The sequence below is a fragment of the Cupriavidus sp. D39 genome (genome assembly GCF_026627925.1).
Lineage (GTDB): Bacteria > Pseudomonadota > Gammaproteobacteria > Burkholderiales > Burkholderiaceae > Cupriavidus > Cupriavidus ulmosensis.
In genome coordinates this window covers 402,658-459,790 of record NZ_JAPNLE010000006.1, presented here as the reverse complement: position 1 = coordinate 459,790, position 57,133 = coordinate 402,658, and the positions used below count along the sequence as shown (strand labels likewise).

The window sequence follows — 57,133 nt, the reverse complement described above, 5'->3', positions numbered from 1 at the left end:
CCGGCCTTGATCTGCGGCCCGAGGACGACGGGTATGCCGATCAGCGCATCGATTTCCCCGGAGAGCACCGCTGTCAGGGCGGGACCGCCGCCTCGATAGGGAACGTGCAGCATGTTTGCGCCGGTCATCGACGCAAACAGCTCACCGCCCAGGTGGCCAATAGACCCCGGCGCTGACGACGCATAGGTAACCTGTCGCTTCTTCGAAAGCGCAACGAGTTCCTGCACGTTGTGAACCGGCAGGTTGGCGTTGACCACGAGCACTTGCGGGACCAGCGTCAGGAAGATCACCGGCGCAAAGTCATGTTCGGCGAAGGGCATTCTCGGGAAAACGAGCGGATTGATCGAATGCGTCGCCGAGTATGCAAAGGTCAGCGTGTACCCGTCCGGCGCCGCTCTCGCACCCGCCGCGGCGCCAATGTTGCCCGCTGCCCCTCCGCGGTTGTCGATCACAACCGACTGGCCAAGGATCTGCCCCAGGCGCGCATGCAGTATCCGCGCGAGCAGATCAGCACCCCCACCCGGCGGCCACGGGACGATCCAGCGGATGGGCCGGTCCGGATAGGACTGTGCCGCGCCGGCCGTCGCGGTCGTCGCCAGGGCGCAGGCGAAGGCAGCCGCCATCAACCGCCGAACCACTGCACGAAGCAGCGCACCGCCGGCGCTGGCCGCAGAGAAGAATCCCATCATTCTTGGTCACCCCATCAGAAGTCTTGCGTGTCAGTTGACCTGGCGCCATGCGTTGCGCGACACCACTCACTTTGGCAGCAGCATGTCAACGATGATCCTGACCAGGTCGACATAGCTGCGCATGATCAGGTACAGGAACGCTCCGCCTAACGCGCCGGCAACAAGGAAGGCAGGCGAGCTGCCCGTGGCCCAGAACAACAAGCCGCCGAACGGTGGGCACAGGGCAAGCAGTAGCGCCAGTAAGTTGCCGTGGTTGACGAGAAAGTGCAGCGCCGGAAATGTCGGGGCCGCGTGGTCGGTGTGAGCCTGCATACGTGGTACTCCGCTATCGAGAGGGAAATCTGGCGCTGTGACGCAAATTCATCACAGCGTTTGGTGACATCAGAAGATGGTCGACGGTTCACGCCGGGACCAGCGTCGACGCGATTGCATTCGCCGCGCGCAGGCCAAAGACCGCGGAGCGGCTCAGCCCGCCGATGTACGCGACCTGTTCACGATCACCGCCGCCTTCGATGCCCCCTGTGGCACAGCCGGCCGCATAGAGGTTCGGAATCGGCCGGTTGGCCGCATCAAGCACTCGCCCGTCGGCGTCTATCATGATCCCGCCCATGGTGTAGGTGATGCCGGCACAGAGCTTGACCGCGTAGAACGGCGCCTTGCGGATCGGCCAGGCCCGGTAACCGCCGGTGCTGCGCTTCGGCACCAGGCTGTCGGTCGAGCCGCTGTCTACGGCGGCGTTGTACTGGGCCACCGTCTGCTGCAGGACGTCAGCGGGCAGGCCAGCCTGGCTTGCCAGGCTGTCGAGGTCGGTGGCGGAGTAAAGGGTGCCCCGGCTTGACACCAAGGTCGGATTGGCGGAAATCAGATACTCGCGGCCCGGTCCGTTCCAGATGTCCGCATCAAAAATCACGGTTGCGCCCAACGGATCCGCCTGCGCCGCGATGGTGTTGGCCATTGTCACGCCGCCCAGGCCCTCGTTCGCGAACCGCCGGCCCGACATGTCGACCACAATCCCCGCTGCGCAGACGAAATCCATCATCGGGAATGGCGACAAGTCATCGTTGTGCATGGCGTCTTGCGCCAGCGCATGACCGTAGAACCGATTGAGCCCCACCAGTTGCGCACCCGCTTCGCGCGCCATGCGCAGCCCGTCGCCGTGGCCGGTCCGCGCGTTGCGCTGTTTGAGCTTCTCCGGCGCGGGGCTGATGAACTCGCGCAGCAAGTCCATGTTCGAATGGAATCCGCCATCGCAGATCACGACCGCGCGTGCCTCAATGTCGACCGGGCCCGTGACGCACGCCGCGTGCAAGCCGACACAAGCACCGTCGCGCATGGTCAGGGCGGTTGCGCGAGCCCCGTGCAGAATCCTGCCGCCGTGTTTCGCCAGACTGCTGGCCAGGGTGCGCAGCAGGACATCGCCACCGCGGCCGACCCAATACTCGCGGCCCCGCGTTGCGATCGGCGGTGCCAGCGTATGCTTGCGGTACGACTCATGCCCCACCTTGATAAACCGGACGCCCTGCCGCTTGAGCCATTGCGTGGCCTCCCCGATGTCGTTGGCCAGCGCCTCGACCAGTTCGGTGCTGGCGGAGTCACCGGTGCGGCTGGTGATGGCGCGCAGGATCACCTGTGAATCGTCTGCCACGTCCTGGTGGGCGACGTGGAACGCGCCGCCAGCCATGCGCGTGTTGCACAGGTACTTTTCCGGCTCCCCGCGTTCCAGCACCAGCGTATTGACGCCTTGTTCCGACAAACGCACGGCCGTCGTCAGGCCCGCGATCCCAGCGCCGACAACGACGACATCGGTATGGATAGATTTCATGCACCCCCGTTTTTCCTGCAGTTAAGATGCCCGCGCTGGCTGGCCTATCGTTCCGGAACCGGCGGATGACGAACCCATTCTAGGGTCGTGATCCCGGCAAAATTGCGAGCCGGCCTTTAAGCACCTTCAACTGCAGATTGATAGTGGAGGCATGATCTTCCGGAGTCGGCATGCAGGTATCGCAACGCGCACGCTCCTGGCTAATCGCGGCTCACTCCTGGCGCAGATCGGGGTGCAAGCTGAGCACGTGATACAGAAAGTCCGCCATGACCCGGATCTTTCTTGGTATCTGGTTACGTTGCTGCATGTAGATCGAGTAGCTGAGTTCTCCCTCGACCTGTCCGTCCAGCACCGTCTCAAGGCGTCCGGAACGCAGGTAGGGAACGACCCGGTAGCGGGTAAGCAGCCCGATGCCGGCGCCACTGAGCATCGCCTCGATGAGGCTGTCGCCATCGTTGGTCACCAGACACGCTGGGGCCTGGCTGGTCACGATTTCGTCTCCGGATCGCAGGCGCCATGACCGCACCGCGTTCGTGACCCAGCTTCGGAGGTCGATCCGGCGATGGTGCGCCAGATCCGCGATGGTCATCGGCCTGCCGTGGCGTTGCAGGTAGGCCGGGGAAGCACAGAGGACAAATGGCGATGTCACCACGCGTCGCGCGATCAACGTGGTATCCGGCAGCGGGTGAGGAAGGACGCCGACGTCGATGCCTTCAGCGACAACGTCGGGAATCCTGTTCTGCACAATCAGGTCAACGGACACGCGCGGGTACTTCTCCAGGAACCGTCCCAGCGCGGGCGCGATGAAGCGCGAAGCCATGCCGACCGGCGCAGCCAGCTTTACGGTGCCGAACACTTCCGCCGAGGCGTCGCGCATGCGCTCGACCTCATCGTCAATCGAGCGAAACGCGTCGACGCAGGTATGGTAAAAACTGGCGCCTTCTTCGGTAAGACTGATCTTTCGGGTACTGCGGTTGAGCAGCCGGACACCGACCCAGTCCTCGATCAGCTTGACGTGAATGCTGGCAGCCTGGGGCGTGATGCCCAGTTCCCGTGCGGCACGGCTGAAGTTCCCGGTCTGCACAATGCGGATGAAGGTATTGATACCGCGCACGTTCTCCATGATGTTCAGGTCACATTAGCGACCCTCTCCGGCGTAGAAATTCTTCTCGCTCTGCCGCCCTGTGGCGGGTCTCCTGCTTCAGATTCTTGGTTCTGAACAACGGAACTTGGTCTGATACTCGGAACCATGATACCATGGACCGCGCGGCCCGGTCATAGGGTATTCCGCCCCTATCCTTCCCGGCTGACAGGCAACGCAGTCGAGACTACCTACCGCATTGATGCCACTCGAAGGCCCTGTATTCCGGAGCCTCTGGTTCGCCTGGCTGGCGGCAAACATGACAATGTGGATGAACGACGTTGCATCGGCCTGGTTGATGACAACGCTGACTGACAGCGCCGTGATGGTCGCGCTGGTCCAGAGCGCGAGCACTCTGCCAGTATTCCTGCTTGGTCTTCCAAGTGGCGCGCTGGCCGATATCACGGACCGGCGCCGGTATCTTGCTTCGACCCAGCTATGGGTGGCGGCCGTGTCCCTGCTCACTGCCGCGCTTGCCTTCGCCGACGCGCTGACAGCCGAGTTGCTCCTCTCCCTGACCTTCCTTAACGGCATAGGGCTGGCCATGCGCTGGCCTGTATTCGCCGCTATCGTGCCGGAGGTGGTTACCAGGGAACAGCTGCCGGCTGCACTGGCCTTGAACGGGATTTCGATGAATCTGTCCCATGTCGTGGGCCCTACCGTCGCCGGTGCATTGCTGGCCGGAGCCGGCACCGCGTGGGTGTTCGTGCTCAATGCCGTCGTTGCCGCGGGTGCACTCGTAGTGATTCTGCGCTGGCGCTCGGTCAAGCGACCGTCGACTCTGCCCGGCGAGTGCTTTTTGGGTGCCGTCCGTATCGGACTCCAGCACGTACGCGAGTCACCGCGGGTGCGGGCGGTCACGTTGAGAGTCTTTCTCTTTTCCCTGCAGATGAGCGCGCTCGTGGCGCTGATGCCCCTGGTTGCGCGCCGCTTGAGCGGTGCTGGCCCGGGTATGTTCACGCTGCTGTTGGCGACAATGGGGACCGGCGCCATCACCGCTGCGCTGCTGTTGCCTCAATGGCGAGCACGGCTCGACCGGGACCAGATCGTGTTGTGGGGTTCTCTTTTGCACGCAGCGGCAAGTGCTGCTGTAGCGCTTGCGCCGGTAACCTGGATCGCCCTCCCGGCCATCTTCATGGTTGGCATGGCGTGGATTTCTACAGCGAACACCCTGTCGACAGCGGCACAGCTGGCTCTGCCGAACTGGGTGCGCGCGCGTGGCATGTCGGTCTATCAGATGGCGCTGATGGGCGGCACCGCCTTTGGCGCGATGCTGTTCGGCAATGTTGCAGCCAGGTTTGGCGTACAGGCAGCCATCGTATCCGCGGCGGCGGCAGGCGTGCTGCTGCTTCCCATCGTCCGACGCTGGTCCGTGGGCGGCAAGGATGTCAACCTGGATCCGGCGCCCACCAATGAGGTGCCGGATCCGGTGGCCCCGGTTCACCCAGATGAAGGCCCCGTCATGGTGACGGTCGAATACCACATCAACCCTGCGCATGCCGCGGAGCTCGTTGAGGTGATGCAGCTCACGCGCGCAGCCAGACTGCGTCGCGGCGCGTTGTCCTGGGGGCTGTTCCGAGACACTGCGATCCAGGGATCGCTATCTCGAGTACTTTCTCCATATGAGAACTGGCTCGAGCACCAGCGCAGACTAGAGCGATTTACCGCCGCAGACGCCGAACTGCGCGAGCGACGCCTTGCCTTTCACATTGGCGAACAGCCGCCAGTGCGCAAGCGCTATGTCGGAGACCATCGGTAGCACTCCCGCCAAAACGGCATTCGGTCATGTGTTGTCGCAATCCCCGGCATGACAGTCTTGCTAGGCATCGAATTTGTAGTGCGAGAGCGGCATGCTGCGGATGCGCTGGCCAGTCAACCGGGAAACCGCGTTCGCCACGGCGGGTGGGACGGCTGGTAGCGGCGGCTCCCCAATGCCTCCCATCTTTGCACCGCTCTCGATGATCCGGACGTGCACGCGCGCCATGCGACCAGGCGGAAGGATCGGATACCGGTCGTAGTTCCGCGCCACCGGCATGCCGTTCTCGTAGACGCTCTCTTCGAGCAACACCTGCGAAAGCCCAAGCGCCACGGCCCCGTTGACCTGCGCTTCGATAATGGCCGGATTTACGATGCTGCCAGGATCGATCGCCTCCCAGATGTCGTGCACCCTGACCTGGCCGTGCTCAATCGAAACCTCCGCGATCGCCGCTGTCTCCGTGCCGAAGGCCTTTGCCATCGCGACGCCCCGGGCGCGCCGCGTGCCGTCCGCAGCGGTGAACGGTCCACGCTTCCAGCCGCCCGACAGCTCGCCGGCCGCGCGCAACAAGTCAGTCAGCCGCTGGTCGCCCTGCAGTAGCCGCATCCGCAGTTCATACGGGTCCTGCCCACCCTTGTCTGCCAGTTCGTCGAGGAAAGTCTCGTAGAAAAAGTCGTTCATCGAATTGCCGACTGAGCGCCAATAGCCGAGCACAGCAGGGCTCTTCACATAGCGCTGGGCAATGCGACGGTCCGCAATCGCATAGGTCTTGTTGGTCAGACCTTCCAGGGCCGTATAGTCAACCTTCTCGCCCCGCTTGTTCCTGATTGCCTCGGTGGGACCTTCCGTCGCGCTCACTGCCTCCAGGGCAATGGGCATCCCCATATCGTCGAGCCCGCCGCGAAACCGAACGGCGGCCATGGGGCGCAAGGTATCGCGCAGGAACTCTTCCTCGCGGCTCCAGATGACTTTGACAGGACGCCCGACCGTCCTGGCCAGCTGGATCGCCTGCGGATAGACCACGGCGTTTTCATAAAGGAAATGACGCCCAAAGAATCCTCCCAGCAGCGGCGAGTGGATGAGGATCTTCTCCGGAGGCAGGCCGGTGCGCTTCGCGATGTCGTCCCGGAACATCTCTGGCGCCTGGTTGGGGACCCACAACTCAAGCGTGCCATCCGGGCTGAACCTGGCCAGTGCCGAAGGCGGCTCCAGTTGCGCGTGATTGAGGTACTGGCTGTGGTAGGTCGCGCTGACAACCGTGTGCGCCTTTTCCAGCGCAGTGGCCACATCGCCGACGACTTCGGAGTTGTCGATCGTCCCCTGGGCGTTGGCAAGGTGCTCAGCGAACGCCGCCGTGGAGAAGTCCGCCGGCATGTAGCGCGGGTTGGAATCCGGCCCCGGATCCCGCCAGTCGACCTGGGCCGCCCCGGCTGCACGCCTGGCGTCCCACCATCGCTCGGCGACCACCGCGACCGCGCCAGGCAGGCGATGAACCGAATGCACGCCCTTCATCGCCTTGACCTCGTCCTCGTTGCGGATGGTGCCGACGGTCAGACCCAGTCGCGGCGCATGCTGCACGGCCGCCTGCAACATGCCATCCACGCGGCAGTCGATGCCGAAAATCGCCTTGCCCGTCGATTTTTCGTAGACATCCAGGCGCTGGACCGGCTTGCCGATCCAGCGGAACTGGCCGGGATCCTTCAGCTTCACGCTGGCCGGATCGGGCACCGGCAGGTCCATGGCGCGCGAAGCTAGTTGTCCATAGCTCAGCGAGCGCCCCGAGGCGACATGGATGACCCTGCCCGGCTCGGTGGTCAGCGCATCCAACGGCACGCCGAGTTGGGCGGATGCAGCCTGCAGTAGCATTTGGCGCGCCAATGCGCCAAGGCGGCGCATCGTCGGATAGCTCATGCGGACCGACATGCTACCGCCGGTAATCCGCATACCGTTTTCCATGACTTTGTACTCGGCGCCGGCCGGTGCGTTCTCCACAATAAAGCTCGCCGGGTCCGCATCGAGCTCCTCGCCGACGATCTGCGCCATTGCGGTGAAGATGCCCTGCCCGCCCTCCATAAAGGGACTTTGCAGGCGAATCGTATTGTCTGGCCGGATCTCGAGGAACGCGGGAACCCGCGTGCCCGGCACGACGGCGCTGACCGTGACCTGGGCTCGCGCTGTGCCAAGCGGAAGGCCAAAACCGAGCACGAAGGCGCCCGCGACAGTGCCTGCGGAAGCCAGAAGGAAACGACGCCGCGAAATGTTGGTCGGCTCCCCCGTCGGGAAAGCCTCGTCGTCAATGGGCTTGTCGGTGCTCTTCGTCATACCCCGTCCCCCTCGTCATCAGCCTTCTCGGACTTTCTCTTGTGCATCACGCCCAGGGCGCCAATGCCCGTCAGCCCGATTGCCACTGCGGCGGCTACCTTGCCCTTCCCATGCTGCGGGGCATGTTCGGGAAGAACTGCGGCGGCGGTTCGACCGGTTCCATCGCCAGCCAAATCATGGACGGCCGCGCTGATTGCGTTATAGGTTCCGCAGCGGCACAGGTTGACCATTGCCGCCGCAATCTGCTCGTCCGTCGGGTGCTGGACCTGCTTGAGCAGCGCCGTGGCTGCCATGACCTGGCCGGACTGGCAATAGCCGCACTGGGGAACCTGATGCTTGACCCAGGCACCGACAACGCGCTTGCCGACGTCGTCCTTCTCAATCGCCTCGATCGTGGTGATCCGCCGGCCGGCCATCCCTTCGACGGGGGTGACACAGGACCGCACCACCACGCCGTCCACCAGGACCGAGCAGGCCCCGCATTGCGCGAGGCCACACCCGTATTTCGTACCCGTCAGGCCGAGTTCGTCGCGAATCACCCATAGCAGAGGTGTCTCGGCATCGGCCTGGACCTCGTAGGTCTTGTCGTTAATCTGAAGTTTCATAGCTCTTGAGTTCCTGTGCACGGCCATCGAGATAGACCGGACGTCCGAACGGTTCATTTCGCAGAAGTCGGCGGCAGGCCGTGGGCAATCGCCTTTGCATGAAAGATCGTCGCGCCCTGACCACCCGCTCCATCGCTGGTCACCGCGTAGAGGTCGCTCGTATCGGAGCGGATCGCCAGGTTGGTCGACTGCAGGTTATGCCCTCGCTCGCTGCCTGGCAGCAGCACCCGTTAAACAGACACCGGCTGCAAGGCATGCCATGGCGATGACGGCTCTGGCTTTCCCGGCCGGCACGTCGCCGCGTGCCCTGCCTGCCCGCACTTTCCGATGCTGCGACAACTCGTGCCTCCAGACCATCATTGCGCGGTAAAGCCGCCGTCGACGGCCAATGCCTGTCCGGTCACGAAGGTCGAGCCCGGGCTGCACAGCCAAAGCACGGCGTCGGCGATTTCCTCGCCGCGCCCCAGGCGCTTCATCGGCAGGTCCCGCAGGAGATCATCCATCGCCAGCATCCCCCGGTCCAGCATCGTCGACACCATCGGCGTGTCGATCGTGCCGGGACAAACGGCGTTGACGCGGATCCCGCGTGCGGCGTATTCGAGCGCCGCGCTGCGCGTCAGCCCTATCACGCCGTGCTTGGTGCCGTGATAGGCAGCAATCAGTGCCCGCCCGACGAGCCCGCCGATGGACGAGCAGTTGACGATCGCCCCGCTTCCCTGCTTTCGCATCTGCAACAGTTCGTGCTTCATGCACGCCCAGACGCCGCGCAGGTTGATGGCGCTGATCCGGTCATAGTCCTCCGACGATTGGTCGGCAATCTCCGAGGATGGCACCTGGATGCCGGCGTTGTTGAAGGCTGCGTCCAGACGGCCGAAGGTGGCGACAGTGCGTTCCACCATGGCCGCCACCTGGGCTTCGTCAGACACATCGCACACCACGGCAATTGCCTTGCCGCCGGCCGACGTGATCTCGTCCACGGCTTGCTGCAAGGCCGCCTCGCTGACGTCTGCCAACGTGACGGCGGCCCCGGCATTGGCAAAGCCCGCGCCGTCGCCAGCCCCATGCCGGAGGCAGCGCCGGTGACCAATGCAACTTGTCCGTTGAAGTCGTAGGTAATGCTCATGAGCTTCTCCTGATAAGGTCAGACGGCCAACGAAGCGTTGTCGATCACGAACCGGTACTTCACATCGCCCTTGAGCATGCGTTCGTAGGCTTCGTTGATGTCATCGGCGCGGATCATCTCGATGTCCGCCACGATGCCGTGCTCGGCGCAGAAATCCAGCATCTCCTGCGTCTCGGGAATGCCGCCGATCATCGAGCCGGCCAGGCTGCGCCGCTTCATGATGAGGCTGAACACCTGCGGCGAAGGATGCGGCGTGGCCGGGGCACCCACCAGGGCCATGGTGCCGTCACGCTTGAGCAACGCGAAGAAGGCATCGAGATCGTGCGGCGCGGCGACGGTGTTGAGGATGAAGTCAAGGCTCCTGGCATGGGCCGCCATCTCGTCCGCATTGCGCGAAACCACGACCTCATCCGCGCCCAGGACCATGGCCGCCTCGCGCTTGGATTCCGACGTGGTGAATGCCACCACGTCCGCGCCCATGGCATGCGCCAGCTTGATGCCCATGTGGCCCAGGCCGCCGATGCCGACCACGCCCACCTTGTGGCCCGGTCCCACCTTCCAGTGGCGCAACGGCGAATAGGTGGTGATGCCTGCGCACAGCAGCGGCGCGACCGCGGCCAGTTGCTCCTCGGGGTGACGAACGCGCAGCACATAGCGCTCGTGCACCACGACTTGCTGAGAATAGCCACCCAGCGTGTGGCCGGGCGCGTCAGGCGTTGGCCCGTTGTAGGTGCCGACCATGTGGTCGCAGTAGTTCTCCAACCCCGCGTCGCAATCCTCGCAGTGCTTGCAGCTATCGACGATGCAGCCGACGCCGACCAGATCGCCTACCTGGAAGCCCGACACATGCGCGCCGACTGCCGACACGCGGCCGACGATTTCGTGCCCCGGCACGCAGGGGTACAGGGTCCCGGCCCATTCGGCGCGCACCTGGTGGATGTCCGAGTGGCATACGCCGCAATAGGCGATATCGATCTGCACATCGTGCGCGCCCGGTGCTCGCCGGGTGATGTCCATGGATTCGAGGGGCTGGTCGCTCGCTTGAGCGCCATAGGCTTTGATGGTCATGGTGTGGGCTCCTGCGTCAATCGCAAAAACTAGTCCTTGGAAAACACGACCCGTGCATCGCGCCGGCCGAGCGCCTGTGCCAGGCCTGCCGGGTCGTCCACGCGTCCGAGTGTGTACGCGTATGACGAATCAAATGTCAGGTAGAACACGACAAGCGTTTGCGTGCCATACAGCATGAGATCGCCATTGCGGATCGTTCCCGGCCGGCTCGCGTTCGCGGGCAGCGCTTTGGGCAGGCTGGCGTGCTTCTCGTTGCCGTTGAGTTCGGACATGTCCAGTGTGAGCGGCACGAATGCACGGGCGGCTGCGTTGTCGGCCAGGGTGATGGCGAAGCGACGTTCGCCGACAGTCATCCACAGGCGTGATTCCTCCTGTTTTACAGATGCCGCACCGGCATCGGAAGCGACAGTGCGCCAACCTGACGTCGCGGACTGGCCCGCTTCGCAACCACCAAGCACGAGCAGGTCGAGCAGCAGGCCCAGGCCACGCAAGAACCGCAGTCCCGGGGCTCGGCGATGTTCGACTTCCGTGGCGAAGGGACGCTGGGCGCCGGTACCGGCGCTGAGGCTGCTGATGGTCATGGCTTTCTCCTTGCTCCGCGGCTGCTCAGGCGGCTTGTGTCGCTTGCGAGCGTGAGGTCAGATAGGTCAGGAAGGCCGCGAACAGCAGCACGGCTGCGCTCGCCACGAAAGTACTCTGGTAGCCGCTGCTATCGAACAGCCAGCCGCCAACGGTCGAGCCCAGGGCGATGGCCAGCTGGATCACCGCCACCATCAGTCCCCCACCCGCCTCGGCGTTCCTGGGCATGGCTTTCGCGATCCAGCTCCACCAGCCCACCGGAGCCGCGGTGGCCATCAGGCCCCACAGGCCCAGCAACACCGCAACGACAGCGATCCAGGATCCAAAGGGAATCAGCATCAAGGCGATCACTGCCATAAGGATCGGGATGGCGATCAGTGTCGCGTGCAGACCGCGCTTCAGGCACGTGCCGATCAGCGTGGTGCCGATGAAGCCTCCCACGCCAATGACGAGCAAGATGAGCGACAGCGTGGAAACGCCGACGTGCGTCACCGTTTCGAGAAACGGCCGCACATACGTGAACAGGGCGAACTGACCCATAAAGAAGGCACCGCACCCGGCCATGCCCAGCGCGACGGATCGGCTTTTAAACAGCTTGAGGACGTTGCCGGAACCCGGCGTGCGCTCGACAGCCTTCATGGCCGGCAGGCTGGTCCATTGCCAGGCCAGGGCAATGGCCGCCACCGGCACCAGCGCGAAGAAGGCGCCGCGCCAGCCAATGACCGAGCCCAGATAGCTGCCCAGTGGCGCGGCGATCACGGTGGCCAGCGCATTACCGCCGTTGAAGATGGCCAGGGCCCGGGGCACCTTGCTGGCCGGAACCAGCCGCATGGCTGTCGCAGCGGACGGGGACCAGAAACCGCCGATGGCCACGCCGATGAGCGCACGGCCAGCCATGTATGTCAGATAGTTTGACGCGAGCGCGACAACGGCGCCGGATAAGGCCATCACCCCCGTCAGCGCCAGCAACAGCGTCTTGCGGTTCATGGTTCCGGCAAGCGCGGAGATCGACAGACTCGTCAGTACCGCGAATGCGCCGGAGATCGCGATACCTTGCCCTGCCCGCCCTTCGGTGACATGAAGGTCGGCGGCCATCGGCGTCAGCAGGCTCACGGGCATGAACTCCGAGGCGACCAGCGCGAAGACGCACAGGGACATCGCAAAGACGCCGCTCCAATATGCGGTTTGCGCCTTTGCCTCGGGTTGGGTGGAAAAAGCGCCAACGGGGGCGTCACCTATCTGCGTTGTCATGAAATGCTTCGTTCCGCCCTGATACTTATGGAAAATGCCGTGCTTCTCTGCTACAGGCCGAGCGGGGCCGTAGCGATCAACGCGCTGAGCGCCGGAGCCGATGCAGGGCTACCTCGGTTCCGGCCGATCTCAGTCTTTGCCGATTTGCGACATCTGCGTCGCGTTCATCCGGCCACTAACCCCGCCGGTCGGAGGTCAGGCTGGACACTTCTGCGGCCTCACAACCGTTGATGGCTTGCCTGCTCATATTCGATGTCTCTCAAAATGAAGTGGGTGGGTAACGGGTTGCGTTGCGACCATCAGTCCGCCATGCGCTCGATCCTGAGCTTCAGCGGCCCAGGGCGCTGCAACGCGGGTAGGCCCGCCTCCACTCTGCCTAGCTGCACCAGTCCGCCTGAGTAGTCACCGTCGCCGTTCTCGACAAAGATCGCCAGATTCCCCCAAGGGGCGTAGTAGGCGAGGTCGCCAGCCTTGACGGGCACTCCCGCCAGGGCGTCTTCGCGGGCGAGCTTGCGCGGCAGATAGCCGATGCGCTCGATCCGCGCATAGTCGGTCAGGGTCAACGACAGCGGCAGCAAGGCCGCGAAATCGCGTGCGGCTGCGTTGTCGTATAGCGTGGCGGTCGCGACCTGGCCATCGACGTGCATGCGGATCTTCATGGGAAACTCCTGTGAGGGCACGGTCTGGGCGCCTGCCGACGCCGCCAGCCCCAGCATCGAACCGACGAGCAGCGCCACGGTCGCGCCCCGCAGCCTGCACGAAGGCGTACGGATTGACTTCTTCATGCCATGAATGTTCTCGCAGGGGTGAGCGGTTGACTAGCTAATGAATACTTAAAAGGGATATAAGATGCACTAATCAATCGTCCGTGGGAAACTGCATCATGGTCAGACGCAACCTCAACGATCTCCTCTACTTCGTGACGGTGGCGCGGGAAGGCAGCTTCACGCGCGCCGCTGCCCTGCTTGGGGTGACCCAGTCAGCGCTCAGCCAGGCCATCAGTGGCCTGGAGACACGGCTTGATATCCGGCTGCTCAGACGTACCACGCGCAGCGTGTCGCCCACGGCCGCGGGCGAACGTCTGTTGAAAGCCATTGGCCATCGCTTCGACGAGATCGAAGCGGAACTGGATGAGTTGACGGAAAATGCGTGACAAACCAGCCGGCACGGTGCGGATCACCTGCGGCGAACATGTCCTTCGGATCACGCTGCTGCCCAAGCTCACCCCTTTGTTGCGCAACTATCCCGACATCAAGGTCGAGTTCGACATCAACTACGGGTTCAGGGACATCGTGGCCGACCGCTTTGACGCGGGCGTGCGTCTGGGGGACACCATCGACAAGGACATGATCGCGGTCCCCATCGGGCTACCGCTGCGCATGGCGGTCACGGCCTCGCCTGCGTACTTCGCTACCCACCCGGCCCCCAAGAGCCCACGTGACCTGGTGAACCACAACTGCATCAACCAGCGGATGCAGACCTCAGGCGGGCTTTATGTCTGGGACTTCGAGCGACGCGGCCAGAAGTTGAACGTGCGTGTGGCCGGACAGCTCATCTTCAACACGTCTCCCAGCATGGTGGATGCAGCGTTGGCGGGACTGGGCATAGCATTTCTCCCCGAAGAGGAGTTCGCACCCCACCTTCAGGAAGGTGGTCTGGTTCGCGTCCTGGAAGACTGGTGTGCTCCGTTCTCAGGGTACTACCTGTATTACCCCAGTCGCCGGCAGCCGTCACCGGCGTTTTCGCTGGTCGTAAACGCGCTGCGCGTGACCAGTCCGGCAGAATCAAAACAGAAATAGGATCCGCCCGTTCAGCGCAGTTGAATCCCGTCCCATTCATGTGCGAGGGGGATGTTCGGCGCGGCGCCGATCAGGATCGAAGGGGCACGGTGCCCTACAGGACGCCGACCCGCCAAGGACACCGGCGGACTCGCCGCCGAGGAACAACCAACGTCAATGACAATGTCTCAACCCCCGATTCCTCCGACCGATCGTACCCTCCTCTCCTTGATGGCCTGCGTATTCGCCGTGTTTCTGGTCACGGGCGCAGCATTGCCGGCATTGCCGCTGCATATCCATGACGGTCTGGGCCTCAGTACATTTACCGTCGGCCTTGTCTCCGGCGCCCAGTTTGCCTCAGCGCTGCTTTGTCGCCTGTGGTCTGGCATGATTTCAGACCGGCGCGGGCCGAAGTTTGCGGTGACGGTCGGGCTCGTGATGGCTGTGCTCGCCGGGCTACTGTATCTCGCATCTCTGTTGGCCACCCGCCGCGCCGGTCTGTCCATAGCGGTCTTGTTGACGGGGCGTGTGCTGCTCGGGGGCGCCGAGAGCTTCATCATGATCGGAGCGCAAAGCTGGTGTCTGTCGCTCGCTAAACCTGGCAACGTCGGCAGAACGATCGCGTGGATTGGCACTGCGATGTTTGTGGCCCTAGCCCTTGGCGCGCCCCTGGGGAGTTTTCTGTTCGCAAGCTTTGGTTTTGCGTCGATCGGGCTGGCGACCTGTGTGGGTGCAGCGGTTATCCTGCCACTGGTTGCTTCCTTGCCTGCCATCAGACCCACGCCGCAAAGTTGGAAGGCCGCCAAACAGGTATTGAGAGCTGTCTGGATGCCGGGAGTGGCAATGGCTTTCTCCAGTGTAGGCTACGGAGTCATGACGGCTTTTGCCGTACTGTTGTTTGTTCAACGGGGCTGGCAGCCGGCTTGGCTGTCCTTCACTGCATTCGCCGCCGCGTTGATTGTGGCGCGCGTGTTCTTCGGTCCGTTACCAGACCGGCTTGGCGGCGCACGAACCGCGATGATCTTCATCATCATCCATAGCGCTGGGCTGGCCCTCATCTGGCTTTCGTCCTATGCGTGGCTTGCGTTCATCGGGTCGGCAATGGCGGGCTTCGGCTACGCACTCGTGTACCCGGGACTCGGCATGGAAGCAGTGGCGCGGACGCCTGAGGACGCCCGAGGACTCGCTATGGGGGTCTATACAGCCTTTATCGATCTGGCGCTTGGCATATTCGCCCCCTTCTTGGCCTCGTTGCCAATGTGATCGGACTGGGTCCAATTTTTTCATCACGGCGCTTCTCGCGCTTTGTGCCGTACCGATTGCAATGTGGTTACGCTCCCCCACCCCAGGTGGCGGCGGTCGCTGGATGACCTGCTCTGGCCCTCGCGACTCGCGTAAAGATATCCGGATTCAGGTGCGAGTTCGAAGGACCATGCTGCGGTCGGCATCGAGCGCACTCAGACGGTGCAGGCACGTCTACATTAACAGTGAGTATGGCGCCTTTTCGCTTGCGTTCCGACAATTCGTCGTATGTGCCGCGATAGACGCTGCAGAACAATTGGCGGCCATCCGCACCCCCTAATGTGCAAGATATGGCGCGGCCATCAAATTCAATGATGTCCGTGACCGCCCCACCATCCAACACGCGAAGGAACTCACCCGTATTAAAGCAAGCGACCCAGATTGCGCCGGCGGCATCGGCGCAGATCCCATCCGGCTCCCGCGCTCCCAGATTGGCATAGAGACGACGGTTCCCGAGTTCGCCCTGGCTGTCGATATCAAAGGCCGTCAACCTTCCAAGCCACGTCTCGGCCACGATCAGGGTCTTGCCGTCTGCGACGATCACTGACCCATTCGGGAATTCCAGACCCGTCGCCGCAACGCTGATTGCGCCGTCGCGATCGACCCGGTGAAGAGACGTCTGCGCTCTGGGCTCGCCAGCATCGTAGTCGTGAAGATGGGTCTCCCGCACTTTGTGTGACGGCCGAGTCAAGCCCTTGATTTCCGGCCGGTTTGGTCTACGTTGATCGTTACCATGAGGCAAGTTCTCGGTGGGATCGATCGTATTCTCGCCCGTGTGGGTAAGCGCTTCGTCTCCAGCGACGTGCAAGGGGAGACCATTACTATCGAAGCCCGCGGTACAGTTCGCAGAGCACCGTGCCCGGCCTGCCATAGTTGGAGTCACCGACTCCACGGCCGCTATGTGCGCAAGCTGGAAGAACGTCCAATGCTCGAGCAGCGGGTCGTTCTCGCTATTGAGGTGCGTCGCTTCAAGTGTATGAACGCCAACTGCCCCCGTCGTACGTTTGCCGAGAACATCCACGCCTTGGCCGGGCGGTATCAACGTCGTACGCGATCGCAGGCTCGGGCGTTGCACGCGCTGGGCCACGCCCTCGGTGGTGAGGCGGCAGCCCGGCTTGCCGACGCCTTGGGATTGCGCACGAGTGCCGACACCGTGCTGCGGGAATTGCGCAGAGTACCTGAGCGCAAGCGCAAACCACGACCGCGGGTCATCGGCATCGATGACTGGGCGATCGCGCGCGGTCACCAGTACGGAACAATCATCGTCGACCTGGAGCGACGTGAGCCGATCGAAGTGTTCGCCGGCAGGGAAGCCATTGCGGTGGCTGCGTGGATGCGTGCGCACCCATCGATCGAGATCGTCGCCAGGGACCGAGCCGGGGCCTATTCCGAAGCGGTCGACATTGCGCTGCCGGCAGCCAAGCAAGTCTCGGATCGCTGGCATCTGGTGAGCAACCTGCGCGACAACGTCGAGAGGCTGCTATACCGACTCGGGCCACAACTGCGCCAAGCCGCCCAGCAAGTAAACGTCAGTAAGGTGACCCTTGGCCGGCAGGGGATTCTGAGCCGAAACTCACAACGTCATGGGAGCGTCTGAGCGATCAGCGACGCGCCACGCGGCTGGCGTTGTACAAGCAGGTGATGGCGCTACGCGCCCAGGGCGGCTCGATGAAAGGAATCGCGCGCGAGCTTTCAATCGACCAACGAACCGTCCGCAGGTTCGTCACTGGGGGGATTATTCCCCGAGCGCGCACCCAAGGCGCGGGGTCCGACGCCTTTGGATCCCTATCGCGACTATATCGAGGAACGAATCGTCCAGGGCTGTCGCTTTCCTGAACTGATCTGGCAAGAACTCAAGCAGCGAGGTTACTTGGGAAGTCGCGGCTCCGTGCAGAGTTGCGTGGTCCGCCTCCTCTTTCCGCTGGGCAAGACGCCGCTTGTCCTGGAGCCTGTGCGAACGATGCCGATTCCGTCGGCCCGGCGCGTGTTCGGATGGCTTGTCGGATGGAGGAACCTCGCCATCGAGGAGCCAAGGAGCGCGGATCACGAGCGATTCGTGAAGGCGCTGTGCAAGATCGAACCCGTGGTGGGCGAGGTGCGCAGTCTCGCGCGGGAGTTTCTCGGACTCATGCACCGGCGAAGTGTGCGACATTTCGATCGATGGTTGAAACGTTTGTCGTGCTGCGACGCTGTGGAAATGCGTCGGTTCGCGCAAAGCCTGCGCGCCGACTTACCGGCTGTGCGGGCGGCCTTCAGGCTGCAATGGAGCAATGGCCAGACCGAAGGTCATGTCAACCGGCTCAAGCTCCTCAAGCGCCAAATGTATGGCCGCGCGAATATCGAGCTTCTGCGGCTGCGGGTGTTGAAGCCAAGCTAATCGGGCCCGCCTTGTCCTACTGGACCCGCTAGTCCGGTCGCCATCGCAGGCGCGTGAGCTCGTGCGGCCAGGACCAGGCTGGCGGGCTCGCTTACGTTAGTCAATAAGAAGAATGGTGGTTGTTGCAGATCGTTATTTCCGCCAATGGTGGTCACAATTTCCGCCAATGCCGAGATTTGGACGCGGCTGCCTACCCTTGCGCTGACGCTTTCCAATCTCACGGAGCACCGCAGTGAGGTTGCGGCAGATGCGTAGCGTGCATGGCGCCAGCGCGTTCAGTCTATGGTCAGGGACTTGGCAGACAGCCGTGTGCGGATCTAGCCAATCCCGCTTCCAGCGAGGCGAGAAGACGTCGACGGGATTCAGAACAAGGCAGTCGAAGCAGTAAGGGAGCTGATCTCGGTGTGACACCCACGCTGTTGGCGTTTGAAGTGCCTCCAATCTCGGGATACCAACATGAGTCAGCTGCGCAAGCCGGCACAGTGCGCTCCCGTCCATCGGAGGGAACAGAAGCCAGCCAATATTGGTCAACGCCGGAAACGCACCAAGGTCTCCGATCTGCCACAACTGTTCAACACTAATCAGATACCTCGCCGCCAGGCGACCGAGCCAACCGCCAAACGCCTCGTCATCGAACGGACGCGGAGCAACGGGCCAAGGCCTGACGCCCTCAGGAGACCAGGGTTCGCGCTGCATTCTCTATGTGACCAAGGTCGATGGCCTCCTGCCCATCCCGGATCGCGAGTTCTGCGGAAACAGTCAAGACGCGCGACACTTCCCCTGTTAGCCCTCCACTTGCGGTCAGAATGGCATGTACCATCTCTCGCCGTGCGAGGTTCGACGGACGTCGAAGCGGCAGAACCATCTCGAAAGCAGCAAGAAGAGAACGAAATGCCTCCGTCTCCTGCCATCTCGGTACCTCGAGACGGGCGAACCGACTGACCATCTGGGGATCCGTTTGGAGCGCCATGACGGCGTCTTGAGTACCAACGAGGACAACAGCGATTTTCAAGTCATTGGCGAGAAACTTCATCAGATTCAAGGATGCACGCTGTTCCCGATAGTTGCCGGCCAGCAAATGATGAACCTCGTCAACGATCAGCATGCGTGCCGAAACTTTTCGAAGCAGCGCACGACTCAGGTTCTCAAGCGCAGATAGCCTCGCTGCCGCGTTGAACGGAGCGCCCAGTTCGAAGAGCAATGAAGAATAGAAGCGCGGCTGCTCGGGTGTGGGTGGCATCTGCATGGCAACAATACTTCGCAACTCGACGCCCTTCTCTTCGTCATACTCGGGTGGATGACGACGCTGGAATTTCGAGACAATCTGCGTCTTACCGATGTTGGAATCTCCGTGCAGCAGCAGGCACGGCATACGCTCCCGCTGAGGTGTTTGCAGGAGACGCTCGAGAATCTCCAACGCCTGGGTAGCGCGCGGGTAGTCTATCCAATGGCTACGTGCCAAGCCTTTAATTCTGACACCATCGTCGCACAGAGCCAGTTCTCTCGCGGCCGGGAGCAGATGTGTTAGCAGTGCGCGCATCGCGATTACAGGAGTTCGACATTGAACACTGATGGCGGCTTGTTGTAATCCACTGCCGGCTCAGAGCGCTTGTCCAACGCGTTTGCACGTACCAAGTTTGGCGCGTCGCCAAGAATCTGAGGTGCCAGTTCCTTCAGCGCTTCGCCTTGACGGTTTGCCCCCAACGTTTGCGATCTGGCGCGGGAGACAATCCGACGTTGCTCATCAATCGCGTCAAATACCTTTGCTTCTGTAACAAATTCTTTGCCTTGCGATCGCAAGCGCCGTAACGCACTGCGCTGCTCCCACAATGACACTCGGCCACGACGCAAGTCCGCAAATGTCGCCTCAACGTAGTGCTTTCCATCGACACTGACAAAGATTCTGGAGAGATCCTCAGGGTGATACCTTGCAATGACTTTCTGCTTTGTCGCCCGCCAGGCTGCGAATATTGGGTGCCAGTATCGAAGATAGAACAGCGTCAGCCCATTTGACTGCACGGTCCGATAGGTCATCGGCAAGAACTGGATTAGGAAGCGCAGGGGTTCAGGCGCCGCATTGGGAAGTAAGCGTGGAGGCGTCTTCCCACCCGCCGTTGCCCACTCCGAAAAGGGAGTGGCGCCCTGCAGCCCGCGATGAGCGTTGTGGTGATAGCGTTCGGCAATCTCGAGAACTAGCCACCGCTCAAATTCCCGGATCGTCAAGGAGGCTTCCTTTTCCGGCGGTCTGGCCTTGCGCCCCTTGGGGGACGATCCAGTCGATCCTGGCAGGCTGTGGACACGTTCCATGATGGTCCTCATCAAGCGTTCGATATGTCCCCCGAAGTACGGCCTTCCTGCCGGTCGGTACATCAGTTCCACACCATATTCTCGACACCCCGATCGCGATGCCCTGCTTTTGAATTCTGCCGCATTATCGAGGTGAAGTAGCTGTGGGATACCATGCATAGGCCAATCGACACTAACATCGAGGCTGGCGAGCCAGCCATCCTTTGGCAAGACAACGCGGGTCAATAGCAACGCGACCGTTGCCGCATTGGGGCGGTCCATCCCGACATATACGCCAACGACGCATCTTGTCGAAACGTCGAGGGCTATGCTTAGCCATGGCCGGCCAATGGGGCGTCGGCTCGCATCATCGACCAGCATCAAATCGGCTAGCGTGTGATCAATCTGCACAATATCCATCGGACAACGCGCCACCAGATGACCTGGTGGAATCTCAGAACCCGGCAGCGTTGCGAGCCGAAGGGCTTCTTCTTTCCGATGGGCCGCCCAGCGTCGCGAAATGGTAGATCTGCTTGGCGGACGAACACCTGATCCTGCGCAGCGCTTCCGGATTTCGACGTCAAGCTCGAAAAGCGGATGAGCGAGATGACGCTGCTGCGGCAGCCATTCGGTCAGGACCTCATTCACGATTTCCTCGACAGTCGCTGCTAGACGCGGCTTTCCCACTTTGGGACCTCTGTCATAAGGTATCAACGCGCTCGCCACAGGATCTGCGAGGAAGCGCCGGCGCAAGTGATAGACCGTCGCCCAATGGATTCCAAGCAATTTGCCAGCGTTCTCAGCTTGCTCACGCGTGAGGGAGCCCTCCCAAGCGGACGTAAGACCCTCGCAATCGCCAGTTCGCGCTTCGTTGCAATCCTCATGGCCGTGTTCAAGACCGTGGTCTTACACACATTAGGCGATTTACTGAACGGTCGACTCGGGCTTGCGGAATTAGTGGACGCGGCGCCCCAAAACGCGTTGCCTACGAACAACAGTGGTACACGTCACAACGCAGCAAAAATCGCTTATGGATCAATCAGTTAGATCGATGATCATTGGCGGATTTAGTGGTCACCGTTTGCCGAATTAATGGTCGGCAACAGCAGATGCGGGAACGCGACGTAGCGCCCGCCGCCCATCGGCACCTTCGATACCGGCATCCAAGCCGCGGCGTCGCAATAACGCAGCGGCACCGTGCCGCCCGCCTCTTCCGCCAGGCGTGCGCCGTCGCCGGTGTTGGTGGCCGGCACGGGTGAAAAGTGCTCGCCGCCGCGCGCGACATGCGGATAGGCTTTGCGCAGACGCTGGATGTCGTGCGAAAAACCACCGCTGGCAAGCACTACGCCGTGTCGGGCCCGGATCTCTACCTCGCCGCCGTCGCGCTTGACGATCGCGCCCACCACCGCGCCGTCCTTGACCACGAGCCGGAGCGCGGGCGACGCGGTCCAGATGGGAATGCCGAGATCCAGCGTCGATTTCGCCAGCCGCGCCGCCAGCGCATTGCCGCTGGTGACGTTCATGCCGCGCCGATAGAGCACCAGCTCCTTGAGGTGGCTCGCGAGCCGCCTGGCAACATAGAAGAACGACTTCACCGACTTCGTCACGTTGAAGAAGTGCTTCAGGTCGGCATTCGACGAATTGAACATCATGCCGATGAACGTGATGGTCGCTAGCGGCGGGCGCAGGCGCGACACGTCCTTGCCTAGTTCGCGAATATCGAACGGTGCCGCCAGGATGGAGCGGCCGACGTCAACGCCACCGATCTGCGTGGGGTGGTAGTCAGGATACAGCGTCGGCGCGAACTTCACGCTGGTCTCGCGCTCGAACCAATCGACCATCTTCGGTCCGTTGTCCAGGAACGCATCGACGGCGGCGGCATCGAAGGCGGATCCCGTTTCTGCCGCAAGGTAGGCGCGCGCAGCTTCGCGAGTGTCCTTCTGATTGGCACGGCGGGAGACCGGGTTACCGGGAATCCACAGCACACCGCCTGAAAACGCGGTGGTGCCGCCAAACACGCTGTCTTTCTCCACGACCAAGACATCAAGGCCGTGCTTGCGGGCGGTGACAGCCGTGGAGAGGCCGCCGGCACCGGAACCGATCACCAGCAAATCGCAGTCGACCGTGTTCACGGACGAAGGGGTGTCGCGCATGGCTTAACTCCTGAGACGATGTAGAACAAAAGGAACAAGAAACGTAGTGGCAGTGACGGCGGCGCAGCGCTGCCGTCGCCAGCCCAGTCATCAGCGCTGGAGAGCGCGGGCGGCAAAGAGGTCGCCATCCTGGTAGTGCAGCCTTACCATCTCCACCGCCATACCAATACTCGGCGCCGCCGCTTCGGCTTCCAGCAGCTTGCAGGCAATGCGTATGCCACAATCCAGGTCGACAATGCAGACGCTGTAGGGGGCCTCGGCCGCGAAGACGGTGGGCGCGGCATGCACGCGCGTCCAGGAATAAATGACCCCGCGCGGGCTGAGATCGGTCCATTCGAGCGATTCGGACCAGCAATGCGGGCAGATGATCTGGGGCGGAAAGCTCTGCTTGCCGCAGTCGCAGCATGCAGTGGTGATCCAGCTGCCTTGCGCAAGAGCGGTCCAGAACGGCTCAGTCGCCTTCGATACGCGCGGCGGATAGGCACGCGCGGCGCCAATGTCGACTGTCTTGAGCATCATTGAACTCCTTCGAACACGTGAACCAGCGCTGCGTTGTAGTTGCCCAGTTCCCCTGTTGCAACACCCCATTGGGCGCCCTTCACCTGGCGCTCGCCTGCGCGGCCGCGCAACTGTTCCGCGATCTCCACGTAGTTGTAGAGCGACGTGACATAGGATGGATGACCGCGCGAAAGTAGGCCGCCAGACGTGGAGATCGGAATCCGCCCGCCCAGCGTGGTCTCTCCATCGAGTGCAGCAATCGATCCCCGGCCACGCGGTACCAGACTGAGCGCCTCGCTGACCAGGATCTCGACAATCGTGCAAGGGGCATAGGGCTCCGCCAGATCAAGGTCCGAAGCCGTGATGCCCGCTTCGGCGTATGCCTGCGCCGAAGCCACACGTGCCGCCTCGAAGCCGATCATGTCGTTGGGTACGTCGCTGATCTGATGCGAGCCGTCATGGTGGAAGCCCCGGCCCTGGATCAACACATAGGGGCGTCCGGTAGCCCGTGCAACATCCTCGCTTGCGAGCACCAAGCAGGCCGCGCCGTCGCCGCGTGGCGGCACGTCATACAGCCCCAGGGGCTCGACGATCGGCCGCTGTGCCAGCACCTCCTGCGCCGTGAGCGGCTTGCGGTACTGGGCCAGCGGGTTCAGCGAAGCGTGATAGCGGTTCTTCACGGCCACTGCGGCCAGCTGCTCCTGCGTGGCGCCATGCTCGTGCATGTAACGCGCGGCATCCATGGCGTACCACGAGATCGGCGTGAAGCCTGCGGGGACATGGAAGTCGACATCGCCGGTCGTCCGCATGCTGCTCATGGCATGCTCGGCCGCGGAAACCGCCGTTTCCATATTGATGCCGAGTGCCAGTGCGACCTTGGCCCTGCCGAGCAGGATTTCGTTGCACGCCTGATCAAGCGCCAGGGCCGCGGTCATGCCATTGCCCATCACCTCGAGCACGGTGCCCCGGCATGGCAGCTTGAGCTTACCGATCATGAACGTGTGCAGGTACTTCTGCCGGGTGTACGGACGCGGCAGCGTGAAGACCAGGCTCTCGATGTCACGCTTGTCCACGCCGGCGTCGCGCGTCGCCTCAAGTACCAGCCGCAACAGGACCTCGTGCTCTAGCGTCTGAAGCTCCTCAGCATCAGCTGTCTGGTGCCTTCCGACCGGGATGGCGCTTGCGCCGATGATCGCGACGCGTCTTGGCTTGCTCATTGCATTGTCTCCGCTTGCGCCGGCAACGAACTGCTAGTTCGGATCTGGCGCTTTCATTTTTGCAATGGTAGAACCAACTGAATAATCTGTCAAATGGGAGATTTCCCGCAGGCATGGCGGGGACTGCATGAGCCCTTCATGTCACTCGGAAGCTGATGCCTGTCAGCCAGGTGCATGTTGACGCCGCCATGGCCCTACGTTACATTGGTTGGGCCATTGACACAATTAGGGTAGGAGACCATGTTTAACCAGACCTATATCGAAGAGCTGCCAGTGCGTGAGGCGCCAGCTCAGCCACACGAAAGTGCCGTGAGCGGACTGAAAGTGGTTGATTTTTCGCACTTCATCGCGGGGCCATTGGCGACAATGATCCTGGGGGACTTTGGCGCTGATGTGATCAAGATTGAGCGACCTGGGCGCGGGGAGGATTTCCGCTATTACCCCCACTGGATCCGGCGCTGCCTGCGCAGGGCGGCCCGTACCTTTGGTGCAATCGGAACAAGCGCAGTCTCGCGCTCGATATCAAAACCGAGGAAGGTGCGAAGGTAGCGCTCGATCTGATCGCCACTGCCGACGTCGTGTTCGAGAACTTTTCGAGCGGTGTCATGGAGCGTCTTGGATTGGGTTACGAGCGCTGTGCACAGCTCAATCCCCGCCTCATCTATTGTTCCGTGTCTGCGTACGGGCGTACGGGGCCGTATGCGGATCGGCTTGGCTTCGACCCTGTCGTACAGGCTGAGAGCGGTTACATGTCCATGAATGGCTACCCTGACCGTCCCGGCGTGCGCAGCGGGCCGGTGGTCATGGATATGGGGACGGCCCTGATGGCGAGCAATGCACTGCTGCTTGCCCTATTGGCACGCGAGCGCACAGGAAAGGGGCAGTTTGTCGAGGTATCGCTATTTGATACCGCCGTGATGATGACGGGATTCGCCGGCATGCAGAACCTGCTGACCGGAAAGGATCCCCAGCGCCACGGCAATTCCACCCCGGATACGTGCCCATCGGGGGTGTTCCACGCGGCGGACCGCCCCTTTTACCTGCATTGCGGGAACGACAAGATCTTTGCGCGCCTGTTCGGCGATGTCTTGGGACGCCCGGATTTCGCGGCTCGTCCCGATCTGGTGAGAAGCATCGATCGGCTGAATCATCGCGAGGAACTGTTTGGGATCCTCAACGAGGCTTTTGCGGCGCAGCCTTGGAGCCACTGGCAGGCCAAGCTGCGCGCAGCCTCCGTGCCACACGGCGAAGTCCGTACGCTTGGCGAGGCGTTGCGCTCTGGCGAGGCGCAGTCACGCGGTCTGACCACCCGTATCCCCCATCCCGTGAAAGGCTGGATTCCCAACATTGAATCGCCGATGAGGCTATCCGAAACGCCAGCCGTGGCCCCACGTCCTGCGCCGGCGGTAGGCGAACACACGGCCGAAGTGTTACGCGATGTCTTGCACTACGATGAAACGCGGATCTCGGAACTTGAGCGTTCAGGTGCGTTGGGTGCTGCGCCGGTGCGCGCAACGCAAGCCAGTTGACGCCGGTGAATGGAGCCATATCTTGGATCAAACAAACACCACCTCACTGAAGAAGGGCCCCTTGTCGGGGGTCCGGATCGTTGAGTTCGCAGGGCTTGGACCAGGGCCGTTCGCCTGTATGCTCCTTGCGGACATGGGCGCTGACATTGTCCGTATCGACCGGCCGGGAGCCAGGCCCATTCACCCGCAAGATCTCATTGGACGTGGCAGGCGCACCGTGCTTCTGGATCTGAAAAGCGCCAAGGATCGGGATCAAGTCCTGAAGCTGCTGACCCATGCAGATGCGCTGGTCGAGGGCTTCCGCCCGGGAGTGATGGAACGCCTCGGCCTCGGGCCGGAGACCATCGCGGCGCTGAATCCCAGGCTTGTCTATGGCCGCATGACCGGATGGGGACAAGACGGGCCGCTATCGCAGACGGCCGGTCACGATATCAACTACATCGCCCTCACAGGTGCCCTCGCCGCGATCGGCGAGCGAGATGATGCCCCGGTGCCGCCGCTCAATCTCGTCGGTGACTATGGCGGCGGCAGCTTGTACCTGGCGATGGGCATCCTTGCGGCGCTAATTGAGGCGCGCAGCTCTGGCCGCGGGCAGGTGGTGGACGCCGCCATCTGCGACGGCGCGCTTTCTCTGATGAGCCTGGCGCAGGGACACAGGCTGCGTGGCCTCTACAGCGAACGCCGCGGCGACAATATGCTCGATGGCGGCGCGCCATACTACGCGGTGTACCGCGCTGCCGACGCCGAATACGTCTGCATCGGCGCCATCGAGCCCCAGTTCTTCGCGCTACTGTGCGACCGCATCGGGGTGGATCCGGCGCTGCGCGACGCACAACACGACCGGACCCGATGGCCTGCACTGAGAGCGGAGCTGGCGCAGATCTTCTCGCAACGCATCCGGGCCGAGTGGACGGCATTGCTCGGGGATACCGATGCGTGTTTTGCTCCCGTGCTGACGCTGAGCGAGGCTGCACAGCATCCGCATCTGCTGGCGCGCGAGGCGTTCGTCGACGTGGGCGGCGTGCCTCATCCGGCGCCGGCGCCGCGCTTCTCGAGAACGCCCTCGTCGGTCGCCCATACCGACGCGTCAGGGCCGCTCACCTGTGACCAGGTCATATCGGGCTGGATTGCGAAGGCCGCGTGACGGACGCGGCGTCTGCTGCTCGGTCGTTGCCGATCGCAGGGTGCAGGCCACACAGGTACTTGCACCCTGCAGCCAGTTGCTACTTCGCTGCCACAGTGGCAAAGCAGGAGCGACAGGCTGAAGGGCTCATTTGGACGCCAGATCTGTGGCGTGCACCAATGGTAGCGCCACACCGGTTCACGCCGGCATCGACACGCCAGCAAGCGGCCCGTGGCTGAGGCCTGGGCCAGAAGCGAGGGGACTCAGTCCTGACTCTTGATCTGCGACAGGTAGTAACGGTGCACGCGCCGAAGATGAGCCGCCATCTCGTTGGCGGCCTCGTCCGCGTTGCGCTCCGCCAGGAATTTGAGAAGCCGACGCCGCGAGGGGAGCACGAAGCGGTTCTCGCTGTAGCCGATCTGGGCAATGAACTCAGCCATGACTTTCAGGATCGCCTCCATCGTGAGAATCAGGATGGGGTTGCCGGAAATCTTAACGAGCAGACTATGGAACTCGAGATGTATCCGTGCACGCGCTTCGAAGTTGCCAGCCTTCTGCGCGGCCTCGGCAGCGGCCACGTTAGCCTGTAGTGCCTCAAGGTCCGCTTCGGTTGCCTTCACGCAAACGTCGCGAACCACAAGGTCGGCAAGCATGACCCGTGCCTCGGTCAGTTGCTCCGGTGTGATCGACCCGAGATAGTAGAGGTCGCGCAGGCCCGTAATGACGACGTCCTTGTCGCCCTTCTTGATGAACGCGCCGCCAGTAGCCCCCTTCTTGAGTTCGATGAGCCCGGAAATCTCGAGCGCGCGCAGCGCTTCGCGCAAAGTGTTGCGGCTTACGCCGAAACGCACGCAAAGGTCGCGCTCCGGGGAAGCTTCTGACCCGGCTTCAGCCGCCCTGCCATGACTTCTTGCCGGATTTGTCTGGCGATCTCGTCGAGCGCGCGGCTGACCGAGATCGGTTCAAAGGCTGCTTCTTCGGCAACGGCAGCTTGCCCGGTTTGGTCCATGTTCTGGTGCCTTTCCAATGCTTTACCCTCTTTGCTCTCGCGAAATGCGCTTTCGCAACACGTTACCGGTCACTTCGAGATTCTAGTATAGCGCAGCCAATACATCCATTGATATGACCAATGACCTGTCTGAGCCAGCCCTGGGTAACGCCGTTCCTGACTTCACCCCGCCGTCCTAAGGGGAAGCACTAAGGTTTGACTCATTGACGCACAATCTACTCTCAAAATATCATTGGATCAACCAATGAAACATGAAGTCAGAAGGACAAAAGACTTCGGTCCATGTGTCTTGGTGTCATCGTTAGCGCCGCGTGCGTCCAATCGCTGCGGCTGGCGGTTTTTGTCAACAGTTGAGTGAATACGCATGAAAGTACTCGTCGCAGTCAAGCGGGTGGTGGACTACAACGTGAAGGTTCGCGTCAAGGCGGACGGCACGGGCGTGGACCTGGCCAACGTCAAGATGAGCATGAACCCCTTCGACGAAATCGCCGTGGAAGAGGCTGTGCGCCTGAAGGAAGCCGGCGTTGTCACCGAAGTCGTCGCCGTCTCGTGCGGCGTGGCGCAGTGCCAGGAAACCCTGCGCACCGCCATGGCCATCGGTGCCGACCGCGGCATCCTAGTGGAATCGAATGAAGACCTACAGCCGCTGGCCGTGGCCAAGCTGCTCAAGGCGCTGGTCGACAAGGAACAGCCGCAACTGGTGATCCTGGGCAAGCAAGCCATCGACGACGACTCCAACCAGACCGGCCAGATGCTGGCTGCGCTGGCGGGCCTGCCGCAAGCCACCTTCGCCTCGAAGGTGGTGGTGGCCGATGGCCGCGCATCGGTGACGCGTGAAGTGGACGGCGGTCTGGAGACCCTGTCGCTCAAGCTGCCGGCGGTGGTGACCACCGACCTGCGCCTGAACGAGCCGCGTTATGTCACGCTGCCGAACATCATGAAGGCCAAGAAGAAGCCGCTCGACATCGTCAAGCCGGAAGATCTCGGCGTGGATGTGGCGCCGCGTCTGAAGACCGTCAAGGTCGTTGAGCCGCCCAAGCGTAGCGCGGGTGTGATGGTGCCGGACGTTGCGACGCTGGTGCAAAAGCTGAAGAACGAAGCCAAGGTCATCTGAGCGCGCCAGGAGATAAAACATGACTGCACTCGTCATTGCTGAACACGACAACCAATCCATCAAGGCCGCCACGCTGAACACCGTGACGGCAGCCGCCCAGTGCGGCGGTGATGTCCACGTGCTGGTGGCTGGCGCCAATGCCGCCGCCGCCGCCACCGCTGCCGCGAAGATCGCCGGCGTGTCCAAGGTGCTGCTGGCCGACGCGCCGCAGTTCGCCGACGGCCTGGCCGAAAACGTGGCCGAGCAAGTGCTGGCCATCGCCAGCGACTACAGCCACATCCTGGCGCCCGCATCGGCCTACGGCAAGAACATCCTGCCGCGCGTCGCGGCCAAGCTGGACGTAGCCCAGCTGTCGGACATCACCAAGGTCGACAGCCCGGACACGTTCGAGCGCCCGATCTACGCCGGCAACGCGATCTCGATCGTGCAATCGTCGGACAAGGTCAAGGTCATCACCGTGCGCGGCACCGGCTTCGACGCCGCCGCCGCCGAAGGTGGCTCGGCCGCCGTGGAAAACCTGCCCGCCGTGGCCGACGCAGGCATCTCGCAATTCGTTTCGCGCGAAGTGACCAAGAGCGACCGCCCCGAGCTGACCGCCGCCAAGATTATCGTGTCCGGTGGCCGTGGCGTGGGTTCCGGCGAGAACTACACCAAGGTGCTGACGCCGCTGGCCGACAAGCTGAACGCCGCGATGGGCGCATCCCGCGCTGCCGTCGATGCCGGCTTCGTGCCCAACGATTACCAGGTCGGCCAGACCGGCAAGATCGTTGCGCCGCAGCTGTACATCGCCGTTGGTATCTCCGGCGCGATCCAGCATCTGGCCGGCATGAAGGACTCCAAGGTGATCGTGGCGATCAACAAGGATGCCGAAGCCCCGATCTTCTCGGTGGCCGACTACGGTCTGGTTGGCGATCTGAACACCGTCGTGCCGGAGTTGGTGGCGGCCGTCTGACAACCACTGCTCTCGACCTGCAAAAGAAGACTTGCCGCATCCGCTCCTTGTGAACTCATGGGCCACCATCATGACTTCGAACACTACTGACGCCATGTTTCTTGACCAGCTCCATGCGCGTGCCGCACAGTGTCGCTTCGATGACCTGCCCGACGCAGTCGTCACCCAAGCGAAGCTTTGCATTCTTGACACCATCGGCTGCATCGTCGCCGGCATGCAGGCCGACGAATCCAGGCTGGTAGCCAGGTCGTCCGGCGCACCGACCCAGGGCGATGATCACGCTTCCGTATTTGTCCATGGCCGCAAAATGCCCATCGCAGCGGCCGTCATTGCCAACGGTTATGCCGGCGACATCCTGGAGCTGAACGACCTGATCGGCGGCCATGCGAGCATCGGTTGCGTCACTGCGGCTGTCGCTACGGCCGAGGCAGTTGGCGCGAGTGGACGCCAGTTGATCGAAGCCGTGGTGCGCGCCATCGAATTGACCAGCGCCGTCTACACCGCGGTCTATCCATCGCTGAAGCCGTATAGTGAAGTAGGTCTGACACCCGTCGGGCTGCCATCCTCCGTCGGCGCCGCGGCAGCCGTGGCACACTTGCGCGGCCTGGATGTCGAACAGACTCGCCACGCGCTGGCGATTTCAGGGTCGCTGGCGGGCTGGTGCCCTGCGGAGGTCATCTTCCGCCAGGGCGGTACTGTCAAGCCCATGCTATTCGGGGCGCAGCCTGCGGCCACCGCAGTCACTGCGGTCCAGTATGCCAGCCATGGCATGACGGGGCCGCTTCGTTTATTTGACGGTGACCTTGGGTATTTCTCGACGGTATCCACAAACGGCCGTCAGAACGTGCGCGCAGTGCCGGAAGGCTGGGCATTGCTCGCCCCACGTCGCAAGCTTCACGCCTGCTGCGGCTATATCCACTCCGCAGTCGATGCACTTGTCGCCTTGCGGCGTGACTGGCAGGGTGACCTCTCCGGGTGCGATATTGAGGTCAGGCTGCCAGCCTATGTGCACGAAGCGGTGGCCAAGAGCGAACCGCCACGCACAGCAAACGAGGCGCGTTTCGATATCCGCTATTGCCTGGCGCTCGCGGCTTGCGGGTTCGATGTCATCCTGCCCGGACACAGTCTCGACCATCGCGAGTATCTCAACCGGCCCGATGTGCACGCGGTCATGCCGAACATCGTTGCCGTCGCCGATCCGGCTCTGCACCACTATGAGCGCTGTCACGTCTCCATTCGGCATCGCCACACAGATCGGGCTCAGTCTATGTACCAGGATGCGCCGCGCGGGGCACCCTCGAACCCACTCAGCCCGAGCGATCTGGTGGAGAAGTTTGTTTCACTGGTCTCCTGGTGCATCTCGCCCGATAGCGCGCTTGCCTATGCAAAGCGCGTGTTGGCCCTCGAAGACGAGCCGGGCAGTGATTGGCTTGTCTGCGCATTGCAAGCAAATCAAGGCGCCCATTGCGCCTGACGTAGGCGCAATGATCCCTGTAACACGCCACCAGGCGAGAACGAGAGAGGTCGCAAAACATGAGAACAGCTTTCTTTGCGGGTGTTGCAATAGCGATGAGCGTGGCATGCGCTGGCGTGTCTGCCGAGCCCGCCTACCCAAGCCGGCCAATCCGGATCATCGTGCCATTCACCGCGGGATCAACGTCCGACATCACCGCGCGCGCTGTCGCTGCACGGATTGCGCCGCCGCTCGGACAGCCGGTCATTATCGAAAATCGTCCTGGCGCCAATGGCGTGCTTGGCATGCAGGCTGCCGCCCGCAGTATTCCAGATGGCTATACCCTGGTGCTGTCGAGTGCGTCCTCGACAATGGTGCCACCCGCCTTGCTCAAGGCGCCGCCCTTCGATCCCCGCAAGCACTTCACGCCCATCTCGCTAGTCGCCGCCACACCGTTGCTGCTGGTGACGCGCCAGGACTCCTCGATCAACTCCATTTCCGATCTCATCGCACAGGCGAAACGGGCACCGGGTACCGCGACCTATGGCAGTTCGGCCGGCCTCTATCAGCTCGCGATGGAATCCCTCAATCAGCAGGCGGGAACGGACATCGCCCCCATCCCGTACAAAGGCCCCGCTGAAGCCGAAACCGATCTGGTTGGCGGCAGGCTCACGGTCGCCCCTGACTCTGTTGGCCCGATCCTGCCTCATATCCGCAGTGGCCGCGTCAAGCCTCTGGCAATGCTGAGCGCAAAGCGATCCGATGCACTGCCCGATACGCCTACCATGCAGGAACTCGGCTACAAGGACTTCGATTTCACCGGCTGGCTTGGCCTGCTTGCACCGGCGGGAACGCCGCCAGAGATTGTCCGGCGGCTAAATGTGGAGATTGTAAAGGTGGTTGAATCCGGCGAAGTACGGCGCCAGTTCTCCCTGCTCGGGATCGAGGCCAGGTCGTCGACGCCCGAGGCCTACGCGTCCTTGATCGCTCGTGATACAGCCCGCTATGAACGCATTGCGGAGCTTGCTCGCATTGAAAAGCAGTAGATGCCGCCGGCCCGACCAAACAAAACCCTTCCTCGCATGGTCCATACCTCTTTGGATGCATGGACCGCTCCTTTTGCCTAACCTCAATTCCTGGATTACGCAATGACTGATAACGCAGCGCAATATCAACCACGTGGCCTCTATTTCGAGGATTTTGGGATCGGCGAGACGATCGTTACTTCCCGCCGCACCGTCACCCTGACCGATATTGTCAACTTCGCTTGCCTGTCAGGCGACCACAACGCCCCACATATCGATCACGAGTTCTGCAAGACGCAACCCTATGGAGAACCGATTGCGCACGGCCCCCTTGTGCTGGCAATCGCGGGCGGACTCCAGTGCCTGAGCGGAATCAATGACGGCACGATCGTTGCGATGCTCGGTCTGGACAAGTGGCGTATGCACCTTCCGGTGAAGGCGGGCGACACCCTCCAGGTCTTTATCACGCCAACGGAGAAGAAGCTGACCAGCACCGGCAAGCAGGGCATCGTGATCTGTGATCGCATCGTCAAGAACCAACGCGGAGAAACCGTGCACTCCATGGTGATTTCGCTCATGTACAAATGTCGGCCGACTGAAGAACAGGCTCGGTAACAACAACGATGTAGTGGCCAAAAGGGCAATTATTGGAGACAACCCCATGCACCAGGTCTTTGGATGTGTTCTATACGAACAGCGAGACAGTGTGGCGATCATTACCCTCAACCGCACTGAGCGCAGCAATGCGCTCGGCGGCACAATACGCGAAGACATTGTCGCGGCCATGGCAATGGCGAACGGCAATGATCAAGTGCGCGTGGTAGTCCTGACAGGTGCCGGCAAGGCCTTTTGCGCCGGCGGTGATCTGCGCGAGATCTATGGTCGCGTAACCGAGGGCCGGCCGCTGGCTGACAAGATCGAACCGCCTCGCGATCGAACGCTGCTGGCAGTCTATGAAGCAAGCAAGCCAGTCATCGCGGCTGTCAATGGCCCCGCCATGGGCGCCGGCATGAATCTCGCTCTGGCGGCGGATATTCGCATTGCGTCGCGCACAGCCATCTTCTCGCAATCCCATGTCAAGCGAGGTCTGATGCCCGATTACGGTGGTACCTACCTCCTGCCAACTATCGTGGGCCAATCAAAGGCGTTCGAACTGATTTACACCAGTGCCGTAGTCGATGCGGAAGACGCTCTTCGCTTGCAGATCGTCAGTCAAGTCGTCGAGCCTGGAGATCTGATGGATGCCGCGATGGACCTGGCGCGGCGCATCGCGCTGAATGCCCCGCTGCCGATCCGGCTAGCCAAGCGCGCAGTTCAGCAGCATCACCAGGGGGAATGCGGGAGGCACTGTTCCGTGAAACGGCGGCACAAAACGTCTGCTACGACACCGACGATGGCCAGGAAGGCTTGCGCGCGTTTCTGGAGAAGCGCGACCCCGTTTTCATTGGTCGGTAGCCAGAGAGTCTTTTCAGCAGCTATCCATGCAAAAAACAGGAGGCCCCTGAGCCAGGTTATCGCCTGTCACCTGTTCAATGTCCTTGACCGCCTCGCCGCGCGCATAACGCTCGATCGCCTGCATTCTTACGTTGACGACCTCGCACGATGTGATGTCAAGACCCGTTCATGCTACGCTGGGCCACGACGCCAAATCGAGTGTCTGGGAATTCAGGCTTGCGGCGACATGATCGGGCCTCGTTGGTGGCAAACCGAAAACGGCGGATTCCTCTGCAGCACAGTGCCGGCGATCCACAAGATGAAGCCAGGCAGCACGGGACCCGCCATTCCGGGCATTCATCCGGTGATCTTCGACGAGGAAGGCAAAGCACTCCCGGGCGGGTCTGGCAAGGCGGGGAACATTTGTATCCGCAACCCGTGGCCAAGCGTATTGCAGACGGTCTGGAAGGATCCAGATCGATATGTGAGCCAGTACTACGCGCGCTATTGCAAGGACCCCAAGAGCAAGGACTGGCGGGACTGGCCTTATCTGGCCGGTGATGGCGCGATGCAGGCCGCGGATGGCTACATTCGCATCCTCGGCCGCATTGACGACGTGATCAACGTCGCAGGCCATCGCCTCGGCACCAAAGAAATCGAGTCTGCTGCTCTTCTCGTGCCCGATGTCACCGAGGCGGCTGTGGTTCCGGTCGCGGACGAGCTCAAGGGCAAGGTGCCCGATCTCTACGTGTCGCTGAAGCCGGGACAGGCCCCTCCTCGAAGATCGCGGACAAGGTTTCGGCATCCGTGGTTTCCCAGATCGGGGCAATCGCACGGCCGCGTAGGGTCGTCATCGTTCCCGATATGCCCAAGACACGTTTGGGAAAGATCATGCGGCGCGTACTTGCAGCGATCTCAAATCAGCAGAGCCGCGGCGACGTGTCCGCTCTCGCCAATCCGGACGTCGTTGAGCAGATCAAGGAGCTGGCTGCGGAGGGACGGTCAGGCAAGTCGCAGGTCGCACACAACGACGGTTAAACCGGTCAAGAAGAAGGCGCGCGTGCTCCGACAGGAAGTGAGACACCTTTGCCACGACAGCACTACGTCGATGACCACCCCGCCCTTCTTTGCCTGGCAGGTATCCTGGCCGCTCAGAAGGCACGGCTGACCGCTCCCTGAGAACATCGCGGGTGTGACGCAGGTAAGCCCGCCGAAGCAACACAGCCCATTTGGAGCATCGCACCTACGGCTGACGCCGTACCCATTTCTGCGTGGCAGTGGGCGAGTGGGAGTGGCCAAATAGGGGGCGCCTTCTATGCCGCAGGGATTGCAGCATCGCGTCCCTTCGAACTGCCGCGGCGCCTTGACGTAACCCGCATCAATCTGCAGCGCGACCGATGGGCCGCTCAAGGGCGGACGTCGAGGTGGCGCAGTCACAGCCGCGGCCATCATCGCCGCGCACCTCGCCTCTTGCTCGGCTGCTGGCACCGTCATGGAGCGCACGCACACACCGCTGTCGGTTTGGTTCTGGGCGGCGTATCTGGTCGCCAGTCAGACGCCTGGCATGTCGGCCGTTCAGTTCCAACGCCAACTCGGCCTGTCGCGTTACGAGACCGCCTTCCAGATACTCCACAAGTTGCGCGCCGGCATGGTGCGCCCCGACCAGGATCGGATCGGTGGCAAGCCTGAGGAACACGTCGAGGCCGATGAGGCCTACGTCGGTGGGCGTACTCGCGGCAAAGGCAGGGGCGTGCACGACATGGTTCTTGTGGCCGGCGCTGTCGAGGTTCGGCAACGCAAGCTTGTCGGCAGCCGCAACAAACGCAAGAGCGGACGGTATGCCGGACGAGTTCGGCTCGCTCTGGTTCCTGACCGAAGTGCCCGGTCGCTGGGCGGATTCATCGAGCGTACCGTTGCACCCGGCGCAACCATCATCACCGACGACTGGAGCGGTTATGCCAAGCTGGGCGAGCGCGGCTATGGGGGGTGTCAGGATTTTTGTGTGCAAGGCTAAAAACCTGCCTGCCGGGCAGGCTGCCCGGCAGGCAGGCCTTTGATCCTATCTCAGCGATGGGGTTGTGTGAAGCGATCCTCGTAGAGGATCGCGAACTGGTTCATGGCGGCTTTCCAGTCGTGCGTGGCGCTGCCCCACTTGCCGGTGATGTTGCGCAAGGCTAGCCACAGCAGTTTGGTGGCCGCTTCATCGCTCGGGAAGTGCCCGCGGGTCTTGATAATCTTACGCAGTTGCGCGTTGATGCTCTCGATGGCATTCGTGGTGTAGATGATCTTGCGGATGGCCGGCGGGAACGCAAAGAATGGAATCACCCGGTCCCAGGCGCGATGCCAGGAGGCTGCAATCGGTGGGTAGCGCTTGCCCCAGTCGCTTTGCTCGAAGGCCAACAGCGCCGCCTCGGCGGCCTCAACCGTGGCAGCCGTGTAGACAGGCTTGAGCGCGGCCGCCACCACACGGCGGTCCTTCCAGCTCGCGTAGTCCAGGCTGCCGCGTATCAGATGCACGACACAAGTCTGCAGTGTCGTGCTCGGGAACACCGCGTTCAGGGCCTGCTCCATGCCCTTCAAGCCGTCGGTCACCGCGATCAGGATGTCTTGGGTGCCTCGCGTCTTCAGGTCGTTGAACACCTTCATCCAGAACTTTGCCCCTTCGGTGGTCTCGATCCACAGGCCCAGGATGTCACGCGTGCCATCGGGCAGCACGCCCAGCGCCAGATAGACCGCCTTGCTGCGCACGACGCCATCCTCGCGCATCTTGACCCGCAGCGCGTCGAAGAACACGACCGGGTACATGACCTCCAATGGACGGGCCTGCCAGGCGGTGACTTCCTCCATGACCGCATCCGTTACCGAGCTGATGAACGCGGGCGACACCTCAGTGTCATACTGCTCGACCAGGAACGCCTGGATCTCGCGTACCGTCATGCCGCGCGCATACATGGCGATGATCTTGTCGTCAAAGCCAGTAAAACGCCGGTCGTGCTTGGGAATCAGGATGGGCGCGAAGCTGCCGTCGCGGTCGCGCGGGATCGCCAGCCGCAAGGGTCCCGTGTCCGTAAGCACGGTCTTGGCGCTGGAGCCATTGCGCTGGTTGGTTGCATCCTCGGGGCGCTCGGCACCCGCCGGGTAGCCCAGGTGATGGCCCAGCTCCGCGCCCATCGCCCGCTCGATCAGGGCCTTCTTGAACGCCATGGCGGCGTCTTGCACCGCCTCAGCAGTCATCGGACCTTTAACGAACTGATCGATCAGCTCCTTAGGGATGGTCGGAAGGTCCCTGGGTATGGCCTTTGGTTTGCGTGGCATTACATGCTCCTTGTCGACATGTTATGCCCTGCACACAAAATCCCGTACAGGCCCCGGCTATGGCCATATCGCCATCGCGCAGCGCGGTGACATGCAAGTGGCCGAAACCTTCCTGCCGATCAATCACCTTGTGTTCTCCAATCTCAAGACCTGGCTGCGCGGTATTCATCACGGTGTCAGCCCGCAGCACCTACAAGCCTATCTCAACGAATTCACCTTCCGCTTCAACCGCCGTTTCTATCCCTTCAACGCGTTTCGCTCTCTGCTCGGCATCGCTGGTGACGTCACCGCGCCGACCTATGCCGAGCACTATGCAAAAAATCGCTACCCACTACATGGGAGCTAACCGGATAAGCACGGTTTGATCTTGTCCATCAGCCAGCCTATCAGGAGGGTACCAACGGAGGCGCCCACCAGGAGCATTGCCGATACAACTGCCGCCGCCTTTTCGATCGGATGCCCGGACTGCACGATCAGAGACGGTAGCCAGCTGGTCAGCAGGTAATAGACGAGCAAGTCCATGAAATACGCCACCCACAAGAGCACTGAGCCGAGTCCCATGCCACCAGTGAACAAGCCTGAGATCGACGCTTGGTGTTCGCCCTTGAGCTCCGGCAAGGTGAACTCGGTGTCTCGCCCGTAGCTGAGATTGCCCACACGCGAAAGGCCTCGGCCGATGCGCTCCGCCGGCGCCTTTTGCACGAACATGAAGCGTGCCGACTCGGGCAACGCGACGAATACCAACAGCGCGCAAATCGTAGGCAGCTCGCCACCCAGGAGGAGCATGCCTTTCCAGCCAAAGATTGGCAGCAGGTGGGCGGCAGTGACTCCGGCACTCGCGGCGCCCAGCGAAACCCCGACGAACATCACCGCAATCAGCCGCGCGCGGTCGCGTTCCGGGCTGTACTCGGCCAGGAGGGTGGTCGCGTTCGGCAGGGCGGCACCGAGCCCTACTCCGGTAATGAAACGCCACACACTGACATCGACATCACCGAGCCGGAGAATGCGCAGCCGAAGGTGCCAATGGCGCACAATGCCATGGCGAAGAGAATCACGGTTTTGCGCCTCTTGCGGTCCGATGTCGGCCCCAGACCTAGAGCGCCGACAGCGACGCCGAACAGCCCGGCGCCGATCACCGGTCCGAATACATCTTTCTCGTCGGTGCGGGGCATGGCAGTCGCCCTCCGAAAGCGCCGCGATCAACGTGCTACGCTGGCTTATTCAATCGGCAGTCCAACGTAGTTCTCCGCCAAGGCCATGGCCCCGGCGCGGGAACTGGTCACGTAGTTCAGCTCCGATAGTTGCAAGCGGTTCTGGAACTCGTCGGTGCCGGGGAAGGTGTGCAGCATTGAGGTCATCCACCAGGAAAAGCGCGTCGCCTTCCAGATGCGCCGCAGCGCGGTCTCCGAGTACTGGTCCAGCAGGTCGCTGCGGTTGGATTTGAAGTATGCAGTGAGCGCGCGGGCGAGAATCTGCGCATCTGTGGCAGCTAGGTTCAGCCCCTTGGCGCCGGTCGGCGGTACCACGTGTGCCGAGTCGCCGGCGAGGAACAGGCGCCCGTAACGCATCGGCTCGACCACCAAGCTGCGCATGCCGATGACGGTCTTGCTGAAGATCGGCCCTTCCTGGGGCACCCACCCGTCCTGGGTCGCGAGCCGTGCGCGAAATTCGGCCCAGATGCGATCGTCGGACCAGTTCTCGATTTTCTCCGTGGGCGAGCACTGGAAGTACATGCGCTGGATGTCGGGTGAGCGGGTGCTGACGAGCACGAATCCGCGCTCGTGCATGGCGTAGATCAACTCGTCGGACGAGGGTGGCGCCTTGCATAGGATGCCGAACCAGCCGAAGGGGTAGAGACGCTCGTGGACCTTAAGCGCACCCGCGGGGATGGACGGCCGGCAGATACCCTGGGTGCCGTCGCAGCCGGCGATGAAATCGCAGGTGATCTCTTCGACTACGCCCGCCTTGTCGCGGTAGCGGATCTTCGGCTTGGTGGTGTCGAGATCGTAGACGCTGACGTCTTTGGCTTCGAAGCGGATGTCTCCGCCGCTGTCCAGACGCACCTTGATGAGATCCTTGATGACGTCGTGCTGGGCGTAGATCATCACCGACTTGCCGCCGGTGAGCGACGGGAAGTCGATGCGCTCGTCGCGCCCGTCGAAGCGCAGGATGATGCCTTCGTGGCGGAAGCCTTCCTTCATCATCCGCTCGCCGGCGCCGATCTCGTTCATGAGGTCGATTGTGCCCTGTTCGAGCACGCCGGCCTTAATGATCGCCTCGACGTCGTCGCGACTGTGTCTTTCTAGTACAACCGACTCGATGCCCTGCAGGTGCAGAATGTGCGACAGCAGTAGCCCCGCCGGGCCGGCACCAATGATGCCTACTTGGGTACGCGTGGTGCGCATGTTTCCTTTTCCTTGGTTATCAGTTGTTCAGATGCTTCACCGGCACAGGAGGCTTGGTAGATCGACGCGCCGGATGAGCCGCGTTTCCTGCGCGGTGATCAGATGCCCGGAAGCCGACAAATAGGACGGGAAATCCGGGTGCGCGTCGCGCGCCAAGCAGCGACGTTCATATTCAGCCAGGTCCTGGTACGCCCACAGATGCACGAACTGGTTCAGCGGTCCGACCTGGCTCACGTAGAAGCCCACCGGATGGCCTAGCGTCTCCAGCAGGATCGGCATGGCCAAGCGGTCGAACACCTCTAGGAACTCGGGCATCTTGCGCAGCGCGATGGTGTAGATGCGGTGGTCGATCAGGGGCTTGTCCAAGTAGTTCATGCCTTTGCTCCTACCTTGTCCGCGATGTGGTTGCCCGTGATGAAGCCGAAGGTCATGTTGGGACCGTGGGTAATGCCCGCGCCGGGGTAGTTGCCGCCCATGATGCTGGCGCGGTCGTTGCCCACCGCGTAGAGTCCGTCGATCGGCGTGCCGTCGCCCTTGAGCACTTCGCCGGCCACGCTGGTCCTGACCCCGTCGAAGGTGCCCAGGTCGCCCATCACGACCTTGACGGCGTAGAACGGTCCTTTCTCGATCGGTGCAACGCACGGATTGGGCTGGCGCTCGGGGTCGCCGAGGTAGCGATTGAACGCGGTGCTGCCACGCCCGAAGGCCGGATCTTCGCCCCGCGCAGCGCCCACGTTGTACTCGCGCACGGTTTGCGCCAGCCCGGCCGGGTCGAGGCCGGCATGGCTGGCCAGCTCGGCCAGCGTGCGGCCCTCGAACAGGTAGCCGTTGCGCAGATATTTGCCGATCGGCATAGGGGCAGGCTTGACAAAACCCAGACCGTACTTACCCAGGGTGGCCTTGTCGCAGACCAGCCACATGGCCGTCTCGTTCTGCCCTGCACAGGCACGAATCAAGGCCGCGCCCACGTCGTGATAGGAGTTCGATTCGTTGGTGAAGCGCTTGCCGTTGCGCAGCACGCCGATCACACCGGGCTTGTAGCGGTCCAGCAGGTGCGGGAACACGCCGAATTCACCATTGCCATACGGCACGCGCGATACTGGCATCCAGGCCGCGCTGTCCTGGTAGCGGATGTCAGCGCTGCCGCCCGCCGCCTCGGCCATCGCCACACCGTCGCCGGTGTTGCCCGCCGGCGTGGGCGAGAGGTGCTCGCCGCCACGTGCGATGTGGGCGTAGGCGCGCGCGATGCGCTTCACGTCCTGGGGGAAGCCGCCACAGGCCAGCACCACGCCGTACCGGGCTTGGATGCGGCGCTCGCCGCCCTCACCGCCGGCGCGCACGCCAACAGCCTTGCCGCCATGCATGATGATCTCTTTGGCCGGAGTCCCGGTCAGGATGGGAATCTTGAGGTCCAGCGCCGATTTCGCGAGTCGCGCTGCCAGCGCGTTTCCGCTGGTCACATTGATGCCGCGGCGATAGAGCAGCAGCTCCTTCATATGCGTCGCCAGGCGCCTAGTCACATAGAGGAAGGAGGTCAGCGACTTGGTGGCGCGGAAGAAGTGCTTGAGGTCCGCGTTCGACGAATTGAACATCATTCCCATGAAGGTGATCGTCTTGAGCGGCGGCTTGAGACGGCGCATGTCCTTGCCCAGCCCGCGAATGTCATAGGGCGCGGCGAGGATCGAGCGGCCGATGTCGACGCCGCCGGGCGCATCCGGGTGATAGTCCGGATAGAGCGTGGGCACGAACTTCATCTCGGTCTCGCGCTCGAAGAACTCGACCATTCTCGGCCCGTTCTCGATAAAGCACTGGACCGCGGCGGCATCGTAGTTGTTGCCCGTCTCGCTCATCATGTATTCGCGCACGCGCTCGACGGTGTCAGCCGGGTTCTGCTGCTGGCCATATTTGCTCAGCGGAATCCACAAGACGCCGCCAGACAGCGCGGTGGTACCACCGAACACGGGCTCCTTTTCGAGCACGATGACATCGAGGCCGCGCTTGCGTGCAGTGATCGCGGTGGCGAGGCCCGCAGCACCCGATCCGACCACGACCAGATCGCAAGTGATCTCCTTGGCCATATCTTCTCTCCTTGTCGTAATGGTGTGATGGAGCTCACGCGGCCGGGGTCGCGTTGAAACCGGGGCGCGGGACCATGTCCATCAGCATGCAATCGAGTCCGCCATCGACGAGCACCTCCGCGCCATTGACGTAGGCAGCCAGGTCAGAGGCGAGGAACAGGGCCGGGCCGGCGAGGTCCTCCGGCTCGCCGATGCGGCGGCTCGCGGTGGCGGCGGCGCGGCGAGCCTCGAAGCCCGGCTCCTCGTAGAACTTGGCGGACAGCGCGGTGCGGATCATGCCGGGCAGCACGCAGTTGCTGCGCACCCCGCGCGGGCCCCACTCCGCCGCCAACTGCCGCGAAAGCAGCAGCACGCCCGCCTTGCTCGGGCTATAGGAACCGCTATTGGTCTGCGGATTGAGCGCCGCAATCGAGGCAACGTGGACGATACTGCCCTTGCCCGCCGCCAGCATGTCGCGCCCGAAAGCTCGAGCACACAGAAGATAGCCGGTCAGGTTAACGGCGATGGCCTGGTTCCAGTCCTCGATCGAGACCGTCTCAAGAGGTCCGGCGCGCAGCAGCCCTGCATTGTTGACGAGCACGCTGGCCGCCCCGAGCGCTGCGCGAACCTCGCCAGCGGCTGCGGCAACCGAAGCTTCGTCCGACACGTCGCAGCCGATCGCCTGCGCCACCGCACCGGCCTTCCGAAGTTCGGCGGCGACAGCTTCAGCGCCGGCAAGATTCCGATCCACAAGCGCCACATGTGCTCCCACATCGGCGAAGGCGCGCGCGATGCCGGCACCAATGCCACTGCCCGCACCCGTGACCACGCAGACCTTTCCATCGAGGTTCAGCCGGTATGGCGTCGAGGCGGCTGCGCGGTTTTCAAGTTCCTGTCCCACGCGATTATGGTTCCTGAGATTTTCCATGCGATTTGTCTCCTGAAGTCTGTATCGCCATTGAACGCTTCGAGCGCCTGTGGAACAATGGACAGAGACCACGTGTAATAGGACATATCGTGCATCATGGCCCATGACCAACAGCGCCGCCAGCCCGTTCCGCATTTCGCGCTCTATGGCGCGGAAGCCGGCCAATCCTGGGTCGACATGGTCCATTACGAACGCATTCCCCTGCGTGCCGGCCGTTTCGACTTCGACATCCAGCCGCACGTCCACGATGCGCTGATCCAGGTGCTCTACGTCACCGGGGGGCGGCGAGACCTTCATCGACGGCAGGACCTGGGCAGTCGAAGCGCCATGCCTGATCGTCGTGCCAGCGCACTCGGTCCACGCCTTTAACTTCCAGAGCGACATCGACGGTCACGTCATCACCGCCGCGCAGTCTGCGCTGGAATCGCTGGCGATGACGGCCGCGCCCGAGCTGCTGGAATTCATCCGCACGCCGACGGTGCTGTCGATCGATCCCGACGTCGAACGCGGCACACCTCTGGAGACCCTGTTTCAGTCGATCAGACAAGAGGCGGAGAGCCACGAGCGCTGGCAGTTCACCGCAGGCGCAGCACTGACGATCACCCTGTTCATCAAGATCGGGCGCCTCAGCGAGAGCGCCCGGCTTTCAGCCAGTTCCGAGCAGAGGACAACGGCCGCGCGGATCGAGCGGTTCCGCGCCCTGCTCGACCGCCATTGCCGTGAGCGGCGGCCGGTCGCCAGCTATGCCGACGATATGGGCGTGAGCACCGGCCAACTCTCTCGCATCTGCCGTGCCACCTTCGGGGTCTCGGCAATCGAGGCGATCGATGCACGCTCGATCCATGAGGCCAAGCGGCTGCTCGGCTATTCGACGCTCAGCGTGAAGCAGATCGCCAGTGAACTGGGCTTTCAGGACGAGGCCTATTTCAGTCGTTTCTTCCGCAAGCAGACGGGACTCCGGCCAACCGAATACCGCTCTGCGGCCCACGATCGATCCTTGCCGCCTGAAAAGGGGAGAGCGGGCTGACTCGACCTCGCCCCCTCATCCGGTTTAGGCCTGGTTTAGGCCGATAACCTACCCAGCTTCACGAACAGGTGCTCCGGCCCGGAGTTGGTCAGATTGTTGCCCCGCACATACTGGATCGGCCTTGCCGGATCGAGCGCAATATCGCCAACCTTGCGGGCCAGAGCCTTCGTTGCGACCAGCGTCTCCAGCTTGGCGAGCGGCGCGCCAAGGCATTTGTGCATGCCATTGCCGAAACCCAGGTGGCCGCTGGAATCACGGTCGATGTCGAACGTCTCACCGTTGGCAAACTTGCGGCTATCGCGGTTCGCAGCCGACAGCAGCAATCGCACCACCGCACCCTTAGGCAGATCAACGCCCGCGACAGTGGTCGCCTCGGTGGTGATGCGGCTCACACGCTGCACGGTACCACGATAGCGCGCCACCTCCTCGACGAAACGCTCAGCGTCGGAGGGGTTTTCGCGGATACGTCCCAGCAGATTCGGCTGTTCGGCGAACATGCGAAATGCATTGGCCACAAGGATCGTCGTAGTGTCGTGCCCAGCGATGAAGACGAAGGCACACAGCTCCTTTGCTTCCTTTTCCGAAAGTAGCCCGTCCTTCCACATGCGCGCGATATGCCCGCCGATCGACTGGCTGCCGGTGCGAACGAGCCGCTCCATCGCCTCCTTCAGGTAAGCGAAGAAGGCCTGCGCGCTCTGCTCGTCGGTGCCGGTCCCCGGCGCATTGCGGGCGAGGCGCCCGAAGTAGCTAAAGGTCTCGTCCGACCAGAATTTCATTTTCTCCTCATCCTCGTTCGGCACGTCGATCATCGTGGAGATGGTCGAGATGCTGAGCGGGATGGCGAAATCGTTGACGACGTCACCGCCGCCTTTAGCGATCATCGCGTCGAGCAGGTCCTCCGCCCTTTGCTCGATCTGTTCGATAAAGGGATCGAGCGACAGCGGCAGGAAGGATGGCTGGACGACTTTGCGTAACCGCGTATGGTCGGGCGCATCGAACAGCGTCAGGAACGTCAGCGGTGGCGGGCTGACGACCTCGGAGGAAAACAGCTTCGGGTTGCGGATCGCCTGGTAGACATCGTCATAGCGCGAGAGGAACCACACGTCCGAAGTCGCCGACTGGCAACGCAGCACCGGCGCATGCTCCCGCATCCAGCGGTAGTGCTCGTAAGGGTCGCCTTGCGAGCCGTCATCGACCACCTTGAATGGCTCCAACCCCTCGGGCCAGTCCAGTTCGTGTGAATAGGCCGGAAGGGTCTTGGCCGTGAATGGGCAGACCTGCGGCGCGCTCTGCGGCACAGCAGACGGGGAGAGGGGAGCGCTGCGACCATGGGCGCCGTCTTGCCCATCGCCATACGCTCCAGCGCCCGGCTCATCGTGGCCTTGGAATGGAGCGCGTGCAGCGCAATCACGTCCCGCGCCGCGTTCAGGTCGCCCAGTTCGAAGGCGGCGACAATGTCCCGGTGCTGCTGGACGATATCGCCGACGATCTCGATCTGGTCGGTCAGCGCGCGAGCGATGTAGTCCTGCACGGCCAGTTGCCGGTAGAGCGCGATCAGCTGGGCGTTCCCGGAAGCTTCGATCGCGAACATGTGGAAGGCGTGGTTTGCCTCGATGTAACGCGGAATGTCGGTAAAGCGTCGCCCGGAGACGAACGGCGCCGTCGCCTCGGCGAGCTTCCGAAAAGTGATTAACTGCTCGCTCGACAGCCGGCCCATGGTCAATTGCGCGGCCCCCAGCTCGAGAGCCATGCGCAAATCGAACGCCTCGTCGACATCAACCGGAGCGACGCGTTCTTCGCCGGTCTGGACCACCAGGCCGGTGCCGGCGAACTTCTCATAGTAGAAATTCCGCGGCCTTAGCCCTTCAGAAGAGAGAAAACTGCGAACCGCATCAACCATCGGCGGCGGGCCGCAAAGGTAGACATCCGCATCGCCACCGTTGAGCTGGGAAGCGACGATATGGTGGGTGACATAGCCCTTGTTGGGATAGGCACTCTCGGGGCTGGCGACTGTGCAGGCATAGGTGAAATTCGACAAGCGCTGCGCATAAGCTTCAAGCCGGTCGATGCCAACCAGGTCCTCATCGGTGTTCGCACCCAGGATCATGTGGATCGGATACGGGCTGCCGCCGTCCTCGACGACCTTGTCAAGCATTGCGAGGAACGGCGCGAGGCCCGTGCCACCCGCGAGAAACAGCACCGGCCGCTCGATGGGGCGCAGATAGAAGCTTCCCATCGGGCCGCGAAACTCAATCGGGTCGCCTACTTTGGCGCTTTCGCAGAGCCAGGTCGACATCGCGCCTTGAGGCACATTGCGCACAAGGAAGGACAATTGCGGCTCGGACGGCCCGGAGCTGAAGGAGTAGGACCGTGTCTGATCGGTGCCAGGCACCTGGATGTTGACGTACTGCCCGGGAAGGAACCCGAGATCTTCGCGATTCTCGAGCTCGACCGAGAAGGCGATGGTGGTGGCGGACGATCGTTGACAAGCGGCGATCCTTCCCCTGTAGGAGGACGGGCCGGTACCCGAAACATCGGAGTTCGTAGCGATCTGGATCACGCAATCGGAACGCGGGCTCATCTGGCACGTGAGAACCTTGCGGGCGCTGGCCTCCTCCGGAGTAAGCGCATCCTCCACGCAGTCGCCCAGAACATATTCGCCGGACTCGCAGTCCGCCTTGCAGGTGCCGCACACACCATCACGGCAATCGAGTGGGATATTGATCTTGGCGCGAATGGCGGCGTCTGTGATGCGCTCGCCCTCCTCGCACTCGATGAACCGGGTCACTCCGTCCTCAAAACGGAGTGTTATCTGATGGGCCATAGCGGTGTCTCCTCGAGAGCAGCCCAAACATGCCGCTCCGCTGGCGGTATGATCGAGCAGGGTGGCGCGCGAGATAACCTTGCTTCTCGCAAGCTCCCTTCGCGCGCCCGGTGGGTTTCAGGATGCGAATTTAGAGCCTGAACGGTATTCCCATCAACGGACAGAGACGGCGTCCACCGGGACAAAACGTGCATTGCGGTGGAGCCGGGTGAACGTTGGGGTCTCCCGCACTTTATGTGACGGCCGAGTCGGGAACGGCCTTCGTCTCCACGCGCACCACCACCATCCTTCTTGTTGACGAACGTGGGCGTGAAGGAGAGGTGCAAAAGATGGGGAGGCCGATTTCGTCAGGCGCCCGGACTTTCCGTGAGCATGTCACGGCGTGTTTTGTTCGGCGACCGGTGCAAGTTCGGCGATGCTGGTCTGGTGGATTGGCTGTGACGCGAGACAGCGAGCAATCACACCATGGCCGTGGGCAAATCGCTCCAACACGCACAGCCCGTGCGGCGGTGGTGCGAGGAGATAACGCTTTTGCCATCATGACAGCCGAAGTGTGCCCGACCTCCGACCGCCCGGCCGCTTACGACCAGTTCTCCAGTAGCGCTCTTGCCTGTCTGACATCCACGAGCACCAGCGCGTCACCCAGCACGCGCAGCCCCGCTTCAATCTGCCCAGCCCGTCCATAGGCATCGGCGAGCAGTCCCAATAGGGATGGTCGTCCCAGTGCGGCCCCGGTCGCTTCGTGGGCCCGAAGTCCCTGGTGTATCAATGCGATTCCCTCCTCACCGTTACCTTGCCTGGCGAGCGCCCAGCCGCGCAGGATCGTTGCCCACGCCAGGTAATGCGGGAACCCCTGTTCGCAAAGGCGCGCGCGCAGCAAGGCTGCATGGTGCTCGAGGACCGAGCCGGCGCTTAAGGGCCTTCAAAGGCACCCCTTTCAAGGTGACGAAAATTAGGGCACCCTCCGTGTTCTCGAACCGAAAATGGAGTCAGTGGCGTGGTACTGGACGCAGTGGTGGAACGCTTTATCGAACACAGCCCGATCAGCGTGATGGCGCGCCTGGGGTTGCAACGCGCCCTTGATCCGGCCTGGATCGATGAGTTGTTCGAGCAAGAGCGTGAAACGCAGTACACGCGGGAGTTATTGTTCTCGACGACGGCGGAACTCATGTCGCTGGTCGCCGTGGGGCTGCGCCCGTCGGTGCATGCGGCAGCCAAGGCCAGTCCGGCGCTGCCGGTTTCCATCACCGCGCTGTACGACAAGCTCAGCCGGACCGAGCCGGGGCTGGTTCGTGCCCTGGTGCAAGGCGGTGCGCAGCGGTTGGGGCCGGTCGTGCAACCGATGTTGCGCAAGCAGCCGCCCTCGGTGGACGGCTATCGCCTGCGCATCGTGGATGGCAGCCATTTGCCGGCGAGCGAAAAGCGCCTGAAACCATTGCGTGGGTTTCGGGGCGCGGCCTTGCCGGGGCAGTCATTGGTCGTCTATGACCCGGATACGGCGATGATCGTCGATCTTGTGCCATGCGAAGATGCGCATGCTCAGGAGCGGGCCATCATGGAAACGCTGCTCGAATCAGCCCAGCCTGGCGAGTTGTGGATCGCCGGTCGGAATTTCAGTACCCGTGCGATTCTTACCGGCTGGCAGCGTCGCGACAGTGCCTTTATCGTGCGTGAGCACGGCCGCAATCCGAGCCCCAGTGAACTGGAGCAGGCAGTCGAAATGGGGAGAGTCGAGACCGGCATCGTGTACGAGCAAGCCGTCAGCATTCAGGATGAATCGAATGCGCCGCTTGTACTCAGGCGCATCGAATTGCGGCTGGATCGCGCTACCGAGGACGGCGACACTGTGATCCGCCTGCTGACCAATGTCCCGGCCTCACAACTCACGGCCCAGGAAATTGCGCAGCTATACCGGCGACGCTGGAGCATAGAGAATATGTTTCAGCGACTCGAATCGGTGCTCAACAGTGAAATCCGTTCGTTGAGCCAGCCACGCGCGGCGCTGCTGGCCTTCGGCGTGGCGGCGCTGGCGTACAACGTGCTGAGCGTGATTGCGACTGCGGTGAGAATCCGCCATGAACTGGATACCAGTGACATTGAACTCTCTCCGTATTACCTCGCCAGCGAAATCCGGGCGACGTATGCCGGCATGATGATCGCGGTGCCGCCCGAGGTGTGGCAGGCCTATGACCCACTCACGCCGGCCCAGCTTGGCCGGACACTGCTAAACATAGCGGCGCGCGTTGATCCCCGCGCGATGCGCAAACATACGCGGGGACCCAAAGCGCCCAAGAAGAAAGGTTATGTTGCAGGCTGTGTGGCACGGCGGCATGTCTCTACCGCACGTGTCATCAAGGCTGGCCGTGTCGTTTGATCACCTTGAAAGGGGTGGCCTTCAAAGGGCCGCCAGTGCATTTTGTCGCGCGGCCCACTGGGTCCGCAGTGCATCGAGCAGATCGCGGCTGTTCGGCTAGCGCCCGAGGGCCACGCTATAGCCAAGGACCGCGCGTGAGCGCACTTCCACCAATGCCACCACCCATAGTCGGTGCAGCCTGCGCTGAACGTAATGACCATCGGGGTGGCGCACCATGACACACATCGCGTGATCGATCAGGTGCGCATCGCACTCGACGCGCTCGAACAGCGCCAGGCTCGGGCGCTGGCGTCCGTCGCCGGTTCGCAGCTTGGACGCGGCGGTGCTGCCCAGCATCGGCCCGGCCAGCTGCCCCAGATGACTCGGGATGTAGCGGCGCACGTAGGCGGCCACGCTTTTGACAGCCAGGGACTGGGTATTGAAGGGGTAGGCGCCTCCTCCTGCAACCCAAGTCGTGCGCATTCTGCAAGGAAGGAGGCATGCACGGCCTGGGTGGCATGGGTGCCGCTACCCGGGCGAAGGCGCGAATGGGAATTGGTGAGCACCGAGTGCATAGCAGCTTCGACACTCGGGTACTTGCGCAACAGCCACGAGAAGGCGCCGGCGTAGCCCGCATCGGCTTCACCTCTTGGCGCGGGCTTGACTCGGCAAGCGGCGCTCAACAGCCGCCACGGCACGAGCCCGGCTTCGCCAACGATTTTGGTCATCGGGGCCGCGCTGAAGGCAGCGAGCCACCAAGCGTGTTCGGACAACGGTCGGGACTTGGCCATGGCGCCCCCGGTAATTCGGCGCGCTGGGCACCGTGGCAGCGCGCCTGGCCCCCTATCTATGGGCGTGGGCCAAGCACACTTACTCATAATAGGAGTTGGCGCGGCAGGGCAGCGATTGCGGCGATTCGGCACCGGGAGCCGAGTTGGAGGGGAAAAAGGCGGTGCAAAATCGAAGTGGATGTAGCGGTGAGCAGAAAAATAATTTACATTGCGTTTTATTCGCCATTTCAGGTCGGTTCGGATTTGCGCTCGCTGACTTTTGTTGTAATTCAAGCACTTAGCCCCAACTTTTCCCCATCATGGCTCAAGAACTCGAAAAGCTTGCCACCACCAAGCTCACACGCACAGAATTTGCCGTGGTGCGTGCTTACGCTCAGGGTATGCGGCCCGTGGACATCGCCAACCGCTATCTGCTGGACTCAGATGTCGACGAAGGCTTAAGCGAACCGGAAGCGATCCGGCGCATTCTGTTGCTGCGCGACCGGTTGGTGCAGTTCGCCCTACAGCATAACCAGCCCGAGATCGCAGCCATGTTCGAGGCGTTGCGCGCGCGCTCGGACGTGGGCATGACCCGGCGCGTTGACGCCCTGTCCTCGCTCGAGCAACTTGGCCAAGGCTACCCACAAGCCCACCATGAGGTTTCGCTGTGGTTCAAACCAAGCTTGGCGCGCCGGCTGAAGGCAGCCAACCTCCGGCAGATCTCCGATCTGACGGCGTTGGCAAACCAGCGCGGCAGCAGCTGGTGGCGAACGGTGCCGCGTATTGGGGCACAGTCGGCGGAGATCATCACCAACTGGCTGATGCGGCAACGCCAACCGTTGGGCGAAGTGGCCATCTGCGCCTACGTTCTCCCCCTTCAGCGCACGCACAGCGGGAGGCGCTATTGCCGCTGACATTGGGCCCCCGCATGCCCTATCCGGTGCCGCTTGAGCGCATGCTTGCGCCGGATCCGGATACAGTAGTCAAGCGTGCCCTGACGGCTGACCTGGTGTTTGTGCAAGGTTGGCTACAGGCCCGCGCGCCGCATACCCGCAGCAGCTATCGGCGCGAGGCTGAGAGGCTACTGTTGTGGAGTGCCGGGCGCGGCAAAGACCTGGGAATGCTGGAAGCGGAAGATATTGTTGCGTATGAAGCTTTTTAGCCGATCCCCAGCCCTCTCGTTTCTGGTGCGGACCCAGTGGGCCGCGCGACAAAATGCACTGGCGGCCCTTTGAAGGCCCGTTGAGCGCCGGCTCGGTCGCTGCTGCTTTGCGAGTCATTCGCGCGTTGTTGCGGGCGATGGCCAAGGCCGGACGGCGGTTGCGCCTGCCAGCAGTTGCTAACCGTGCTACGCGGGCGCAAACACGACGGCCGCCGCCTGCCGCTTCCGACATTGCAGCTTTCCTGGACTGGCTGGGAAACACTGGACATGGCGCGCAACACCGGGCCGCGCGCGCCGTGGCGCTGCTCCTGCGTGTTGCAGGCATGCGGGTGACAGACTTGGCTGGGCTGTGCTGCGCTAGTCTGGAAGTCACAGAGCAGGCGAAGAACCTCAAACTTCTCAGTTCGCGCCGGCGCCCGTTGACGTTAGACGGGGCGACTTGGACGGCTTTGCAGGCGCATTGGGCTGATCGCGGCTGGACCACGACAACTCCGCCCCCACAGGCCGCCCTGCTCGCTCCCGTTGTACTTCCCTCCACCAGGCGCGGGCTTCATAAACGTTTGGCCGGCGACGCGGCAGGCTACTCGGCCAGCGGGCTGGATCAGCTGATACGGCGCCTATGGCGAGGCTTTTGCGAAGCGCGTGGCATAACGTCCGAGGGTTTCACACCCACCCAGCTGCGAGTGCGCTCGACTGATCCGGACTGATTCACTTCAGAAGTGTCCTGGAGCAAGCTGTTTTTTTGTTCTGGTCTTAAGACCGGTTGTCTTCGTTCGCCCACCATGGCTCATACCAGCGGCTTCCGGACAAGATTGTTGCGGCAGACGGAAATTATTCGTCTTTTCAAGCACTTAGCAACTCGCGGATGGTTCGCCGTCAATGAGAGTAGCAGCTTGAATGCTGACCTGAGGCCTGCTGCCGCCAAGCGGCGATCGATGTTGGTGCCGGTGTTGTCGGCGGGATGCGGCTCTGAAAAGCCAAAACCCCGCATGCGCGGGGTTCCGATGGGGGAGGGCCGGGATCCCGGACTCCCCGTCTCAAAAACGATTGTACTGACGGCGCCCCTCCACCGCTCGGTGGGGTGTCATAGGCCCTGGAGCAGCTTCAGCGCCTCTTCCACTCGTTTGATGTGGGTGCGAGAGAGGTTCGCAACTGCAGCGCCTCCCATCAATCGGTTGTTCGAGATAGCCCGTACCTGATCGATCAACAGGTCCGTCTCCTCGGGCATGGCGCCGGGCTTGCCAATTGCTACTCGCAGAGGAAAGTAGTCCTGGTCCCGTCTCACCTGAGTAGTGCCCGGCACAACTATCGTCGTGGGGTGGCCTGCGTCGTTCAGAAGGTCGGTCTGAATGACGAGAGCCGGGCGCTTACGCTTGCCCGGCTCTACTTTTGGCGCCTGGGGTTCGAAATCGACCTCCCAGATCTCACCTCGCTTTACTTTAGGCAAGCCCATCTCCTGCGGAATCGTCGAGGGCTTCGTTGAAGGCGAGATGTTCGGCCGATAGGCGGCGCGAGAGCATGGCAATGCGCTCGGCCATGAGGCGTTCATTCTTCTCGCGAACGGCTTCCCGGACATAGTCCGAGTTCGACATCCCCACCGCTTTGGCGAGGCTTCTTGTCTGCGACGCTAATTCCGGCGCCGCACGGAACGTCAGGACAGCTGCGCTCATATAGGTGCTCCAGAGTATAAGTGTTCGTTAGTGCATATTACGCACTCCCGTCCAGTGCGTTAATTGTAGCAGATTTGTGTATTACATCAACGTATGACGAATGGCGAATCGGACCGCGGGGCGGAGTTGAACACAAATGCCGTCTTAGGTACTTTGGCAGTCATGCCCCGCCAGCAGTTGATTGATATCGAGACTCCATCACACGGCTTCAGTACCCGCTGTCTACGCGTCAAGTAGTGCGTTACCGCGATCGCATGCAAGGCTCGCTTCCGGTCGGTGGTTAGCTTTTCCCGGGAGGGAGACGATCCCTCTGGATCCCAATGGGTGGTTTCCGATGCATTGGACTTCCTCCACCCCCAGGCTTCGCCTGGCGCGATCGTGGCTCAATGGCTGGCCCAAACACTGCCCTACCGACGCTTCGCCGACCACCTCGCGGTGGCCTGCGCACGGCTCGGGGCCGATGTGGCTCGCTATTCCTTCACCGTAGTAGACTTGCGCTACCAACTCCTTGCCCGTCTCCCGGCGCACTCAGTATATAAATCCCGCCCGTTACGCTGCCGCAACCCGTGACTCGCCGTTCCGTCAGACTTACTCATTCCTGCTCAAACGGGCCAAAGCTGACTTCCTGCTTCGTCGAGGCTGGTTTCATCCCGGCATTACAGCCGGGACCAGAGCCTTCCTCTCCCAAGCTGACCCGTGGAACTCACGGGGTAACGCGCAAGTTGATCGCGGCGTTCACGTCGCGGGCATGAGGCGTGCCGCGGGTCGGGCGCGTCCACGCCCGGACTGACAGCGGCAGTGCATCCATCCTGTTTCCGCAGCACAAACACGTCTTGCCGCTGGCGATCAACGGTCCGCCACCACCACTACGCCACTCCGCAACGTCGCCTTGTACTCCAACCGCGGCGAAACTCGAAAGAAGCCCATGTCGGCCACCGATCGAACCAGGTGCCGCACGTTCAGACCCTCGATCCGATGGTGTGAAACCGGCGGGTGAGGTCGCTCGTGAGCTCGTGCAAGTCATCGGAACGAATACAGGAGACCCGGGCATGCAGCCGTGCGAGCTTGCTTTGGCCTTCTTTCGGTTGGCCGAGCCTTTCGGCACGCGACTAAGGCTGCGCGATAGACGCCTCAGGCGCCCAAGCACGCTTTGTGAGGCTTCGGGCAGTTGAGAATGATCCAGGCCGCCAACGGTGAGACTGACAAACCACCTTTCGGCCACACGGGAGACTGTGGGCCACATAGTTTTCCCCAGCGAAACGTCGACAACGAACTGGTCGTTCATTGAGCGTAACGCGGTCGCGCAAGTGAGGGCGTTCTTCGTCACCTCCGGCATCCACGGAAACTGCTCCCGTTGATGGCATTTAGTTGCCAGTGTAGCGTTGCCTGCGATGGCTTCGCCCGGCCAGCGTCAGTCTTTCTTGTTGGTGCGTCCATTTCGACTGCTCCCAACAAGCTTATAGTAGATTCAGAGCGGGCCAATCTAGCGCCCTCCCCTCTCCACTCACTCTCTGGGGTCATGCAGACTACGATTACGCACAGCGTAAATTTTTGTGTTCGTTGAAAATTACAAATACAAAAGACACTGTCTGTGCATTTGGCTACGAAACCTTGCCCGCCTTTCATACATGTAGCTGGCATTGCATACTTTTTGCCGCCTCGCGGAGCGCGTTGGGATCCGTTTCGGCGCCGAAACGTGAGCCACCAGTCCGTTCGAGATGGTAACCCGCTAGCACTCACGGTTTATAGCGTAGACAGCCCGTCTCCTCATTGAGCAACATTCAATGGCGACTCGACGGACAGCCTTTCGGCGCCGAAACGAGTAAAAGCTTGGGTCACTCACGGTACTAGGACCACCGAGGCCATTCCATACGCGGGAGCTGAGAGACGACAGGAAAAGCGAAAAGACGCTTTGAGCTTCATCCGCCGGCGCCTCTCCTCGTCAAACCAGACCAAGTCGAAGGTCAATGCGACGAGATGCGTTATCACAGCCGGGACCGCAACTGGAAAGTGTCACCAGGCATTTCGGCGCCGAAAACGCTCTGCTCGAACACACATGCGAATCCTGTCCGACATGAAAAACCCGAAGAACGCCGGCGCCAGATATGGAAGCTAAACGATGCCAAGAAACGACCAGCGTGACGAGAGACAAGTGGCATCGCCTGTTTCGGCGTCGAAACCGCAGCTACAGAGTTCCAGTGAACGCCTGATGCTAAGCCAATGAAGCAAGGTCGAGTATATGGGCCAACTCCCGGCCGCCTACTCGTGACCTTAGAGAACAGCGTTTCGGCGCCGAAACGAGGCTGGACCAGAGCGCGGAAGCGTGACCTACGACAAGGAGCAACCACCTGGCAGTTCTGACAGAACCTTACTGTCGAACGCCCAGCCCGACTGAACGCGATACACCACGATTCGGAATCGTGCCACGGCCTCGATGACGTTGGACTCTCGACCCAACCACGGTCGACCTCGTGTAGTCAGATGGAAATGCCCAGGTAACGTTTCGGCGCCGAAACACTGCCGCTACCTGGCAAATTCCCAGTGACCGCCATGCCGCCAGCCGCTCAGATCAGAGCGGAAACTCTTCTTAGCACGAGGTGCCTTCCATTTCCCACCTGCTGGGTGACCAAGCAGCGGGAGGATCCACGGTTGTTAAAGGGAGTAGCTCCGCGAGGCCCCTTTTCGGCGCCGAAACGGGTTGAGCGCCAAGTAACCAATCGTAACTGGGCTTTCACCCCCGAGGCATTGATCCTAACTTTCTCGCATCGGACTAATCCTCCACCCGTTTCGGCGCCGAAACGTGATAGCCACGGTCTTCCGCTCGGAAGCGGACGACATTCATGGTTTTTATTTAAAATTTCTACAAATTTGTGTTGTTTTTATGCGTTATCTTTAACGGAAAAAATTAATTAAGCTACCATGCCCAGTGAGCCATTTCGGCGCCGAAACGGAGTTGCGCATGACTGCGAAAGTAATCACGGTCTTTAACCAGAAGGGTGGGGCGGGGAAAACCACGTGCAGCCTGCACGTAGGTGCAGGCCTCGCACTACGGAAACTGAGGATTCTGGTGATCGATGCCGACGATCAGGGAACAGCTTCTCGGTGGATCGCTTCCGCAAATTCTGCGAACACCGCCGGCAAGCAATTCCCTGGCGATATCAAGAACGTCTTCAACTTCGAGACTAGGATTCATCGTGAGATCGAAAAGGAGATCGAAGATTATGACGTCATCATTGTTGACTGCCCGCCATCTGCAAAGTCGCCTGTAGCCTCCAGCGCGCTTCTTGTATCCGATATCGCTGTAATCCCGGTTCAACCGACTCCACAAGATATGTGGGCCTTACCAAAAGCCCTGACCCTAGTTGAGAGCGCTCGAGAGAAGAATACCGAACTGATGGCGCTGGTAGTGGCCAATCGGGTAACACGGACTTCCGTGGCCTCAGCGGTTGTCGAGCAACTTGGCAACCAGAGCATCCCGTTGGCAAAGGTCTCACTCGCGCAGCGAACCGCATACTCCGACTTCACCGTTCCGACAGGGACCGCGTACGGCAGCCGTGACAAGAAAGCGATCTCCGAGATTAACGCGTTCGTTGACGAGGTCACTCGCATCATTTCTCTTTAGGAACTGAGCTATGTCAAACAGAAAAAATCGCCTGGCCGGTGCACTCTCGGAATCCTTTACCGAAGAAGCGAAGTTGGTATCCAATGACGCGCAGAAAGCGCGAGACCGCTTCCGGCTCGCCGACAAACTGGAAAACGCCGGTGGCGTAATCGTAGAACAGCCGCGTCCTGAGGCAGTGACTCATGTGGCTATGCTAGAGGGCGATATTCGGGTCGTAGAAATCGAGAAGGTCCTGGAGAACCCCTCAACGCACGTCGACTCTACGACGAGGAAGTGGTAAAGGATCGTGCTGCGTCCATCGCCACGAACGGGCAACTGACACCCGTCCCGGTGATCCCAAATAAGGACCAACCCGGTACTTTCATCCTCATCGACGGTCATTACCGGCGACGAGCGCTTCTATCCCTGGGGCGCAACGAGATAAAAATAGATATCAAGCGCATCAACGATCGCTTTGATCTCTACCGGCTAAGCTATGCGCTAAACGATCAACGTAGCCCGCAAACGGCGCTCGACGATTCGCTTGCTTGGACTTCGCTCCTGGAAAACGGCGAGGCTGATCTCGATAAGATCAGTCAGGTCACAGGTGCTTCGAAGGCAAAAGTATCCAAGACAGTATCTATCGGAAAGCTTTCTTCTTCAGTTCTTGAAAAGGCGACCGCGACACCGGCGCGCTTCGGACTTGAAATGCTCTACGAACTCTTCCTCTACGAGCAAAAGCATGACGAAAGCAAATCGCTCTCGCTGTTGGAGAAGATCATTCGCGACGACTTGAGCACCCGCGATGTTGCGTCAATTCGTAAGAACGAAGAGATGGTTCGCAGTCGGAAGACGAAGGAGATATCTCGGCAGTATAAGATCCGCAGCGGCGATACCGAGATCGGATATATCAAGGATTGGGATTCCGGACGTCTTGTATTCGAAGTCACCCAGACCGATGCCGCGGTCAAAGAATCGCTTCTTGAAGATTTGAAAGCGTTAGCCGAAAAGTACGGTGGCATTAGCCACTAGCAGGTCATTGTTTAGGACGGGTCTGGCTTGCTGCCAAGCGCTCACGATTTAATGATCGACTAACGTACACCAGGTCATTCTTAATTTCAAATCCTGCCAGAAACCCAGATAGGACCAGTTTCTGAAGAGCAGCCTTTAGGCGAAGCCTGAAGCCTGGCAGGGACTTCTCCTTTGCTCCACAAAGCTCGCGGTACTTACTAACGCTTAGTGCCAGCGGCTCACGGTGGGTTGACAAGAAACTATGAAGCCAGAGGGCAAGGGGAGAGCGCTGACCGATTTTCTTTCGCTCCGACCACTCCATCAGTGTGAATGAATCCTGAGTAAACAGGCCTGCGATCTTTGGTTCAAGCCACACCCGCCATTTGCTTAGCGATTTGCCGGCT

50 protein-coding genes and 8 pseudogenes (2 of these 58 running past the window's edge) are annotated in these 57,133 nt (G+C 61.8%); 22 read left to right on the top strand and 36 right to left on the bottom strand.

Going from position 1 to position 57,133, the window contains the following annotated elements:
* From OMK73_RS06370 to OMK73_RS06355, 4 genes are all read right to left on the bottom strand, one after another.
* Positions 1-689, bottom strand: partial view of a Bug family tripartite tricarboxylate transporter substrate binding protein gene (locus OMK73_RS06370; protein WP_267601233.1) — the 5' portion only. 325 nt of this gene lie to the left of the window's left edge; 689 of the gene's 1,014 nt are visible here — the first part of the coding sequence; the start codon lies at positions 687-689; its stop codon lies off the left edge, out of view.
* Positions 690-755: 66 nt separating this feature from the next.
* Positions 756-1,001 carry a hypothetical protein gene (locus tag OMK73_RS06365; RefSeq protein WP_267601232.1) on the bottom strand — a complete coding sequence of 82 codons (246 nt, stop codon included), beginning with the start codon at positions 999-1,001 and terminating at the stop codon, positions 756-758.
* 88 nt (positions 1,002-1,089) lie between these two features.
* On the bottom strand, positions 1,090-2,511 hold the full coding sequence (locus OMK73_RS06360; protein WP_267601231.1) for an FAD-dependent oxidoreductase: 1,422 nt from the start codon (positions 2,509-2,511) through the stop codon (positions 1,090-1,092).
* A 211-nt stretch (positions 2,512-2,722) separates the two neighbouring features.
* On the bottom strand, positions 2,723-3,634 hold the full coding sequence (locus OMK73_RS06355; RefSeq protein ID WP_267601230.1) for a LysR family transcriptional regulator: 912 nt from the start codon (positions 3,632-3,634) through the stop codon (positions 2,723-2,725).
* A gap of 220 nt (positions 3,635-3,854) precedes the next feature.
* Between OMK73_RS06355 and OMK73_RS06350 the strand changes: the two genes are divergently transcribed.
* Positions 3,855-5,411 carry an MFS transporter gene (locus OMK73_RS06350; RefSeq protein ID WP_267601229.1) on the top strand — a complete coding sequence of 519 codons (1,557 nt, stop codon included), beginning with the start codon at positions 3,855-3,857 and terminating at the stop codon, positions 5,409-5,411.
* A gap of 60 nt (positions 5,412-5,471) precedes the next feature.
* Here OMK73_RS06350 and OMK73_RS06345 read toward each other — a convergent pair whose 3' ends face one another.
* The 8 genes and pseudogenes from OMK73_RS06345 to OMK73_RS06310 form a co-directional block, all read right to left on the bottom strand.
* Positions 5,472-7,730: a xanthine dehydrogenase family protein molybdopterin-binding subunit gene (locus OMK73_RS06345; protein ID WP_267601228.1), complete on the bottom strand. Its 2,259-nt coding sequence runs from the start codon at positions 7,728-7,730 to the stop codon at positions 5,472-5,474.
* Positions 7,727-8,335 (bottom strand): (2Fe-2S)-binding protein, encoded by a 609-nt coding sequence (locus OMK73_RS06340; RefSeq protein ID WP_267601227.1) that lies wholly within the window; start codon positions 8,333-8,335, stop codon positions 7,727-7,729. Before OMK73_RS06340 ends, OMK73_RS06345 begins: the two co-directional genes overlap by 4 nt.
* Before the next feature lie 53 nt (positions 8,336-8,388).
* A complete protein-coding gene (locus OMK73_RS06335; RefSeq protein WP_267601226.1) occupies positions 8,389-8,562 on the bottom strand; it encodes a hypothetical protein in 174 nt (57 codons plus the stop codon).
* 129 nt (positions 8,563-8,691) lie between these two features.
* A pseudogene (locus tag OMK73_RS06330) lies at positions 8,692-9,458 on the bottom strand (SDR family NAD(P)-dependent oxidoreductase).
* Between the two features lie 18 nt (positions 9,459-9,476).
* Positions 9,477-10,526 carry an NAD(P)-dependent alcohol dehydrogenase gene (locus OMK73_RS06325; protein WP_267601225.1) on the bottom strand — a complete coding sequence of 350 codons (1,050 nt, stop codon included), beginning with the start codon at positions 10,524-10,526 and terminating at the stop codon, positions 9,477-9,479.
* A gap of 29 nt (positions 10,527-10,555) precedes the next feature.
* Positions 10,556-11,107: a cyclophilin-like fold protein gene (locus tag OMK73_RS06320; protein WP_267601224.1), complete on the bottom strand. Its 552-nt coding sequence runs from the start codon at positions 11,105-11,107 to the stop codon at positions 10,556-10,558.
* A 25-nt stretch (positions 11,108-11,132) separates the two neighbouring features.
* Positions 11,133-12,356 carry an MFS transporter gene (locus OMK73_RS06315; RefSeq protein WP_324291670.1) on the bottom strand — a complete coding sequence of 408 codons (1,224 nt, stop codon included), beginning with the start codon at positions 12,354-12,356 and terminating at the stop codon, positions 11,133-11,135.
* Positions 12,357-12,655: 299 nt separating this feature from the next.
* Positions 12,656-13,141 carry a cyclophilin-like fold protein gene (locus tag OMK73_RS06310; protein ID WP_267601223.1) on the bottom strand — a complete coding sequence of 162 codons (486 nt, stop codon included), beginning with the start codon at positions 13,139-13,141 and terminating at the stop codon, positions 12,656-12,658.
* A 98-nt stretch (positions 13,142-13,239) separates the two neighbouring features.
* Here OMK73_RS06310 and OMK73_RS06305 point away from each other — a divergent pair.
* A pseudogene (locus OMK73_RS06305) lies at positions 13,240-14,155 on the top strand (LysR family transcriptional regulator).
* A gap of 162 nt (positions 14,156-14,317) precedes the next feature.
* Positions 14,318-15,397, top strand: coding sequence for an MFS transporter (locus tag OMK73_RS06300; RefSeq protein WP_267601222.1), 1,080 nt, complete (start codon positions 14,318-14,320; stop codon positions 15,395-15,397).
* Between the two features lie 67 nt (positions 15,398-15,464).
* Here the strand turns inward: OMK73_RS06300 and OMK73_RS06295 are convergent, their stop codons facing one another.
* The gene (locus OMK73_RS06295) at positions 15,465-16,106 is read right to left on the bottom strand and encodes an SMP-30/gluconolactonase/LRE family protein (protein WP_267601221.1); all 642 of its coding nucleotides are present in this window, start codon (positions 16,104-16,106) and stop codon (positions 15,465-15,467) included.
* 63 nt (positions 16,107-16,169) lie between these two features.
* Here OMK73_RS06295 and OMK73_RS38895 point away from each other — a divergent pair, with 63 nt between their 5' ends.
* Both OMK73_RS38895 and OMK73_RS38890 read left to right on the top strand, forming a co-directional pair.
* On the top strand, positions 16,170-17,033 hold the full coding sequence (locus OMK73_RS38895) for an ISL3 family transposase (protein ID WP_420715471.1): 864 nt from the start codon (positions 16,170-16,172) through the stop codon (positions 17,031-17,033).
* A 180-nt stretch (positions 17,034-17,213) separates the two neighbouring features.
* The gene (locus OMK73_RS38890; protein ID WP_420715470.1) at positions 17,214-17,813 is read left to right on the top strand and encodes a transposase; all 600 of its coding nucleotides are present in this window, start codon (positions 17,214-17,216) and stop codon (positions 17,811-17,813) included.
* 132 nt (positions 17,814-17,945) lie between these two features.
* On the opposite strand, the gene OMK73_RS06285 is transcribed toward OMK73_RS38890, so the two are convergent.
* The 6 genes and pseudogenes from OMK73_RS06285 to OMK73_RS06260 form a co-directional block, all read right to left on the bottom strand.
* Complete coding sequence (locus tag OMK73_RS06285; protein WP_267601220.1) at positions 17,946-18,509, bottom strand: TniQ family protein; 564 nt, start codon at positions 18,507-18,509, stop codon at positions 17,946-17,948.
* A complete protein-coding gene (locus OMK73_RS06280) occupies positions 18,484-19,353 on the bottom strand; it encodes a TniB family NTP-binding protein (RefSeq protein ID WP_267601219.1) in 870 nt (289 codons plus the stop codon). Before OMK73_RS06280 ends, OMK73_RS06285 begins: the two co-directional genes overlap by 26 nt.
* Before the next feature lie 5 nt (positions 19,354-19,358).
* The gene (locus tag OMK73_RS06275; RefSeq protein ID WP_267601218.1) at positions 19,359-20,747 is read right to left on the bottom strand and encodes a Mu transposase C-terminal domain-containing protein; all 1,389 of its coding nucleotides are present in this window, start codon (positions 20,745-20,747) and stop codon (positions 19,359-19,361) included.
* Between the two features lie 455 nt (positions 20,748-21,202).
* A pseudogene (locus OMK73_RS06270) lies at positions 21,203-22,252 on the bottom strand (FAD-dependent oxidoreductase); the annotation flags it as partial.
* Between the two features lie 90 nt (positions 22,253-22,342).
* Positions 22,343-22,768: a Zn-ribbon domain-containing OB-fold protein gene (locus tag OMK73_RS06265; protein ID WP_267601217.1), complete on the bottom strand. Its 426-nt coding sequence runs from the start codon at positions 22,766-22,768 to the stop codon at positions 22,343-22,345.
* Positions 22,768-23,967 carry a thiolase family protein gene (locus OMK73_RS06260; RefSeq protein ID WP_267601216.1) on the bottom strand — a complete coding sequence of 400 codons (1,200 nt, stop codon included), beginning with the start codon at positions 23,965-23,967 and terminating at the stop codon, positions 22,768-22,770. Before OMK73_RS06260 ends, OMK73_RS06265 begins: the two co-directional genes overlap by 1 nt.
* A gap of 240 nt (positions 23,968-24,207) precedes the next feature.
* On the opposite strand from OMK73_RS06260, the gene OMK73_RS06255 reads away from it, so the two are divergent.
* Genes OMK73_RS06255 through OMK73_RS06245 form a run of 3 tightly spaced genes read left to right on the top strand, consistent with a single transcriptional unit; the run spans position 24,208 to position 26,640 of the window.
* The gene (locus OMK73_RS06255; protein ID WP_267601215.1) at positions 24,208-24,516 is read left to right on the top strand and encodes a CoA transferase; all 309 of its coding nucleotides are present in this window, start codon (positions 24,208-24,210) and stop codon (positions 24,514-24,516) included.
* Positions 24,414-25,496: a CoA transferase gene (locus OMK73_RS06250; RefSeq protein ID WP_324291677.1), complete on the top strand. Its 1,083-nt coding sequence runs from the start codon at positions 24,414-24,416 to the stop codon at positions 25,494-25,496. The genes OMK73_RS06255 and OMK73_RS06250 overlap by 103 nt, the downstream gene beginning before the upstream one ends.
* Positions 25,497-25,518: 22 nt before the next feature.
* A complete protein-coding gene (locus OMK73_RS06245; protein WP_420715469.1) occupies positions 25,519-26,640 on the top strand; it encodes a CaiB/BaiF CoA transferase family protein in 1,122 nt (373 codons plus the stop codon).
* 242 nt (positions 26,641-26,882) lie between these two features.
* On the opposite strand, the gene OMK73_RS06240 is transcribed toward OMK73_RS06245, so the two are convergent.
* Positions 26,883-27,443 carry a FadR/GntR family transcriptional regulator gene (locus tag OMK73_RS06240; protein ID WP_267601367.1) on the bottom strand — a complete coding sequence of 187 codons (561 nt, stop codon included), beginning with the start codon at positions 27,441-27,443 and terminating at the stop codon, positions 26,883-26,885.
* 11 nt (positions 27,444-27,454) lie between these two features.
* Positions 27,455-27,628, bottom strand: a complete 174-nt coding sequence (locus tag OMK73_RS38150) for a hypothetical protein (RefSeq protein ID WP_324291669.1) — start codon at positions 27,626-27,628, stop codon at positions 27,455-27,457.
* 364 nt (positions 27,629-27,992) lie between these two features.
* Here OMK73_RS38150 and OMK73_RS06230 point away from each other — a divergent pair, with 364 nt between their 5' ends.
* The 7 genes and pseudogenes from OMK73_RS06230 to OMK73_RS06195 all read left to right on the top strand — a co-directional run.
* Positions 27,993-28,742: an electron transfer flavoprotein subunit beta/FixA family protein gene (locus OMK73_RS06230; protein WP_267601214.1), complete on the top strand. Its 750-nt coding sequence runs from the start codon at positions 27,993-27,995 to the stop codon at positions 28,740-28,742.
* Between the two features lie 19 nt (positions 28,743-28,761).
* The gene (locus OMK73_RS06225; RefSeq protein WP_267601213.1) at positions 28,762-29,694 is read left to right on the top strand and encodes an electron transfer flavoprotein subunit alpha/FixB family protein; all 933 of its coding nucleotides are present in this window, start codon (positions 28,762-28,764) and stop codon (positions 29,692-29,694) included.
* A 70-nt stretch (positions 29,695-29,764) separates the two neighbouring features.
* Entirely contained in the window at positions 29,765-31,168 is a 1,404-nt protein-coding gene (locus OMK73_RS06220) for an MmgE/PrpD family protein (RefSeq protein WP_267601212.1), read from the top strand.
* 161 nt (positions 31,169-31,329) lie between these two features.
* The gene (locus tag OMK73_RS06215; RefSeq protein WP_267601211.1) at positions 31,330-32,193 is read left to right on the top strand and encodes a Bug family tripartite tricarboxylate transporter substrate binding protein; all 864 of its coding nucleotides are present in this window, start codon (positions 31,330-31,332) and stop codon (positions 32,191-32,193) included.
* Positions 32,194-32,295: 102 nt separating this feature from the next.
* Positions 32,296-32,787, top strand: a complete 492-nt coding sequence (locus OMK73_RS06210) for a MaoC/PaaZ C-terminal domain-containing protein (protein WP_267601210.1) — start codon at positions 32,296-32,298, stop codon at positions 32,785-32,787.
* A gap of 46 nt (positions 32,788-32,833) precedes the next feature.
* Positions 32,834-34,644 (top strand): annotated as a pseudogene (locus tag OMK73_RS06205) (enoyl-CoA hydratase-related protein).
* 439 nt (positions 34,645-35,083) lie between these two features.
* A pseudogene (locus tag OMK73_RS06195) lies at positions 35,084-35,587 on the top strand (IS1595 family transposase); the annotation flags it as partial.
* An 83-nt stretch (positions 35,588-35,670) separates the two neighbouring features.
* Here the strand turns inward: OMK73_RS06195 and OMK73_RS06190 are convergent.
* A complete protein-coding gene (locus OMK73_RS06190; protein WP_267601209.1) occupies positions 35,671-36,921 on the bottom strand; it encodes an IS256 family transposase in 1,251 nt (416 codons plus the stop codon).
* Positions 36,922-36,976: 55 nt separating this feature from the next.
* On the opposite strand from OMK73_RS06190, the pseudogene OMK73_RS06185 reads away from it, so the two are divergent.
* Positions 36,977-37,267, top strand: a pseudogene (locus tag OMK73_RS06185) (transposase); the annotation flags it as partial.
* Here the strand turns inward: OMK73_RS06185 and OMK73_RS06180 are convergent.
* Genes OMK73_RS06180 through OMK73_RS06155 form a run of 6 tightly spaced genes read right to left on the bottom strand, consistent with a single transcriptional unit; the run spans position 37,264 to position 42,284 of the window.
* Positions 37,264-37,896 carry an MFS transporter gene (locus OMK73_RS06180; RefSeq protein WP_267601208.1) on the bottom strand — a complete coding sequence of 211 codons (633 nt, stop codon included), beginning with the start codon at positions 37,894-37,896 and terminating at the stop codon, positions 37,264-37,266. The pseudogene OMK73_RS06185 and the gene OMK73_RS06180 overlap by 4 nt on opposite strands.
* Positions 37,872-38,093, bottom strand: a complete 222-nt coding sequence (locus tag OMK73_RS06175) for an MFS transporter (protein ID WP_267601207.1) — start codon at positions 38,091-38,093, stop codon at positions 37,872-37,874. Before OMK73_RS06175 ends, OMK73_RS06180 begins: the two co-directional genes overlap by 25 nt.
* A gap of 45 nt (positions 38,094-38,138) precedes the next feature.
* Positions 38,139-39,326 carry a 4-hydroxybenzoate 3-monooxygenase gene (locus OMK73_RS06170; RefSeq protein ID WP_267601206.1) on the bottom strand — a complete coding sequence of 396 codons (1,188 nt, stop codon included), beginning with the start codon at positions 39,324-39,326 and terminating at the stop codon, positions 38,139-38,141.
* Between the two features lie 36 nt (positions 39,327-39,362).
* On the bottom strand, positions 39,363-39,701 hold the full coding sequence (locus OMK73_RS06165; RefSeq protein WP_267601205.1) for an NIPSNAP family protein: 339 nt from the start codon (positions 39,699-39,701) through the stop codon (positions 39,363-39,365).
* The gene (locus OMK73_RS06160) at positions 39,698-41,425 is read right to left on the bottom strand and encodes an FAD-dependent oxidoreductase (protein WP_267601365.1); all 1,728 of its coding nucleotides are present in this window, start codon (positions 41,423-41,425) and stop codon (positions 39,698-39,700) included. Before OMK73_RS06160 ends, OMK73_RS06165 begins: the two co-directional genes overlap by 4 nt.
* A 13-nt stretch (positions 41,426-41,438) precedes the next feature.
* Entirely contained in the window at positions 41,439-42,284 is an 846-nt protein-coding gene (locus tag OMK73_RS06155; protein ID WP_267601204.1) for an SDR family NAD(P)-dependent oxidoreductase, read from the bottom strand.
* 123 nt (positions 42,285-42,407) lie between these two features.
* Between OMK73_RS06155 and OMK73_RS06150 the strand changes: the two are divergent.
* Positions 42,408-43,338: pseudogene (locus OMK73_RS06150) on the top strand (helix-turn-helix domain-containing protein).
* A gap of 35 nt (positions 43,339-43,373) precedes the next feature.
* Here OMK73_RS06150 and OMK73_RS38885 read toward each other — a convergent pair.
* The 3 genes from OMK73_RS38885 to OMK73_RS06135 form a co-directional block, all read right to left on the bottom strand.
* Positions 43,374-44,441, bottom strand: coding sequence for a cytochrome P450 (locus tag OMK73_RS38885; RefSeq protein WP_267601203.1), 1,068 nt, complete (start codon positions 44,439-44,441; stop codon positions 43,374-43,376).
* Complete coding sequence (gene benC, locus OMK73_RS38880) at positions 44,351-46,126, bottom strand: benzoate 1,2-dioxygenase electron transfer component BenC (RefSeq protein WP_267601202.1); 1,776 nt, start codon at positions 46,124-46,126, stop codon at positions 44,351-44,353. Before benC ends, OMK73_RS38885 begins: the two co-directional genes overlap by 91 nt.
* Positions 46,127-46,742: 616 nt before the next feature.
* Complete coding sequence (locus OMK73_RS06135) at positions 46,743-47,042, bottom strand: hypothetical protein (RefSeq protein WP_267601201.1); 300 nt, start codon at positions 47,040-47,042, stop codon at positions 46,743-46,745.
* Between the two features lie 171 nt (positions 47,043-47,213).
* Here OMK73_RS06135 and OMK73_RS06130 point away from each other — a divergent pair, with 171 nt between their 5' ends.
* Positions 47,214-48,536, top strand: a complete 1,323-nt coding sequence (locus OMK73_RS06130; RefSeq protein ID WP_267601364.1) for an IS4 family transposase — start codon at positions 47,214-47,216, stop codon at positions 48,534-48,536.
* 96 nt (positions 48,537-48,632) lie between these two features.
* Here OMK73_RS06130 and OMK73_RS06125 read toward each other — a convergent pair whose 3' ends face one another.
* Positions 48,633-48,998: a hypothetical protein gene (locus OMK73_RS06125; protein ID WP_267601200.1), complete on the bottom strand. Its 366-nt coding sequence runs from the start codon at positions 48,996-48,998 to the stop codon at positions 48,633-48,635.
* A 607-nt stretch (positions 48,999-49,605) separates the two neighbouring features.
* Between OMK73_RS06125 and OMK73_RS06120 the strand changes: the two genes are divergently transcribed.
* Positions 49,606-50,199 carry a phage integrase family protein gene (locus OMK73_RS06120; protein ID WP_267601199.1) on the top strand — a complete coding sequence of 198 codons (594 nt, stop codon included), beginning with the start codon at positions 49,606-49,608 and terminating at the stop codon, positions 50,197-50,199.
* Between the two features lie 14 nt (positions 50,200-50,213).
* Entirely contained in the window at positions 50,214-50,447 is a 234-nt protein-coding gene (locus tag OMK73_RS06115; protein ID WP_267601198.1) for a hypothetical protein, read from the top strand.
* A 1,084-nt stretch (positions 50,448-51,531) separates the two neighbouring features.
* Here OMK73_RS06115 and OMK73_RS06110 read toward each other — a convergent pair.
* Complete coding sequence (locus OMK73_RS06110; RefSeq protein ID WP_267601197.1) at positions 51,532-51,900, bottom strand: type II toxin-antitoxin system PemK/MazF family toxin; 369 nt, start codon at positions 51,898-51,900, stop codon at positions 51,532-51,534.
* Complete coding sequence (locus OMK73_RS06105) at positions 51,887-52,117, bottom strand: hypothetical protein (RefSeq protein WP_045242925.1); 231 nt, start codon at positions 52,115-52,117, stop codon at positions 51,887-51,889. The genes OMK73_RS06110 and OMK73_RS06105 overlap by 14 nt, the downstream gene beginning before the upstream one ends.
* 2,959 nt (positions 52,118-55,076) lie before the next feature.
* Here OMK73_RS06105 and OMK73_RS06100 point away from each other — a divergent pair.
* A complete protein-coding gene (locus OMK73_RS06100; protein ID WP_267601196.1) occupies positions 55,077-55,739 on the top strand; it encodes a ParA family protein in 663 nt (220 codons plus the stop codon).
* A 13-nt stretch (positions 55,740-55,752) separates the two neighbouring features.
* On the opposite strand, the gene OMK73_RS06095 is transcribed toward OMK73_RS06100, so the two are convergent.
* Complete coding sequence (locus OMK73_RS06095; RefSeq protein ID WP_267601195.1) at positions 55,753-55,923, bottom strand: hypothetical protein; 171 nt, start codon at positions 55,921-55,923, stop codon at positions 55,753-55,755.
* Between the two features lie 68 nt (positions 55,924-55,991).
* Here OMK73_RS06095 and OMK73_RS06090 point away from each other — a divergent pair.
* Positions 55,992-56,750, top strand: a pseudogene (locus OMK73_RS06090) (ParB/RepB/Spo0J family partition protein); the annotation flags it as partial.
* A gap of 4 nt (positions 56,751-56,754) precedes the next feature.
* On the opposite strand, the gene trfA reads toward OMK73_RS06090, so the two are convergent.
* On the bottom strand, positions 56,755-57,133 hold the 3' portion of the coding sequence (gene trfA / locus OMK73_RS06085; protein WP_267601194.1) for a plasmid replication initiator TrfA. Its footprint extends 605 nt past the window's final position; the window shows 379 of its 984 coding nt (coding positions 606-984); the start codon falls outside the window, past its right edge; its stop codon occupies positions 56,755-56,757.

Excerpts from the sequence above, each read along its gene's own strand:
- OMK73_RS06260 (WP_267601216.1), bottom strand. The coding sequence starts at position 23,967 with ATGAGCAAGCCAAGACGCGTCGCGATCATCGGCGCAAGCGCCATCCCG.
- OMK73_RS06285 (WP_267601220.1), bottom strand. The coding sequence starts at position 18,509 with ATGCAGCGCGAACCCTGGTCTCCTGAGGGCGTCAGGCCTTGGCCCGTT.
- OMK73_RS06110 (WP_267601197.1), bottom strand. The coding sequence starts at position 51,900 with ATGGGCTTGCCTAAAGTAAAGCGAGGTGAGATCTGGGAGGTCGATTTC.
- OMK73_RS06340 (WP_267601227.1), bottom strand. The coding sequence starts at position 8,335 with ATGAAACTTCAGATTAACGACAAGACCTACGAGGTCCAGGCCGATGCC.
- OMK73_RS06125 (WP_267601200.1), bottom strand. The coding sequence starts at position 48,998 with ATGCGCACGACTTGGGTTGCAGGAGGAGGCGCCTACCCCTTCAATACC.
- OMK73_RS06225 (WP_267601213.1), top strand. The coding sequence starts at position 28,762 with ATGACTGCACTCGTCATTGCTGAACACGACAACCAATCCATCAAGGCC.
- OMK73_RS06095 (WP_267601195.1), bottom strand. The coding sequence starts at position 55,923 with ATGAGTCACTGCCTCAGGACGCGGCTGTTCTACGATTACGCCACCGGC.
- OMK73_RS06325 (WP_267601225.1), bottom strand. The coding sequence starts at position 10,526 with ATGACCATCAAAGCCTATGGCGCTCAAGCGAGCGACCAGCCCCTCGAA.
- OMK73_RS06100 (WP_267601196.1), top strand. The coding sequence starts at position 55,077 with ATGACTGCGAAAGTAATCACGGTCTTTAACCAGAAGGGTGGGGCGGGG.
- OMK73_RS38895 (WP_420715471.1), top strand. The coding sequence starts at position 16,170 with ATGAGGCAAGTTCTCGGTGGGATCGATCGTATTCTCGCCCGTGTGGGT.
- OMK73_RS06115 (WP_267601198.1), top strand. The coding sequence starts at position 50,214 with ATGCCCTATCCGGTGCCGCTTGAGCGCATGCTTGCGCCGGATCCGGAT.
- OMK73_RS06345 (WP_267601228.1), bottom strand. The coding sequence starts at position 7,730 with ATGACGAAGAGCACCGACAAGCCCATTGACGACGAGGCTTTCCCGACG.
- OMK73_RS06120 (WP_267601199.1), top strand. The coding sequence starts at position 49,606 with ATGGCTCAAGAACTCGAAAAGCTTGCCACCACCAAGCTCACACGCACA.
- OMK73_RS06190 (WP_267601209.1), bottom strand. The coding sequence starts at position 36,921 with ATGCCACGCAAACCAAAGGCCATACCCAGGGACCTTCCGACCATCCCT.
- OMK73_RS06165 (WP_267601205.1), bottom strand. The coding sequence starts at position 39,701 with ATGAACTACTTGGACAAGCCCCTGATCGACCACCGCATCTACACCATC.
- OMK73_RS06350 (WP_267601229.1), top strand. The coding sequence starts at position 3,855 with ATGCCACTCGAAGGCCCTGTATTCCGGAGCCTCTGGTTCGCCTGGCTG.
- OMK73_RS38150 (WP_324291669.1), bottom strand. The coding sequence starts at position 27,628 with ATGGACCAAACCGGGCAAGCTGCCGTTGCCGAAGAAGCAGCCTTTGAA.
- OMK73_RS06310 (WP_267601223.1), bottom strand. The coding sequence starts at position 13,141 with ATGAAGAAGTCAATCCGTACGCCTTCGTGCAGGCTGCGGGGCGCGACC.
- OMK73_RS06300 (WP_267601222.1), top strand. The coding sequence starts at position 14,318 with ATGTCTCAACCCCCGATTCCTCCGACCGATCGTACCCTCCTCTCCTTG.
- OMK73_RS06130 (WP_267601364.1), top strand. The coding sequence starts at position 47,214 with ATGGCGCGCCTGGGGTTGCAACGCGCCCTTGATCCGGCCTGGATCGAT.
- OMK73_RS06365 (WP_267601232.1), bottom strand. The coding sequence starts at position 1,001 with ATGCAGGCTCACACCGACCACGCGGCCCCGACATTTCCGGCGCTGCAC.
- OMK73_RS06320 (WP_267601224.1), bottom strand. The coding sequence starts at position 11,107 with ATGACCATCAGCAGCCTCAGCGCCGGTACCGGCGCCCAGCGTCCCTTC.
- OMK73_RS06210 (WP_267601210.1), top strand. The coding sequence starts at position 32,296 with ATGACTGATAACGCAGCGCAATATCAACCACGTGGCCTCTATTTCGAG.
- OMK73_RS06175 (WP_267601207.1), bottom strand. The coding sequence starts at position 38,093 with ATGCCCCGCACCGACGAGAAAGATGTATTCGGACCGGTGATCGGCGCC.
- OMK73_RS06255 (WP_267601215.1), top strand. The coding sequence starts at position 24,208 with ATGTTTAACCAGACCTATATCGAAGAGCTGCCAGTGCGTGAGGCGCCA.
- OMK73_RS06280 (WP_267601219.1), bottom strand. The coding sequence starts at position 19,353 with ATGCGCGCACTGCTAACACATCTGCTCCCGGCCGCGAGAGAACTGGCT.
- OMK73_RS06105 (WP_045242925.1), bottom strand. The coding sequence starts at position 52,117 with ATGAGCGCAGCTGTCCTGACGTTCCGTGCGGCGCCGGAATTAGCGTCG.
- OMK73_RS06360 (WP_267601231.1), bottom strand. The coding sequence starts at position 2,511 with ATGAAATCTATCCATACCGATGTCGTCGTTGTCGGCGCTGGGATCGCG.
- OMK73_RS06355 (WP_267601230.1), bottom strand. The coding sequence starts at position 3,634 with ATGGAGAACGTGCGCGGTATCAATACCTTCATCCGCATTGTGCAGACC.
- OMK73_RS06230 (WP_267601214.1), top strand. The coding sequence starts at position 27,993 with ATGAAAGTACTCGTCGCAGTCAAGCGGGTGGTGGACTACAACGTGAAG.
- OMK73_RS06315 (WP_324291670.1), bottom strand. The coding sequence starts at position 12,356 with ATGACAACGCAGATAGGTGACGCCCCCGTTGGCGCTTTTTCCACCCAA.
- OMK73_RS06265 (WP_267601217.1), bottom strand. The coding sequence starts at position 22,768 with ATGCTCAAGACAGTCGACATTGGCGCCGCGCGTGCCTATCCGCCGCGC.
- OMK73_RS06220 (WP_267601212.1), top strand. The coding sequence starts at position 29,765 with ATGACTTCGAACACTACTGACGCCATGTTTCTTGACCAGCTCCATGCG.
- OMK73_RS06170 (WP_267601206.1), bottom strand. The coding sequence starts at position 39,326 with ATGCGCACCACGCGTACCCAAGTAGGCATCATTGGTGCCGGCCCGGCG.